This window comes from Variovorax restrictus, assembly GCF_051216715.1.
Lineage (GTDB): Bacteria > Pseudomonadota > Gammaproteobacteria > Burkholderiales > Burkholderiaceae_C > Variovorax.
Genome location: NZ_JBPJZH010000002.1, coordinates 1 through 57,352 on the forward strand (window position 1 = coordinate 1; position 57,352 = coordinate 57,352).

Annotated in this window: 51 protein-coding genes and 1 tRNA gene (1 of these 52 cut by a window edge); 31 read left to right on the plus strand and 21 right to left on the minus strand. The window is 61.1% G+C overall.

Annotation, left to right across the window (positions count from 1 at the left end; all coding sequences use genetic code 11):
• The coding region (locus ACSFA0_RS14540; protein ID WP_435436046.1) for an IS3 family transposase at positions 1–89 on the plus strand (89 nt) is incomplete at its 5' end.
• Between the two features lie 92 nt (positions 90–181).
• Here the strand turns inward: ACSFA0_RS14540 and istB are convergent.
• The 4 genes from istB to gmtY form a co-directional block, all read right to left on the minus strand.
• Positions 182–1,021, minus strand: coding sequence for an IS21-like element helper ATPase IstB (gene istB / locus ACSFA0_RS14545; protein WP_435450986.1), 840 nt, complete (start codon positions 1,019–1,021; stop codon positions 182–184).
• Positions 1,014–2,537, minus strand: coding sequence for an IS21 family transposase (istA, locus tag ACSFA0_RS14550; protein WP_435451901.1), 1,524 nt, complete (start codon positions 2,535–2,537; stop codon positions 1,014–1,016). The genes istB and istA overlap by 8 nt, the downstream gene beginning before the upstream one ends.
• A gap of 113 nt (positions 2,538–2,650) precedes the next feature.
• Positions 2,651–4,150, minus strand: a complete 1,500-nt coding sequence (locus ACSFA0_RS14555; RefSeq protein ID WP_435450987.1) for an IS3 family transposase — start codon at positions 4,148–4,150, stop codon at positions 2,651–2,653.
• Entirely contained in the window at positions 4,038–5,402 is a 1,365-nt protein-coding gene (gene gmtY / locus ACSFA0_RS14560; protein ID WP_435450988.1) for a gamma-mobile-trio recombinase GmtY, read from the minus strand. The genes ACSFA0_RS14555 and gmtY overlap by 113 nt, the downstream gene beginning before the upstream one ends.
• A gap of 128 nt (positions 5,403–5,530) precedes the next feature.
• Between gmtY and ACSFA0_RS14565 the strand changes: the two genes are divergently transcribed.
• Positions 5,531–6,289: a Y-family DNA polymerase gene (locus ACSFA0_RS14565; RefSeq protein ID WP_435451902.1), complete on the plus strand. Its 759-nt coding sequence runs from the start codon at positions 5,531–5,533 to the stop codon at positions 6,287–6,289.
• On the opposite strand, the gene ACSFA0_RS14570 is transcribed toward ACSFA0_RS14565, so the two are convergent.
• Positions 6,176–7,336: an IS30 family transposase gene (locus tag ACSFA0_RS14570; RefSeq protein ID WP_435450989.1), complete on the minus strand. Its 1,161-nt coding sequence runs from the start codon at positions 7,334–7,336 to the stop codon at positions 6,176–6,178. The two genes, ACSFA0_RS14565 and ACSFA0_RS14570, sit on opposite strands and share 114 nt — an antisense overlap.
• Before the next feature lie 34 nt (positions 7,337–7,370).
• On the opposite strand from ACSFA0_RS14570, the gene ACSFA0_RS14575 reads away from it, so the two are divergent.
• The 4 genes from ACSFA0_RS14575 to ACSFA0_RS14590 all read left to right on the plus strand — a co-directional run bounded on the left by ACSFA0_RS14575 (position 7,371) and on the right by ACSFA0_RS14590 (position 11,697).
• Complete coding sequence (locus ACSFA0_RS14575) at positions 7,371–7,802, plus strand: DUF4113 domain-containing protein (RefSeq protein ID WP_435450990.1); 432 nt, start codon at positions 7,371–7,373, stop codon at positions 7,800–7,802.
• 316 nt (positions 7,803–8,118) lie between these two features.
• Positions 8,119–9,183 (plus strand): DUF262 domain-containing protein, encoded by a 1,065-nt coding sequence (locus tag ACSFA0_RS14580; protein ID WP_435450991.1) that lies wholly within the window; start codon positions 8,119–8,121, stop codon positions 9,181–9,183.
• Positions 9,184–9,215: 32 nt separating this feature from the next.
• The gene (locus ACSFA0_RS14585) at positions 9,216–9,803 is read left to right on the plus strand and encodes a hypothetical protein (RefSeq protein WP_435450992.1); all 588 of its coding nucleotides are present in this window, start codon (positions 9,216–9,218) and stop codon (positions 9,801–9,803) included.
• 451 nt (positions 9,804–10,254) lie between these two features.
• Positions 10,255–11,697 (plus strand): hypothetical protein, encoded by a 1,443-nt coding sequence (locus ACSFA0_RS14590; protein ID WP_435450993.1) that lies wholly within the window; start codon positions 10,255–10,257, stop codon positions 11,695–11,697.
• 326 nt (positions 11,698–12,023) lie between these two features.
• Here ACSFA0_RS14590 and ACSFA0_RS14595 read toward each other — a convergent pair whose 3' ends face one another.
• From ACSFA0_RS14595 to ACSFA0_RS14605, 3 genes are read right to left on the minus strand one after another with little or no spacing between them, the layout of a single operon-like run.
• Positions 12,024–12,362, minus strand: a complete 339-nt coding sequence (locus ACSFA0_RS14595) for a hypothetical protein (RefSeq protein ID WP_435450994.1) — start codon at positions 12,360–12,362, stop codon at positions 12,024–12,026.
• Positions 12,362–13,393 carry an HNH endonuclease gene (locus tag ACSFA0_RS14600; protein WP_435450995.1) on the minus strand — a complete coding sequence of 344 codons (1,032 nt, stop codon included), beginning with the start codon at positions 13,391–13,393 and terminating at the stop codon, positions 12,362–12,364. Before ACSFA0_RS14600 ends, ACSFA0_RS14595 begins: the two co-directional genes overlap by 1 nt.
• A 29-nt stretch (positions 13,394–13,422) precedes the next feature.
• Positions 13,423–14,160 (minus strand): DUF6998 domain-containing protein, encoded by a 738-nt coding sequence (locus ACSFA0_RS14605; RefSeq protein ID WP_435450996.1) that lies wholly within the window; start codon positions 14,158–14,160, stop codon positions 13,423–13,425.
• A gap of 675 nt (positions 14,161–14,835) precedes the next feature.
• Here ACSFA0_RS14605 and ACSFA0_RS14610 point away from each other — a divergent pair.
• The 8 genes from ACSFA0_RS14610 to ACSFA0_RS14645 all read left to right on the plus strand — a co-directional run bounded on the left by ACSFA0_RS14610 (position 14,836) and on the right by ACSFA0_RS14645 (position 22,204).
• Positions 14,836–15,954 carry an HNH endonuclease gene (locus tag ACSFA0_RS14610; RefSeq protein WP_435450997.1) on the plus strand — a complete coding sequence of 373 codons (1,119 nt, stop codon included), beginning with the start codon at positions 14,836–14,838 and terminating at the stop codon, positions 15,952–15,954.
• A 278-nt stretch (positions 15,955–16,232) separates the two neighbouring features.
• Positions 16,233–16,646, plus strand: coding sequence for a hypothetical protein (locus ACSFA0_RS14615; protein WP_435450998.1), 414 nt, complete (start codon positions 16,233–16,235; stop codon positions 16,644–16,646).
• Positions 16,647–16,755: 109 nt separating this feature from the next.
• Positions 16,756–17,721: a DUF932 domain-containing protein gene (locus tag ACSFA0_RS14620; protein WP_435450999.1), complete on the plus strand. Its 966-nt coding sequence runs from the start codon at positions 16,756–16,758 to the stop codon at positions 17,719–17,721.
• 134 nt (positions 17,722–17,855) lie between these two features.
• Entirely contained in the window at positions 17,856–18,947 is a 1,092-nt protein-coding gene (locus ACSFA0_RS14625; RefSeq protein WP_435451000.1) for a YqaJ viral recombinase family nuclease, read from the plus strand.
• Positions 18,944–19,072 carry a hypothetical protein gene (locus ACSFA0_RS14630; protein ID WP_435451001.1) on the plus strand — a complete coding sequence of 43 codons (129 nt, stop codon included), beginning with the start codon at positions 18,944–18,946 and terminating at the stop codon, positions 19,070–19,072. Before ACSFA0_RS14625 ends, ACSFA0_RS14630 begins: the two co-directional genes overlap by 4 nt.
• A 146-nt stretch (positions 19,073–19,218) precedes the next feature.
• A complete protein-coding gene (locus tag ACSFA0_RS14635) occupies positions 19,219–20,199 on the plus strand; it encodes a recombination directionality factor (protein ID WP_435451002.1) in 981 nt (326 codons plus the stop codon).
• 97 nt (positions 20,200–20,296) lie between these two features.
• The gene (locus tag ACSFA0_RS14640; protein WP_435451003.1) at positions 20,297–20,515 is read left to right on the plus strand and encodes a hypothetical protein; all 219 of its coding nucleotides are present in this window, start codon (positions 20,297–20,299) and stop codon (positions 20,513–20,515) included.
• 579 nt (positions 20,516–21,094) lie between these two features.
• Positions 21,095–22,204, plus strand: coding sequence for a competence protein CoiA family protein (locus ACSFA0_RS14645; RefSeq protein WP_435451004.1), 1,110 nt, complete (start codon positions 21,095–21,097; stop codon positions 22,202–22,204).
• A 27-nt stretch (positions 22,205–22,231) separates the two neighbouring features.
• Here the strand turns inward: ACSFA0_RS14645 and ACSFA0_RS14650 are convergent, their stop codons facing one another.
• Positions 22,232–23,116 carry a hypothetical protein gene (locus ACSFA0_RS14650; RefSeq protein WP_435451005.1) on the minus strand — a complete coding sequence of 295 codons (885 nt, stop codon included), beginning with the start codon at positions 23,114–23,116 and terminating at the stop codon, positions 22,232–22,234.
• 238 nt (positions 23,117–23,354) lie between these two features.
• On the opposite strand from ACSFA0_RS14650, the gene ACSFA0_RS14655 reads away from it, so the two are divergent.
• Both ACSFA0_RS14655 and ACSFA0_RS14660 read left to right on the plus strand, forming a co-directional pair.
• Positions 23,355–23,819, plus strand: a complete 465-nt coding sequence (locus ACSFA0_RS14655) for a hypothetical protein (protein ID WP_435451006.1) — start codon at positions 23,355–23,357, stop codon at positions 23,817–23,819.
• Between the two features lie 61 nt (positions 23,820–23,880).
• The gene (locus tag ACSFA0_RS14660) at positions 23,881–24,954 is read left to right on the plus strand and encodes a hypothetical protein (RefSeq protein ID WP_435451007.1); all 1,074 of its coding nucleotides are present in this window, start codon (positions 23,881–23,883) and stop codon (positions 24,952–24,954) included.
• A gap of 142 nt (positions 24,955–25,096) precedes the next feature.
• Here ACSFA0_RS14660 and ACSFA0_RS14665 read toward each other — a convergent pair whose 3' ends face one another.
• On the minus strand, positions 25,097–25,279 hold the full coding sequence (locus ACSFA0_RS14665; protein ID WP_435451008.1) for a hypothetical protein: 183 nt from the start codon (positions 25,277–25,279) through the stop codon (positions 25,097–25,099).
• A 639-nt stretch (positions 25,280–25,918) separates the two neighbouring features.
• Between ACSFA0_RS14665 and ACSFA0_RS14670 the strand changes: the two genes are divergently transcribed.
• From ACSFA0_RS14670 to ACSFA0_RS14695, 6 genes are all read left to right on the plus strand, one after another.
• Positions 25,919–29,152, plus strand: a complete 3,234-nt coding sequence (locus ACSFA0_RS14670; RefSeq protein ID WP_435451009.1) for a helicase-related protein — start codon at positions 25,919–25,921, stop codon at positions 29,150–29,152.
• Complete coding sequence (locus ACSFA0_RS14675; protein WP_435451010.1) at positions 29,149–29,952, plus strand: DUF4391 domain-containing protein; 804 nt, start codon at positions 29,149–29,151, stop codon at positions 29,950–29,952. Before ACSFA0_RS14670 ends, ACSFA0_RS14675 begins: the two co-directional genes overlap by 4 nt.
• Positions 29,949–31,616 (plus strand): DUF262 domain-containing protein, encoded by a 1,668-nt coding sequence (locus ACSFA0_RS14680; RefSeq protein WP_435451011.1) that lies wholly within the window; start codon positions 29,949–29,951, stop codon positions 31,614–31,616. The genes ACSFA0_RS14675 and ACSFA0_RS14680 overlap by 4 nt, the downstream gene beginning before the upstream one ends.
• Positions 31,617–31,818: 202 nt before the next feature.
• Complete coding sequence (locus ACSFA0_RS14685; RefSeq protein WP_435451012.1) at positions 31,819–33,723, plus strand: site-specific DNA-methyltransferase; 1,905 nt, start codon at positions 31,819–31,821, stop codon at positions 33,721–33,723.
• A 65-nt stretch (positions 33,724–33,788) separates the two neighbouring features.
• Positions 33,789–36,788 carry an ATP-binding domain-containing protein gene (locus tag ACSFA0_RS14690; protein WP_435451013.1) on the plus strand — a complete coding sequence of 1,000 codons (3,000 nt, stop codon included), beginning with the start codon at positions 33,789–33,791 and terminating at the stop codon, positions 36,786–36,788.
• Between the two features lie 12 nt (positions 36,789–36,800).
• A complete protein-coding gene (locus ACSFA0_RS14695) occupies positions 36,801–39,881 on the plus strand; it encodes a type III restriction-modification system endonuclease (RefSeq protein WP_435451014.1) in 3,081 nt (1,026 codons plus the stop codon).
• Positions 39,882–40,254: 373 nt separating this feature from the next.
• Here ACSFA0_RS14695 and ACSFA0_RS14700 read toward each other — a convergent pair whose 3' ends face one another.
• From ACSFA0_RS14700 to ACSFA0_RS14730, 7 genes are all read right to left on the minus strand, one after another.
• Complete coding sequence (locus ACSFA0_RS14700; RefSeq protein WP_435451015.1) at positions 40,255–41,502, minus strand: YagK/YfjJ domain-containing protein; 1,248 nt, start codon at positions 41,500–41,502, stop codon at positions 40,255–40,257.
• Between the two features lie 990 nt (positions 41,503–42,492).
• A complete protein-coding gene (locus ACSFA0_RS14705; protein ID WP_435451016.1) occupies positions 42,493–43,920 on the minus strand; it encodes a YfjI family protein in 1,428 nt (475 codons plus the stop codon).
• On the minus strand, positions 43,917–44,261 hold the full coding sequence (locus tag ACSFA0_RS14710) for a hypothetical protein (protein WP_435451017.1): 345 nt from the start codon (positions 44,259–44,261) through the stop codon (positions 43,917–43,919). Before ACSFA0_RS14710 ends, ACSFA0_RS14705 begins: the two co-directional genes overlap by 4 nt.
• The gene (locus ACSFA0_RS14715; protein WP_435451018.1) at positions 44,258–44,476 is read right to left on the minus strand and encodes a DNA-binding protein; all 219 of its coding nucleotides are present in this window, start codon (positions 44,474–44,476) and stop codon (positions 44,258–44,260) included. Before ACSFA0_RS14715 ends, ACSFA0_RS14710 begins: the two co-directional genes overlap by 4 nt.
• A gap of 180 nt (positions 44,477–44,656) precedes the next feature.
• Positions 44,657–45,496 carry a hypothetical protein gene (locus tag ACSFA0_RS14720; protein WP_435451019.1) on the minus strand — a complete coding sequence of 280 codons (840 nt, stop codon included), beginning with the start codon at positions 45,494–45,496 and terminating at the stop codon, positions 44,657–44,659.
• Positions 45,493–46,770: a tyrosine-type recombinase/integrase gene (locus ACSFA0_RS14725; RefSeq protein ID WP_435451020.1), complete on the minus strand. Its 1,278-nt coding sequence runs from the start codon at positions 46,768–46,770 to the stop codon at positions 45,493–45,495. The genes ACSFA0_RS14720 and ACSFA0_RS14725 overlap by 4 nt, the downstream gene beginning before the upstream one ends.
• A 502-nt stretch (positions 46,771–47,272) precedes the next feature.
• Complete coding sequence (locus ACSFA0_RS14730) at positions 47,273–47,554, minus strand: hypothetical protein (RefSeq protein ID WP_435451021.1); 282 nt, start codon at positions 47,552–47,554, stop codon at positions 47,273–47,275.
• Between the two features lie 685 nt (positions 47,555–48,239).
• On the opposite strand from ACSFA0_RS14730, the gene ACSFA0_RS14735 reads away from it, so the two are divergent.
• The 6 genes from ACSFA0_RS14735 to greB all read left to right on the plus strand — a co-directional run bounded on the left by ACSFA0_RS14735 (position 48,240) and on the right by greB (position 50,775).
• On the plus strand, positions 48,240–48,986 hold the full coding sequence (locus tag ACSFA0_RS14735) for an SOS response-associated peptidase (protein WP_435451022.1): 747 nt from the start codon (positions 48,240–48,242) through the stop codon (positions 48,984–48,986).
• Positions 48,987–49,176: 190 nt separating this feature from the next.
• Positions 49,177–49,253, plus strand: a tRNA-Arg gene (locus ACSFA0_RS14740).
• A gap of 222 nt (positions 49,254–49,475) precedes the next feature.
• A complete protein-coding gene (locus ACSFA0_RS14745; RefSeq protein ID WP_435451023.1) occupies positions 49,476–49,637 on the plus strand; it encodes a hypothetical protein in 162 nt (53 codons plus the stop codon).
• 4 nt (positions 49,638–49,641) lie between these two features.
• Positions 49,642–49,875 (plus strand): hypothetical protein, encoded by a 234-nt coding sequence (locus ACSFA0_RS14750; protein WP_435451024.1) that lies wholly within the window; start codon positions 49,642–49,644, stop codon positions 49,873–49,875.
• A gap of 3 nt (positions 49,876–49,878) precedes the next feature.
• The gene (locus tag ACSFA0_RS14755; protein ID WP_435451025.1) at positions 49,879–50,145 is read left to right on the plus strand and encodes a hypothetical protein; all 267 of its coding nucleotides are present in this window, start codon (positions 49,879–49,881) and stop codon (positions 50,143–50,145) included.
• A 60-nt stretch (positions 50,146–50,205) separates the two neighbouring features.
• Entirely contained in the window at positions 50,206–50,775 is a 570-nt protein-coding gene (gene greB / locus ACSFA0_RS14760; protein WP_435451026.1) for a transcription elongation factor GreB, read from the plus strand.
• Here the strand turns inward: greB and ACSFA0_RS14765 are convergent, their stop codons facing one another.
• From ACSFA0_RS14765 to ACSFA0_RS14780, 4 genes are all read right to left on the minus strand, one after another.
• Complete coding sequence (locus ACSFA0_RS14765; RefSeq protein ID WP_435451027.1) at positions 50,776–53,031, minus strand: RelA/SpoT family protein; 2,256 nt, start codon at positions 53,029–53,031, stop codon at positions 50,776–50,778.
• A gap of 92 nt (positions 53,032–53,123) precedes the next feature.
• Positions 53,124–53,327, minus strand: a complete 204-nt coding sequence (gene rpoZ, locus ACSFA0_RS14770; RefSeq protein WP_021009011.1) for a DNA-directed RNA polymerase subunit omega — start codon at positions 53,325–53,327, stop codon at positions 53,124–53,126.
• 30 nt (positions 53,328–53,357) lie between these two features.
• On the minus strand, positions 53,358–53,978 hold the full coding sequence (gmk, locus tag ACSFA0_RS14775) for a guanylate kinase (RefSeq protein ID WP_435451028.1): 621 nt from the start codon (positions 53,976–53,978) through the stop codon (positions 53,358–53,360).
• A 10-nt stretch (positions 53,979–53,988) separates the two neighbouring features.
• Complete coding sequence (locus ACSFA0_RS14780; RefSeq protein WP_435451029.1) at positions 53,989–54,903, minus strand: YicC/YloC family endoribonuclease; 915 nt, start codon at positions 54,901–54,903, stop codon at positions 53,989–53,991.
• Between the two features lie 90 nt (positions 54,904–54,993).
• On the opposite strand from ACSFA0_RS14780, the gene ACSFA0_RS14785 reads away from it, so the two are divergent.
• The 3 genes in view from ACSFA0_RS14785 to rph are tightly spaced (at most 30 nt apart) and all read left to right on the plus strand, a layout consistent with a single transcriptional unit that may run on beyond the window.
• Positions 54,994–56,001, plus strand: a complete 1,008-nt coding sequence (locus ACSFA0_RS14785; protein ID WP_435451030.1) for a serine/threonine protein kinase — start codon at positions 54,994–54,996, stop codon at positions 55,999–56,001.
• Positions 55,998–56,903 (plus strand): PP2C family protein-serine/threonine phosphatase, encoded by a 906-nt coding sequence (locus ACSFA0_RS14790; RefSeq protein ID WP_435451031.1) that lies wholly within the window; start codon positions 55,998–56,000, stop codon positions 56,901–56,903. Before ACSFA0_RS14785 ends, ACSFA0_RS14790 begins: the two co-directional genes overlap by 4 nt.
• 30 nt (positions 56,904–56,933) lie before the next feature.
• Positions 56,934–57,352 carry the 5' portion of a ribonuclease PH gene (gene rph / locus ACSFA0_RS14795; RefSeq protein ID WP_435451032.1) on the plus strand. The gene runs 310 nt beyond the window's last position, so the window shows 419 of its 729 coding nt (coding positions 1–419); its start codon is at positions 56,934–56,936; its stop codon lies off the right edge, out of view.

Consider the following 57,352-nt stretch of genomic DNA (forward strand, 5'->3'; position numbering starts at 1 on the left):
TCCGCTGGTACAACGAGAAGCGGATCAAGATCTCTCTCGGCTCCCTCAGCCCGATCGAATACCGGGTGAGCCTTGGACTTGCGGCATAAACCAGTCCAAGTTTTTATCCGCACCCCCGCTGTGCCGGTTGAATTTTGACCAGGGGCTAACGCTGCCTCCGCAGGAGGTCAGCTGTGGATAACTATAGAGACGTTCCTGGTTTCTCGCTCCCTTCATTCAAGGGTTGAGTGGCCGAGGGCTTGCGCTCTTGCTCCCTGGACTTGATGCGGCCCTTGGCCTCCTTGGAACTGTGGCGGAAGCGGTAGGACTCGTTGCCGGTCTCGATGATGTGGCAGTGGTGAGTCAACCGGTCGAGCAACGCGGTGGTCATCTTGGCGTCCCCGAACACGCTGGACCATTCCGCGAAGGTCAGGTTGGTCGTGATCATCACGCTGGTGTGCTCATAGAGTTTGGACAGCAGGTGGAACAGCAAGGCACCACCGGCCTGACTGAACGGCAGGTAACCCAGCTCGTCCAGAACCACCAGGTCCATGCGCACCAGACTCATGGCAATGCGGCCTGCGCGACCTTGGGCTTTCTCCTGCTCCAGCGCGTTGACCAGATCCACCGTGGAGTAGAACCGCACCCGCTTGGCGTGCCGACTCAGCCCGGCAATGCCCAGTGCGGTGGCCAGGTGCGTCTTGCCCGTGCCAGGCCCACCGATCAGTACCGCGTTCTGCGCGTCGTCGGTGAAGGACAGATCCGAGAGTTTCTGGATCAGCGCCTTGTCCACTTGCGACACCTCGAAGTTGAACCCGGCCAAGTCCCGGTGCATGGGGAAGCGGGCCGACTTCATCTGGTGCGCAATGGAGCGCATCGCCCGGTCCGCATCTTCGGCTTGCAACAGATGCTCCACCAGCCAGCGTGAGGCATCCAGCGTTGAGTCCCCACCTTGCTCGACCAGATCCGCCCAGGCCACGGCCATGCCGTTCAACCTCAATGCCTTGAGCTGCGCGTGAACATCCCGTGTCGTATCACGCATGGCGCACCTCCTGGTCATCCAGGTGGGTGGGACGCAGCCGGTCGTATCGCGCTGTGTCGGCCTTGGGCGCCAAGGTCAATTGCAGCGCGGTCTCGGCCTGCATTGGGGTCACCGGGTTGTTCAGCCGCGCCAGCACATTGCGAACGTGCTCCACGCTGATGCTGCCGCTGGGTGCCATGCCTTCGAGCACCAGCTCTACAGCCACCAGCACTGCCTCCAAACCCGCCTGCGGAACCACGGCGAGCACCTGCGCCATGACGCGGTCTCCCTCAGGGTGGCGCAACAAGGATTGGCGCAGGCGCAGCAGCGCAGGCGGCAGATCCAGGAAGGGTGTGCCATTGCGAAGGGCGCCCGGCTTGCGCTGCACCAGCTCGATGTAGTGTTGCCAGTCAAAGACGGTCTGCCCACTGCCCGAGAGCCGGGCATGGCTGGCCACCACCGCATCCATGGCAGCCACCTCCACCCGCTCCGGATACACCCGGGTGCTCACGATGTGGCCCGCCCACTCGCACGGCACCGAGTAGCGGTTGCGGGCGGCCACCACCAGGCAGGTGCTGCTCACCCGGGCCAGGCGCTCCACGTAGCCATCAAAGAGCGTCGGCATGGACATGAGGTGGCCCCTCTCCAACTCCAGCATCTCGCCCACGGTGAACTGTCGATGGATCGGGTGCGACGTGTCGGCCCACACCGAGCGGCAACGCTCTGCCAGCCAGGCATTGAGTTCGATGAATGAGCCGAAGCGCCGGGTGCTCGCCTCGATCCAGATGCGCCGGCGGCTGTCCTGCACGTTCTTCTCCACCACCCCTTTCTCCCAACCCGAGGCCACGTTGCAGAAGTCCGGGTCGAACAGGTAGTGGCTGCACATGGCCGCAAAGCGCGCGTTGACGATGCGCCCCTTGCCCCGCTTGACCTTGTCCACCGCGGTCTTCATGTTGTCGTAGATGCCCCGCCGCGCCACTCCGCCCAGCGCCTGGAACGAGCGCGTGTGCGCATCAAACAGCATCTCGTGCCCCTGGCTGGGATATGCCACCAGCCAGAACGCTCGGCTGGCGCACAGCTTCAAATGCGCAACCTGCACGTTGTAGAACACGCCGCCCACCACCATCGCCTCATCGCTCCAGTCAAATTGGAACGCCTCGCCCAGCTCAAAGCTCAACGGCACGAAAGCCTTGGCTGGACTGCTGTCCGAGCGCGTGCGCCACGCCCGGATGAAGTCCGTGACCGCGCTGTAGCCACCCCGGTAACCCTGCGCCTGGATCTGGGAGAACAGCGCCCGTGCGGAGCGCCTGCTTTGCTTGGGCCGGTGCGCATCGGCCGCCAGCGCCTGGTGCAGCGTGCCCTCGAACGCCGCGAGCTTGCGCTCGACGGCGCGCCGCTCGTACTTCGGAGGCTCATCGCCGGGGGCCTTGAGCCATTTCTTGACCGTGTTTCGGGCCAAGCCGGTTCGCTTGGAAATCTCGCTCAGGGAGAGTTGGTCGCGCAGCTTCATGCGCCTGACCTTGCCAATCATGTCCATGGTGATCACCTAATTTCCCTGCTGAAAGTTTCAGCAGGTCAGTGGAACACCCTGGTCAATTTTCAGTCGGCACTTCGACTTCTAGAGGGGATGCGGCGGAAAACTTGGACTGGTTAAGCAGCGAGTCCGAGGTCCCTGCGGTGCTCGTTGGGGCTGCGGAATCCCAGCGAGATCTTGATCCGCGCCTGGTTGTACCAGCGGATGTAGGAGTCCACGGCCGCGACGAATTCTTCGATTGTCGTGGACATCCAATTGTTCGAGTAGAACAGTTCGGTCTTCAGACGGCCGAAGAAGCCTTCGCACGCCGCGTTGTCTGGCGAGTACCCCTTGCGCGACATCGAGCGAACCAGCTTCGCATCAGCGATCCGAGAGAGCCATCCAGGCCATCGGTAGTGGCCTCCACGATCGGAATGCACGACAGGGCGCTCGCTGCTGGCAGTGACTGTCTCGATAGCAGCGTCCAACATCGTGTTAACGAGGTCGGCGTCCGGGCGCGTGCCGATCGACCAGCTGACGACCATGCCATCGAAGCAGTCAATCATGGGTGACAGGTACACCTTGCCGGCCGGGATCTGGAACTCCGTGATGTCGGTGAGCCACTTCTCGTTGGGCGCACTCGCGCTGAAGTCGCGGTTCAGGAGGTTGTCCGGTGCCGGACTGATCTCGCCCATGTACGAGCCGTAGCGACGGCGCTTGCGCGTGACGGCGACCATGCACTCCTGCTTCATCAGACGCTGCACCACCTTCTCCGAGATGTTCACGCACTCCCTGCTCAGCGAGGCCTGCATCCGGCGATAGCCATAGCAACGGTAGTTGCGCTCGAAGATGTCGGTCATCGCGCGACGCACCTCGAGGTACTTGTCCCCGACGTCTAGCCGACCCCGATGGTAGAAGTAGGAGCTGCGTGGCAAGCCAACTTCCTGGAGCAACTCCGTCACCGTGTACGTCGATCTCAGGGCATCAACCAGCTGTGTCTTCTCCCGATTCGTCAGGAGCTGCCGGTCGATGCCCAGATCTTTTTTTAGAATTTCATTCGCCTTCTTCAGCAGGTCTTGCTCCAGCTGCAGGCGCCGGATCTCTCGTCGAAGCGCCTCGATTTGCTGTTCCAGCTCGACGCGCTGAGAGCTTGGCGGGGAATCTTTCGGGCGCTTCATAGATGCGGATGCGTCGTGACTGAGTAGCTGATTCTTCCAGTTGTACAGCGATGGCCGCGACACGCCCAGTTCTTTTGCCACCGACTCCGCGCTTCCTTGCCGCAAGCACAACGCGATGACTGCGGCCTGTTTCACTGAAGGCGTCACCACCTGCGATCGGCCAACGACGCGCGTGCGGCTCCCTGGATGCAATTCCTGGAGCCAAGCAGGAAGCACTGAGCGCGAGGGGTAGCCCAGTGCCTTGATCGTCGCCGAGAGGCAGCGGCCGTGCTCCAGATAGTGTTCGACGGCGCGCTCTTTCTGCGCCCGAGAATACTTCGGCAGGCGGACGTAGCCAGCAGGCAAGTCAAGGCGCTGCTCGTACTCCCGATGCCAGCCCTTGAGCGCGTTCTTCGTCGGATAACCAAGTTGACGAATGGTCGGCGCAACTCGTTCGCCCAGCTTGATGTAGAGCCGCACGGCTCGAAGCCGATCCTCGTATGAATACATGAACTACCCTCCAAGTAGTCCAAGATTTCGTCCGCACCTCCAGATGGTCAGTTTTCGGTCGGCGCCAACACACGGCCAGTCCGATTCGTTCGCAGGCCGCGCGATGGGCTTTATTGAATTGTCCAACGCAGTACATGCCAGCCTTCGGCTCAGCTCGCAGGTTGATGAAGGCGTATGGATGACTTCTCTCCACCGCGGCGACGTCGTGCATGTAGTCCAGCCACACCTTCAGAAACAGCTCTCCATATTCAGGAACGAACCAGTGCGCCTGCTTGAAGAAGCGGCCGTCGTGAGTGCCGCCTTTCCACCCGGCATGCTGGCTGCCCATCATCTCCGTGCGCGGAACGCGCCCGAACTTCTCTGCCAGGTAAGCGGCGCGGTTTCCGTTTGATCTCTTCCCGTTCGTCAGGCGCCAGTCATCAGGGGCAGCACCAAAGGTTGGATGATGTATTCGCACAAGCGCTGACCTTGGGTTGCTGGGATCTGTCACGACGTCGGAGACGAAGAGGTGGAAGGGCTCCGACGCTCGAAACCCTGCTCCATGCAACAACAGCGCAATGAGCACGTTCCGCCGATCCAATCGTCCATTAACCGTGAAACCAACGTTTAGGAGTTCAAGAAAGCGATCGTCGGGGAATTGCGGTGGGTCGGCGCATTCAACTCGGGGCGTCCGTGCTGCCCTCACGAGACGAGATCCTGATGGTTCAGTGGCATGGGTGAGCCAAGCGTGGCCCAGGAATGCCCGGCTTCGGCAAAACTGGAATGCTGCCTCGTCCATCAACCGGTCGTAGGCGTCACCGGCGTAGCGAGGGTTCACAACGGCTGCGCCAGGTCGAGTTGCGCCAAGCCAGTCAAACAGCCCCGTCAGCTGACTCACGATGCCGCTGCAGTCATGAGCACTCAGCGGCGACCAGCAAAGGCCACTCGGATCAAGCCTGGTCACTCGGTCAAACGTCCCCGTTCGCAGTCGCTGAGCGAAGTTTTGGAAGAGCTTGTATGTTTCACGCTCTTCCGGATTGGCTGCCAGGTAGTCGAGGAAAAGAAGAGTCGACCGAACGACCTTCTTCATCCACGCGAGGCTTCTGTCGTGGGATCTCGACAGCAGGTAGTCGAGCAGGGGGCTCAGAACGCCTGCGCTGGTCAGAACCACGGGGATCTCTGCGCAGGCGCCAGTCGAGTCCGTATAAACCTTTGCTCGAACCGCAAGGAAGGAGCTTGTCATGTCCGTTGAGCGTTCAACGGCAAGGCAGCCACTGAGTACATCCTATGCACATTGAAGGTAGAAGATGGAACGAGACGGGCACGCATTAGCATCAGAAGCTCACACCGTTCTGGCGAAAGGCGCGAATTATCCGCGACATCTATGCACGATTCGAGGGTCGAATAAGCATCGACGAGTCTTTCATCGACTTGAGCGCGATGCGTGGCGACCTGGTGGCGCGCAGTCACCAGGTGCGCGAGCGCATCCTGCAGTGGATCGGCATTCCTTGCGGGATCGGAATCGGATCGACCAAGACGCTTGCCAAGCTCGCCAACCACGTGGCCAAGACGGCGGATCGCAAGCCTGGGAGCTACCCCGCGGAGTTGTCCCGGGTTTGCAACCTCAGTGCGTTGCCACCAAGCGACCTTGATGCGGTGCTTGCAGCCACTGATCTCTGTGAAGTGTGGGGGATCGGACGGCGCATTGGTGCGCAGCTGAAGGAGGCAGGGCTGACGTCTGTGCTGGATGTGGTCCGGCTCGACCCGGCGATGGTTCGGGGCCGCTGGTCGGTGGTGCTCGAGCGCACGGTGCGCGAGTTGCAGGGGCAGTCTTGCATGCGCTTTGAGGACGTCGCGCCGGCGAAGAAGGAGATCGCCTGCACGCGCAGCTTCGGGCAGCCGGTGACGCAGCTGAAGGATCTGATCGAAGCCGTGAGTCAGTTCGCAAGCCGCGCGGCGGAGAAGTTGCGCAAGCAAGGCAGCCAGGCGGTGCAGGTGCTGGCGTTCGTGGCGGATTCAACCGGTCGATGCAACACATTCGCTGAACATCTCAGCGGGTGTGTGGAAGCCGAGCGTCTTGCGCGGCCTCTCGTTCAATTGTCGCGCGATCGCGTTGAGTTGCAGCTGTGAGTAGCCCGAGATGTCGATGCCCTTCGGCAGGTATTGCCTGAGCAGGCCATTGGTGTTCTCGTTGCTGCCGCGTTGCCAGGGGCTCTGGGGATCACAGAAGTAGACCTGGATGTCGGTGGCCATCGTGAAGCGCTTGTGACCGTGCATCTCCGTGCCTCGATCCCAGGTCAATGACTTGTAGAGCTCCTGCGGCAGCTTGCGCGCGTTCTTGATCAGCGCGTTGACGACCGACTGCGAGTCTTTGCCCTCGAGCTTGACCAGCATCACGTATCGCGTCTGTCGCTCGACCAACGTGGCGATCTGGCTGTTGCGGCTGCCGAAGACCAGATCTCCTTCCCAGTGACCAGGCACTGCCCGATCCTCGACAGATGCAGGGCGCGCGCTGATCGACACGGCATCAGCGATCTGCCCATGGATGGCCGTCTTTTGTGTGTAGGAGCGTGAGCGTCGCATGCTGCGCGTGCGCCTGAGGTGCTCCAGCAGTTCCTTCTTCAACGCGCCACGCGCTTGAATGAACAGGCTGCGGTAGATGGTCTCGTGTGACACATGAAGGCTCGGGTCGTTCGGATAAGTATGCGTGAGCCAGCCGGCGATCTGCTCCGGCGACCACAGCATTCGAAGGAGGTTCGACACGACGCCAGCAAGCGCTCGGTTCTGGACCAGCTTGCATAGCTTTGGCCGCAGGGCACGGTTCCAGGCAGCTTCGTCGGCGACGCTTGCCCGATAGCCGTCTTGCCCGGCGTTGCGCCCAATCTCGCGGCTGATGGTTGACGGCGCCCTGCCAAGTCGGGCGGCCACCGAGCGCATCGATTCACCAACGATCAGCGCACGAGAGATCTCTTCTCGCTCTGCCAGGGTCAACGCAGTGGCGCTGCGCCTGCGCTGCGGCGGTCGAATGCCACCGGTCTTTGACAAGATGTTGTGGATCGACGTGTGAGGTCGATCAAAGAGATGGCCGATCTGATGAAGAGTCCAGCCCTCCTTCCAGCGCTCCCACATCAATGCCTTCTGGCCGTCCGTGTAGTAGGTTCGCGTCCGATACTTCATCTGCAACACTCCTTCTGCCTCAGCAGTGGTTAGTGTGTTGCATCGACCGATTGAATCCGCCATCCATACCAGCCCGTTCCGGCGGCAGGACAAGCAGTACTCGCGATCGATCACGGTCCCGTTGCGCCGACCGACTGCTGACACTGCGTTGATCGTTCAGGCGGCGGTGATGGCGGTGAAGGCGGCGTTCAAACCGGGCTTCAACTACTCGAAGGCCGGGGTGATGTTGCTGGATTTGCAGGATGCATCGGTGCAACAGGCCGAGCTTGCGTTGGATGACGAGGGGCCTAATCGTAGTGCGCTGATGGCAACGCTGGATCGGCTGAATGATCGGTATGGACGAGGGGCGGTGGCGTTAGCCAGCACGGGGCAGTCCGATGGTCAGGGGGCCTGGCGGATGAAGCAGTCGATGAAGACGCCGGAATACACGACGCGGTGGGCGGATGTGCCGCGGGCGCTGGCGTAAGCGGATTATTGAGGCGCGCTAACCCCAGCGCTCTCTATATTCGCATTGCAGCGGGCCCGGTCGGTTAGAGCATTCGATCCTAGCTGCGGGGTTCGGCTCTTGACGGTCATCGAAGCGCCATACCAGCAGCCACGCTGATGACCGGTTCCAAGGTATCGAGTGCAGCTCGCTGGCACCAGCACGGCACGCTCTGGGCGCGGCTTGAGTATCCTCTCTACGCGCACGCGACCGGCCAGAAGAGGTCGGTTGAGCAATAGCTATGCATGCAAAATGAGCGCTCCGACCTACTAACTGCCGCCCAGGGGATTAACCTTCCATGCAAAAACCAAATCGAGCCGCCTATACGGCCGCTGAATTTCTAGACTGGAGTTCTACGAAAGCCTTGGTGTTATCGCCGAAGTTTCAGCGGCGCGGCGTTTGGCAGCAGGCGGCGCGGTCGTTCTTTGTCGACACGTTGCTGCGCGAAATGCCCGTACCACCCGTGTATCTCCGGATGAGCCAATCGGCGGGCAAGGACCGCGTGGTTCGCGAAGTGATTGACGGGCAGCAGCGAATCTCCGCAGTTACGGCGTACATGCGGGATGAGTTCGCCCTGTCCGGCTCGCTTGTCTCGCAGTGGAAGGGTAAAAGGTTCTCTCAGCTGTCAGTTAGCGAAAGATCCAGAATTCGCGACTACCCTTTCAGCGCTGAAGTTTTTTCGAGCCTAACTGACGCAGAAGTTCTCGAAGTTTTTTCGCGACTCAACACTTACGCCATCAAGCTGAATGCGCAAGAGCTCCGTAACGGCAAGTTTTTCGGTTTCTTCAAGCAGACCGTCTACAAGCTAGGTCTTGAGCATCTCGAATTTTGGAGATCGCACGGCATTTTCACCGAACGCAGCATTGCCCGGATGGAAGAGGCTGAGCTAGTCAGCGAACTACTCATCGCAGCGGTGGCAGGTCTGCAAGATAAGAAGAAGTCTATCGATGGCTACTACGCCAAATTCGACGAGACATTCTCCAACAGAGATGAGCTGATGGGGCGCTTTAGGGCCGTCATGTCGGAGATCGCGGAAGCATCACCTGCTCCGCTCAAGGAAACGGCATTCAGTCGTCGCCCCCTCTTCTATACACTGTTCTGCGCGGTTTACCACCGCATGTTCGGGCTACCCGGTGAAGGTAGCTTGGCAACGAAGAAGCGCGCCTTGAGTGTGAAGGAGCGGGAGAAATTGACCGCTGCGATAGTCCAGCTATCCGAAGCCATCGAGACGTTCGCCGACGATGATAAGGTCAATCTTGACGATGATCTCATTCGATTTGTTGAAGCGTCGTTAAGACAGACGGACAACATAAGGCCGAGAAGAACCAGACTCGTGACGCTGTACACATACGCCTTCGGTTGATGCCGCGGTCGACAGCCTTTTTGATCGATGAGATGGCCGCCAGCTTGGCAGAAGCCACGGGCATCGTTCAAGCGGCTGAGGGATCGAGCGTGTTCGTGTATTCACGTAGGCTGTATGTATACGAAGCAGCGTACTTGCTGGCATTCAGCGCTTGGGAAAACTTCCTCGAGCAGAGCTTTCTTCGCTTCATGTGTGGCTACGCTTCGTCTTCTGGCGCGCCGACAGCAACAACAACTTGGGGCAAGCCTTCCAATCTGACCGGCGCGATGACGACATTGCTTGGAGGCAAACCCTTCAAGCTCTGGCATAACCCACAGCACGTCGTAGGCCGTTCACAGGGGTTCTTCGTAGGGGGGGCGCACGAGCTGGTTGTGGCGTCAGCGCTTGCAGACATAGAGGACTTTGCAGCCATTCGGCATTACGTAGCTCACCGAAGCGCCGATACCGAAGTTAAGTTTCAGGCTTCGGCGCGGCGGCTCACTGGCGCGGGCATCGTCGGCGGAAGAGCCGGTAGGCTACTTCGCTCCAGCACGATTGACCCGGTCTCTGGCGATCACATGACGTGGATGGACCGCATTTGTCTGGACCTACGGCGGTACGCACTGCAGATCGCGGGCTAGCGGCATCGTTGCGGCTGCTTCAATTTCCCTCTGTCGCCCCCGTGGCTTTGAGCAAGCATTTCGCTACCGGGAATGTCTGAGATTTGCGTAGCGGACTGTTATTGGTGCGCCAGCGGTTGTTGAGCGTTTGTTCGCCGAAGCCCAAGGCGAGTTTTCATTCGCAGGTGCGATTCGACTGGACTGGATGACCGCTTCAGAGTGGTTGCGGACCATGCCGATATCTTAGATGCTGTTCGCTGCTCGATCCTGCGTGCAAAGGTGTACTTGCTAGAAGTGCCTGGCACCGAACGACCAAATCAGGCAATGCGCCAGATGGAGATATTTTTAGATAAGCATTGGCTTGACGCTAGACTGCCCAACCAAGTAGGGTTAGTACTATAGACCTAAAAAACGCTTGACGCCACGTTTGTTCGGGCCTTAACTGTGTCCCCAACTCTTTCGGAGCGATGCCATGGCTATTTTTGGTGACATTGGTACTCCTGCTTGGAGCAGGCTTGCGAAATATATCGAGTCGCGATTTGGCGAAGTCGCACCAGATGAGCAGGTGCTTACCCTGCCAGTCGCTGACAACGCAGCTTGGGACGACCGAATCGGGCCCATCGCTGCATTCGAAATGTACAAGTGGGGCGATTGGATGCCGTCCAACGCTTGGCAATACTCACCAAACTCAAGCAAAACCATCAGCGACGGCTATAGGTATTTTCTTAAAGCTGCAACTATTGCGCGTGTAGCTAAAGGCACCGCCTCGTCCGAGCTCAAACAGGCTGTACTCGTCGCGAGCGAAGATCTCGAATTTCGGCGCACTTCATATGCAGCCGCAGTACAGAGAGCGGATGATGCGTATGCGAAATATCTTTCCGGAACGCCAAAGGCCGAACAACTTTCTAAGGCAGCATACCAAGAAAAGTTTTTCTATAAAACAGAACTGGAGAACTATCTTAAGCAACTTGGAGAGGCGATGGAGACGTTCAAGACTATAGCGAATAGTCTGAAAGATCCTGATTTGGACCTACTTACAAAGGCCAACATTGCTTATGAAAACCCAAATGACCGCATTAAGTTGCCGCCGATAAAGGACGTTGTAGGGGCGCCGGAAAAATGGCGCGAGTACCTGACAAGTTATATTGACGGCAATATTAGAGATTTTTTGACGGAGACTAATTTTCAACACGATGTTATCAACGAGGAAGCGCATACATCCGAAATCTTTGAGACTCGTTGGAAGGTCAAAATAGATGTTAAGTTTTTAGGGTTTATTCGTGCTGGAGGCGCGTCTGCGGAAAAAGTTACTCGTGAAATGCAAGTCCGCGACAATGTAACAATGATCGATATTTCATTTGAAAATCTTAGAGTTTTCAACATAGAACGCGGCGCGTGGTTTAGTCAAAACATGATTGACGCATTTGCTGGGATCCTAGAAGGTGAGGCTGCCAGAACTGTCTGGGGTGTCAATGGGCAGCTTGAACTAATTCCTAAATCGCTGCTAGTAGGGCGGGGGGTTTCTTTTGCGATTTATGCGGACAGTAACTCTCTAGATTACATGTACGAGCATTTTCACGCCGACGCAGATGCAGGCTTCAGCGTTGGTTATTGGACTATCGGAGGCAGAGGTGAATACTCCTCGACCAAGGAGGCAACAAAAGTGGAGAAGCTGGAGAATCGTATTGTTTTTACGGATTTAAGTGGTCGAGCTAAAATCTTGGCTGTCTTAGCAAAGCACTACGCCTCCGTGCTGCCGGCGCTTAAGACGCCGCCATCCATGCTCGCTGCAAAATCTCTTGACACCAGCAACGCAAAGCAGGAAATTTTGAAAATTTGGGCCGATGCGGAAAAGCCGGAGAAGCGTTTAGCTTTTTTAGGGTCCAACGCTTTGAAGATTGTGCTTTCGAAGTAGATGTCAATTTAGTAGACTGCAAGTCTGCCCAAAGTCCCTTGACCGGAAGGTCGATCCGTTGTCGGTGAGCAGGCACTAAATGCGCACGCCCGGGCTGGCGAAATAGGCATGCGCGTTGCAGGAACCGCACCGCGTTGAGCGCATCCTCGTCAGCGTGGATGTCGGTAAAGGCGATGCGCGCGTGGTCATCAGTGGCCACGAAAAGCATCTTCCCGCCCGCTCCGTCGACGCTGTCCTTGCAGTTGCCAGCCACGCGGTGACAGGGCCGCACGATGCGCCCGACGTCTTGGTGTCGATGTGCAGCATGTGCCCGGAACGTCGCGCTTTTAGCGGACCACTGGCTCCACTGGCTGGAGGTCGCTCAGGCGTAAGGCCCGCGCGGGCCAACAGGCTTCCTGCGCCGCACTCACTGCACGCTGCAGCTGCCGAGCCTCCTTGTTTGGGAGTCCGCCAAGCTCGAGGTACCGGCCGTGCGCGAACGAGAAGGACAGCGTCGCCCAAAAGATACCCGGCTGCAAATGGAGGCTTACGATCTCGCCGACGCTGCTGACCCTGTGCTGGCCGCTCATTCCAAATCGAAGGCTTTCTCCATCCAGTTCAATCGTCCACGCTGAAACACTCGTGAACAGTTTGCCGGCTGCAGAGGGCCTCCAAAGGCGGGCCATCAAGCGGCTCCAATAAGGTTCAGGTGGTCAGCGCCGATCGCTTCGTACGATGCGGCCTTGATCCACGCCCTCCCCCCGGAAGACTGGGCGTTCGCATAGCCCCAGGCCGCCACGCGATGCACTGTTTGACCGTCGACTGCCACGCCGGCGGATGCGCCAATCTCTACCAACTGCGACGAGTGCTTCCTCATTCGTTGCAGCCAGCGCTCCAAGTGCGTCTTGCTCGCCAAGGAGTCCGATTTGCTCCGATTGCACTGCGGATGCGCCAACACGAAGTTGTGGGCCAGGTCGCGCGGATAGAGCGCAAACGGAATGAAGTGGTCAACATCGGCGACATCCATGTCCTGCCCACAGTAGAAGCAGCACCTGCCATCCAGTCTCCGTAGTCCCGCGCCGATGATGGCCAGCGATTGCCTCGACATGCCGAACAGAAAATCTTCGAGATCGCCAGCATCCCCCAGGATGCTGTGATTGCGTCGGTTGGACTTGACGTGGTCCATCCAACGTGTGCGCGCCAGCTGCTGGACCAAGGGGTGGAAGCGGCGGAGGCAGAAGCCCACATCGGATTTGAGGTGGATCATGCCGGGCCCTGTTCGCTCGTACAGAAACGGGTCGGTGACGCCACCGAAATTCTGCAGGTACTTCAACGGCTGCGCGGACACCACGCCTGCAACCCTTGTGATAAGGGCCTTGTAGGTCGGCATGGCGCGCGCCTGCGTCAATGTCATCGCTCCAGAGCTCGCCCGAAATGCCGCAATGCTCGACAGTACGGCAGCCTGCACCCCCAAGTTCTGTGCCAGCACTCCCACCTGCCTGTCTGCACCCGTTCCGTAAGGCAACGCATGGCGCCAGTAAAGCTGCACAAAGCGATCAGCAATCTGCTGGATCGAGAGCGGTAGTTTGGCCCCGTCATCGGATCCCAAGTCCACCGCCAAGTCAGAAAGTGCGATCAGCAAGGCGAACTTGTAAGTCGCCGTAAAATCGCCCTCGGCGAACAGGCGCTGCAGCTTGCTCAGGAACGCCAGTTGCATCTCGGCCGAGGGTGCCGGCATAGGGGCCGTCAACTTCGTGAGCTCCTGTTATCCACGGACTCCTCCTCAGACTCCGTGGCCAGCACTGTCGGCGTTTGCAGCTCCTGAATGCTGCGAATCACCTGCGTGCCCAATTGACGCGTGTTGTAGGGATTGCCACGCTCGTTCAGAAGGCTCACGTGCAAGCGCAGTGCCAGCTCGCGAAGCCGCGGCAGGACGGGTGTGATGGCGACATCACCTCGCCGGATCTCGATTGTTCCGCTCTCGAGCTCACGGATGTCGAGTCCTTCAAAGTGAACCCGCGTCATCGGAGGAGAAGTGAGGCGTGGGGCGTCTCTACCGGGCGCCAGCCTGCTCAATGCGATGACCAAACGACCCGTCGACCCCGCGACCATCATCGCCCTCGCATCCGCCACCGGCTTGTCGAGCAGCGTCTCCACCTGCATCTCCATCGTGTTGATCCTGAGCACGACGACCCGGTCGACCAAGTCCAACGTGTTCGCATTGAACGAGACATGCCCGGCCAGGCCGCTTTGCGCGGTTGTCTTGACGGAGATTCGCTCGTTCTTGGCGCTCACCACGTCATACCCGCGCTCGTTCACGCCCGCCGCCATCTGGCCGTTGGTGATCATCGCGACGTAGAGCTCGCCGATGCGCCCGCACAAGTGCCTGAGCTCGGTCTCCTTCACGCCCCACGAGATCTCGCGCTCGAACCAAGCCAGTGCCTCACCCAGGGATTGGATGAGCTGCATTTGGGTGAGCGCCATGGATAACTGTCTCGTTGTCAGGCCGTTGCCTGCAGGAGCTGCAGGTGCAAAGACTATATCGATGGCTCGCGCGCAACCCGAACTCGCAATCCCGTCCTCATCCCTACGCCGTCACCATGAATAGACTCGGTGACCCGCGCCGATGGGCGGATGGCCTAGGGGCCTGGCGGATGAAGCAAAAGCTCAAAACGCCGGAATGCACAAGGTCGGTAGGCTGTTAGCGGGCATGCGGGATAACAAGGATAGGAGGTTTCGACCTTGACATCGCGGTGACGCGGAGACGATGAGCGCCCGCTTACTCCTATAGATAGTTCGGTCTGCACGCTTCGCGGCCATTGTCCCTGGGTCAATATAAGCCGGTAGCATTGATCATCTCCGCTTTCATGCCATCCTAAAGTGACTCCTCCCGACTTCACTACAGCGCCCAACCAAGCCTACGCCGCGGTCGACACGCATCCCCCAGGGCAGGGCTGGTTCGCCTTTGATGTACTGATGCCTCGCGCTCGCAAGGGTGAGGCCAAGCGCTTCGCCATGACGGTATGGAACTTCCACGTCGAGGGCAGGGACAAACTTCTGTCGATCCGCCAGGACACTACGTCCGGAGATCTCTGGTACCGAGTGCCCCGCACTCGAGACGGTGCCGACCCGGGTAAGCGGACGGCACTCTGGAATGGCATGGACCTCGCGCTCCAATTTGACCTCCCTAAGTTAGCCATCCTTAAGGACCGCGCGAGCAAACGGTGCTCACTGGACCATGTCTTCGACATCGTCGATGTCCGCTATGAGAAAGACGGTTCGGCTTTTTGGCTGAAGCTTGGATTGAGGCGAGGGGACATCGGCACTGAGGTGGAGCCGATGGATCTTGCCCACCTCAGCGGATTGCTTGACCGGGATCCGCTGTCCAATCCCACGGGGCCCGGCGAAAGTGTCAGGAGCGACAAGCTTTCCCCCGACCAACTCGAGGCAGCTTGTGAATTGGCGATGCAGGTGCACGAAAACACCATGCCTCGGTCCGACGCCATGGCGAAGTTGTTTGGAGAGCAGGGAATTAAGGAGAGCACCGCGAGCGTTCTGCTGAACAACTACCGGTGCCTTGCGACCGGGTCGGAAATCCGCTCGCCAATGAGCGCCGAAGGGATGGCCATCTTCGCTGATAGCGTGATTGCGATCGAAGGTACGAGCGCGCTGCCTAAGGTCATCAGCGCCATAACTGGTTTTATCCACTACGCAAGGCGCCAATGGAAGTACGAGGCCCATGGCATGCAGGTTCTCTTGCGCCGGCTTCAAGCGGACGAGGAGCTGAGCGCAAAACTGGAGGCGATCGAGACGGCATTCGCAGAGGAGGACGCCGACTTCCGGGACAATGGAACGCCTTCGACCGTGCGACGGGAGGTATGGGCGCGGGGACCGCAGCATGCCGCCTTCAGGCGCCGACTTTTCCGGCGGTGGAAAGACGCGTGCTCCGTCCACGGCAGTGCCTGCAACGGCCAGCTTATCGCCTCGCACATTGTGGCTTGGAGCCTTGACGAGTCTCTACGTGGCGATCCGGACAATGGGTTGCTGCTCTCCGTTCCGCTTGACAGCCTGTTCGATCGGGGCCTGATATCTTTCGATCACGACGGGTTGCTAGTGAGATCGCGCATGCTTGACGCCGGCACCGCCAAGCATTTCGGAGTCGTGAGCGACCTGCGGCTGGAATGGGATCGAATCACCCGCCGCGCCCGAGACAGGATCATGCTGAACCTCAAGAGGCATCGGGAATGTCATTCGGCCGCCCACGGCTACACGGTGTAGGGCCGGGCATTTTGACAAGCCCGGCAGCGACCCGCTGATCCGACGGGCGTGCCACGCGCGAATGTGCAAATGCCCCTCCATGAATTCCCAACGAACTCTTGATTCCCAATGCAGATTCCAGAATTTTTCAGCCCCATATAACCCTCACGAGTTAGCCACCTCAGCCTGACTCTCCGCGCAAGCCCAGCACAGCCCTCATCGGCCGTGCTGGGCTTTTTGCCGTCTGCGATCTCCAGCGGCATCTCCTCGCAACCCATTGACCCTGCGTCCACCCGCCTATGCATGAACACTTCGCAAACTCATCCTTCGACGACTCGATTGAGCCACCGCGCAGCGGCAGCTCGCCGCCCATCTCCGCTTGCCCAGCCTGCAAATCACAGCGGACCATCTGCCGCGACACCGGCAAGAAGGCAGGCGCCGCCATCGGCACCATCGCCGGCGCAGCAGGCGGCATCTCTGCCGCATTGGCCGGTGCCACTACCGGAGCCAGCCTCGGCATCGTCATCGGCGCCGCAGCAACGCCTTCAGTCCCGCCCCTGGGCGCCGTCGCCGGTGCCATCGTCGGTGGCCTGAGCGGCGGCATCGCCGGTTGCGCTGTCGGTGCAGCGCTGGGCGAAGCCGTCGACGAATCCATCTTCCGCAACCGCCGCTGCCTGGACTGCAGTCACACCTTCACAGTGCCTCGCCGCTGATCCGAGCCTGACCCGAATGAAGCCCGCCTCGTGCGGGCTTCGTCGTTACCGGCTTCTGCCTTCTCTTTCCCCTCCTGTTCTTCAACTCTTCATTCAAAGGAATCACCCCATGGCTCATCTCCTGGAACAAATGGCCTACGTCGGCCAGACCCCCTGGCACGATCTGGGCAACCAGTTGCCCCGCAAGCAACCCCTCGAAGTCTGGGCCGCCAAGGCCGGCATGGACTGGACCATCTGTGACACCCCCGTGCGCTACATGGCCGAGCAGGCCGGATCCCTCGGATCCATCATGACCTTTGAAGACCAGAAGGTCCTCTACCGCAGCGACACCAAGGCCCCGCTCTCGGTCGTCAGTGGCCGCTACCAGATCGTGCAGCCCCGAGAAGTGCTCGAGTTCTACCGCGACCTCACCGAAGTCTCCGGCTTCGAACTGGAGACGGCGGGCGTCCTCAAAGCCGGCCGCAAGTTCTGGGCTTTGGCCAAGACCGGCAAGGAAACAGTGCTGAAGGGCAACGACACCGTCAAGGGCTACATCCTCCTGGCCACCTCCTGCGACGGGACGCTCGCCACCACCGCCACCCCGACCACCGTGCGGGTCGTCTGCAACAACACGCTGTCCATCGCCTTGAACGGTGCCTCCAGCGCCGTCAAGGTGCCCCACAGCACCACCTTCGATGCGCAGGCCGTCAAGAAGCAGTTGGGCATTGCCGTCTCCGGCTGGGACTGCTTCATGTATCGCTGCAAGACCCTGGCCGAACGCAAAGTCAAAAGCCACGAGGCCATGAACTTCTTCCTGAAGGTCCTGTGCCAGGCCGACGGCCACGCCGACCAGACGCAGCTGACCAACGAACGGGCGCTGAAGAAAGCTCAGGAGCTCTACGACGGCAAAGGCCGAGGCGCCGAGCTGGGCGCCGCCAAGGGCACAGCCTGGGGCCTCCTGTGCGCGGTCACCGAGTTCGTCGATCACGAACGCCGGGCCCGCAGCCAGGAGTACCGGCTGGACAGCGCCTGGTTCGGTCAGGGTGCCGCCATCAAGCAGCGGGCGCTGGAGGCGGCACTGCAGCTGGTGTCCTGAACGAAACGCGACCGCGTAACAACCACTCCAACGCCACCCTCCACCCACGGCATAAGCCCCGGTCCTCTCTGCAGGAGGCCGGGGCTTTGCTGTTGGTGCGTGGCCTTCATTCATCTCAGTTGAAAGGACTCCACATGTCGGAAGCATTGAAAGCAGGCCGTGCGCCTGCCAAGCCAAGACCGGCCCTCAAGCTGGTCAAGACGACGGACCTGAACCGTGACCAATGGCTCGACGTCCGCAAGCGCGGCATCGGCAGCTCGGACGCAGCCGCAGCCGTCGGCCTCCATCCCTACAAAGCCCCCCTGACCCTCTGGCTAGAGAAAACCGCCCGTGAAGCCGGCCTCCCCAAAATCGACCCCGACGACGAAACCAGCCCGATGTACTGGGGCACCCTGCTCGAACCCATCGTCGCCGCCCACTACACGCGACGGACAGGGCTTCGCGTGCGTCGCATCAACGCCGTGCTGCAGCACCCGCAGGAGCCCTGGATGCTGGCCAATGTCGACCGCGAGGTCATCGGCTCGCCGGACGTTCAGCTTCTCGAGTGCAAGACGGCCGGCTACCACGGTGCCCGGCTCTGGGAGGAGGGTGTGCCCGAGTACGTCCAGCTCCAGGTGCTGCACCAGCTTGCTGTCACCGGCAAGCAGGCGGCAGATGTGGCCGTGCTGATCTGCGGGCAGGAACTGCGCATTCATCGGATCGAACGTGACGACAAACTCATTGCGAATCTGATCGCGTTGGAGCGCCGCTTCTGGCACTGCGTCGAGACCGACACCGCACCGCTGGCCGATGGCTCGGCATCTGCGGCATTGGCCCTCAAAGCGCTGTGGCCGCAGGACAGCGGTGGCGTGCTCGACATGCGAGGCGACCTGGAGATGGCCGCAGCCTTTTCTGACCTGCTGGCGCTGCGCGATGTGCTCGCACGCACGGAAGACCGGGAGGCCCAGGTGCGTCAGCGCATCCAGCAACGCATGGGGGAGGCCTCGGTGCTGCAACTGGACGCCGGTGAGGTGCGCTGGAAGCGCAGCAAGGACGGGCAAGCCGTGGACCTCGACAGCCTCACCGCTGAAGCGCCGGAACTGGTGGCGAAGCACCGCGTCACCCGGGCAGGCTCACGCCGGTTCACGGTGAAGGCGTTCCCGTCGGTGCTGGGCGCGAGCCCGGAAGACCTGGCCGACGAACAGTCCGGGAAGCTGACCGCAGAACCTCGCGGAGGTGCCGCATGAGCGATCTCTTCCCCGGACCCGGCGAACACCTTGCGGCCTTTGCGTGGGTGCTTGCGGCAGGTGTCATGGCCGGCGTGCTCCTGGGCATGGCGGTGGGCCGCTGCTCACGCTTCTCTGACGACTAGGCCGGCCAGCCGCCCCGTTTCCGCCGGGGTTCAACCAGCGGCCCGCCCCATGCGGAAGGAAGGGGCGGGCGCGCCCATCGATCACCGGGCTCGCATGCATTTGCGAGACCGCTGCATCTCAATCATCCATTCACCAAGGAACAAACATGCTCAAAGGACTGGCCCTGACCCCACCGGTGGTCGGGCGCATCGCCATCGGCAAAGTCACCGTCAGGGACGGCAAGCGCCTGCCCGAGAAAGACGACGAATTCACCATCACCACCCAGGTGCAGCTGCGCGACGGCTGGATGCTGCACCCGCTGGACGAGGCCTTGCGCAAGAGCGCAGGGACCGCACCGAAAGACAAAGCCAAAGACCCGAAGGATCCGCCCAAGGAATCCACCGCCAGAGGCAAGCTGCGCGCCATCCCGGTTCGCCTGCTCTTCAACGACCCCGACCTCAACCTGCGTGCGGACTACACCCTGTTCGACCGCGGCACGGGACGGCCACTGTGCGTGGGCAATGGCGAGACCTGCAAGCGCTCGACAACCACGGGATTCCAGACGCTGCCTTGCCCGACACCCGATGGCTGCGATCTCGGCTTCAAGGCGGGCTGCAAGCCCTACGGGCGGCTGAACGTGCGCATTGGCGACGAGGACGAATTGGGCTCGTTCATCTTCCGCACCACTGGCTACAACAGCATCCGCACGCTGTCGGCGCGGCTGCGCTACTTCCAGGCGCTCTCCGGCGACAGCCTGGCGACGCTGCCACTGGAGCTTCGGCTGCGGGGCAAGTCGACCACGCAATCGCATCGGGCGCCGATCTACTACGTGGACCTGACCGTGCGCGCCGGATCGACGCTGGCGAAGACCTTGGGGGAAGCGCGACGGGAGGCGCAGGCACGCGTCGACAGTGGCTTTGACCAGGCGGCGCTTGACGCAGCGGCGAGGGCAGGCTTTGCGGCCGGGGCCTTCGAGGAATCGGCAGAGGAGGGGGTTGCAGTTGTCGAGGAGTTCTATCCGGACGACCTCGATACAGTAGCTACCGTTGCTTCGATGCATAACGCAGGAAAGCCAGGCTTGGCGGAAAAGCTGGATCGGAAGCGGACGCTGGGTGAAGGCGAGGGCCTCGGCGCGGGAGGTAAGTGACATGTGTGGCGTTTGCACGCTGCGGGACACTTGCCTGCGTGCTCTCGACTTCCTGGTCTGTGGCCGGGAGCCCCAAACGTGCCGGCAGAATCAACCTATGCAGGACTTCGAAAAGCTCGCCGACGACCAACTGCTGGTGCTTGCACACGAGTGGCGCAGACGTGCGATGCACGGTGAAAGAGATGCGCGTGGTGTGGCGCACACGCTCGAAGTCGAAATCCGCCGACGGGTCGGTAATCCAGCGAGCTCACAGGCTCCCCTCGACACACGTCCGCTTGAAGACCGGATCCGCAGGCCGTGGTGGCGAATTTGGTGACGAAGTCGGAACGCCCCGATGGACGCGCGAGCGTGCCAGCGATTTGTTGGGTTCGGGCGGCCAGAAGGACTTAGTCATGTTGGAGGCGGCTTGATCATTGTCCAGAGACCTATGGGTTTCTGGATCTCGACACCGTCTTCTTTTTTTGCTCCGCTCTTCATAGAGCGCGCACCAAGCATCACCGCCGAGAAGCGGCTTTATGTCTGCTTAAGACTGTGAGCAGACGGTCGCCCACTCAACGCTGAATAGCCGCTCACGGGAAGAGCGGACAACCGAGGACTGCTGCGGGCCGGCCTCAAAACTCAAGACCTGACACAACCAGCGTGGTCACTTGTGGAGATGGTCGGGTTGGCTATGGTGTCTTTCTCGATGGATGTGGATGTCGCATCATGCGCACGTGGCCGCACGAGCCGTAGCTTTCCATGCCCGCAGGGCCGGAGATGGAGAGACCAGCTGAGTGAAAACACACCTGGCCAGCTTCTCGGACTGGTGCCAGATCCGACGTTTGCATGGCGACGCCACGAGCCCGCGCGCATGGCATGCGGCAAACTTCGAGCATTCCACACTAGCGCCAGAAACATGTCCCTGAAATGTGCCTTAGGCAGTGGAGAGCTCCACGCTACCGACTTCGATGCAGATAGCTGGAACCGGCTTCGAACATCCAACCGCAAGGACCGTCATCTGAAGATGATCTGTTGCGGCACGGGCGTAGCGCTGAGAGAGACCAAACTCGGAACCCGCTATTTCTCGCATACCAGCAAAGGCTTCTGTGAGTCTGCTGCGGAGCGGGCAGAGGTGTTGCATGCGAGGTCCATTATCGCAAGTGCCGTGCGACGAGCGGGTTGGCAAACGGAGATCGAGGTTCCGATCATCTCCAACAAAGATGCACCGTTGTTGGCCGATGTGGTTGCGAGTCGACTCGACGCGCAGCCCCTGGCCTTCAAGGTGCAATGGACTCACCTCGATTTCGATGAAATGGCTAAGCACCAGGCCGCGGCCGAACAGGCAGGCCTGCAGTTGGTCTGGCTCATGCGGCAGCAGAGCATTCCGACTGAGAAGGCTTTGCCGGCGTTCAGGCTCCGCGTTGATCAAGCCCAGTGCACGGTGTCACTTCCGGGCCCGCACTATCACCCTGCGTTCGCAAGTGCCCGCAATAAGGATGATGCCGCGCTCTGGCTTCAGCACATTGAACTGGGCGCATTCGTGATAGGTGTGCATGGTAGGAAGCTCCACTACTCGGCGCAGGTGGGGCAAACGCTGCCGCTGGATGTCTGCGCGGCCTACACCGACTGTTGGCGCTGTGGGAAGACGACCGGCTTGATCATCGACCTCTGTTTCGCTGCGAGCCGCGTGCTGCCCGGCGCATCGGACATCATTGCGAAGATCTACGATTTCGACGACGAAGGCCGAGGCGCCGCACTGCTGGTGTCGACGCTGCCCGCAGACCTACTCGCGCAACACGACATTGGTCAAATTAAGTCGCGCTACAGCGGGACGCGGGGTGAGCGCTATTTGTCCAACGGCTGCGTGCATTGCGACGCCTTGCAGGGGCAGTTCTTCGACCACGAGGTGGCGTATGAAGCAAAACCGGTCACAAGCGTCGACGTCCGCTTCGATGATCGGTGGCTCGTGCATCTGGAAGATCGAGAGGCCATCGAGAAATGGTGGTTCGATGATCGACCCCGCTAGAGTGGCGAGGATCATCGCCAACGAAGGCTAAAGCTTCTTGGCTTCACGCCGGGAGATGTTCGCTTCGTTCTGCACCGCGGTAAATCGCTTCTGACCCTGCGGGGTGTTTCTTTCGATCATCTGCAGCAGCGACTCCTGCTCGGCTGCGGACATTCGGTCAAGCATCGAGCGCTCCTGCGCGCTGAGCAAGTGACCGACCCGCTCGAATCGTTCGCTCATGCTCGAGATCGGCGCGACGGGGTCACCGGACAGTACCGTGTGGACCACCTGACCATCAATCTGGATCTCGGGAACGTCGTCCATTGCGACAAACTGGCCGTCCAGCCAGATGTGCGTGGGTGGGAAAAAGGACACGGCGCGGACAAGCTGGTACGCCGCGGGCACCGAGGAAGGCAGATCTGCGCCCACGTGGCAGAACAGTTTGTAGTTCGACAGATCGTCCAGCGCGATATCGATCAAGTCGTCCTCGGTACGCGCTTCGAAAAGCGTGGTGCCGGTCTCGTCATGGCGGTAATGGATCAGTCGTGGCCACAAGTTGCGCGCCGCCAGATACCAGCCGTCATCGCATTCCGCGAAGGCTTGATTAGGGCTGATGGACTCTGCGTCTTTGGCGTCGATAGCAAAGACGAAGCCCTTGGCGAAAGCTTGCTGCGTCTGCGCCGAAGCCGCTTGACGCTCGGCGGCCTCGTCGAGCACCAAGGCCAGCGTGTCAGGAAGCGGCTGGGTCTCGCGAGCCGCTTTGGTTTGCTCAAGGCAGCGCGTGACGTGCCTCCAGTGTTCGTAGCCCTGGTGCTGTGCAACCGTGTCCAGCGCGGCGGCGAGCGACATTCGAGTGCCGGAGGCTTTGCGAAGCGTCTTGGCCAAGCGATTGAGCTTGTCGACGGCGGTGGCCGTCGTGACGATGAATTTCATGTGCGTTCCTTCATGTTGCCGCGGATCTGCCCGGTGCTCACTGCCGCGCTCCACGAAACATGGGAAGCTCAGTCGAAAGGTATTCACGTCGTCCCAGCGAACCGGGTGTGCCATGGTGAGCAGCGGGCGTCGACGAACGCACACGGCAAGTGTAGCGGCCTACACGGCTCGGTCGCAAGCCGGACGAGGTGCATGGTCGCGCGTCAGATGTCCGCAGACTGGCTCACAATTGAGCCTTATGACGAACATCGCGTGTGTGCCCGAGGCTGAGATCGTGTGCTTGGCGCGCAAGGAAGTTCACGCCGGGATCGATGGTTTGAAGAAGACAAGCGCTCAACATAGGGCGCTGATCGCAGCATTGCGTCGCGAGGTCGAGTCCTCGAAAAAGCAGGTCAAGCTCTTTGAGAGGGACGCCGCGCGAGCACGTACGGTGCCGATGGGCGTGGAGTCCAGCGATCAGGATGGACAACCTGCCCAGCGCTTCAGCGCGACGCGATTGGCCGCGCGCCGCGCCAAGCTAGCTCTCTCGACGGCAGACTATGGAAAACTGGTAGGTGTCAGTGGGCAGACGATCTGCAACTGGATGCAGGGCTCAGCACGTCCGCGGCCCCCTCAACTGCAAGCACCAACTGCTGTTCGCGGCATCTCGCGCAAAAGAAGCCGAAGCACGTCTGCCTGCCAGCCCGTGAATGCTCGAGGGTGAAATTGCCTTGACTGCCGACTCTCGACGACTGGAGCTTCTCAGGTTGGTGAGAGGACTCCAGATGGCGCCAGTGTTCTATGCCGCATGGAATTCGGGCATTGCACCGCGCAGGTTCATCTCTGATGTCACTGGACTGTCCGAAACAAGGTTGGCTAACTCAGGCCAAGCGCTGCGCCCCAAGAGGCTGGCATCGGTTCAACAGCATGCAGATGAGAAGTTGAGAGAACTGCTGAGGTCAAGGGACTACCCGGAGGTAGCCATTAAGGAGCGGCTGAAGGGCCAAGCCCAGGTGAAGGCATCTGGTGGTGGCGTTTGGGCACTGCACTGGTACGGTGAAGAGTTTCCTCATGCACCACAGCTAAGCGGATGCGTAGATGTAGGGCTTCGGCTCGACTCGTTTCTTGCTGCGGCAGAGCAAGCCATTGCGCGAAGTGATCTTGCCGGATTTTGCGAAGCTTGTGCCGTTTTCGTGGAGCGCTGGGCGTTGCCGGCCGATGTAGCCACGAAGTGCTCGGTGGTGCCGCCAGAATCGCTAAGGGACGCGCAGACGTGGAATGACGCGTTGACACTTGCGCAAAACCTTCTCTTGGCTGCCTTCCTTGATCAGTTCGCTCAATTCGACGCAGTGTGGAGCTCTCTGTACGCCCAGGTGCTCCGCCCGCGGTCTCTGGTTGCTTTGATCAGTCCGACGCAGAGGGGTAAAACGGGCTTGAACAGACCTGTTCGCAGACTCCTTGTGCTTTGCTACGCGCTGCATTTCTGGGTACGCCACAAGCGGTGGCCGCACAAGGAGCCGAGCAGGGCCGAGATCGCTGAAAAGCTGCCGAGTTGGTCGCCGCAAGACGTTGCGAATCTGTTCGACGGGTCCAAGCGATTGACATATGCCGGATTCGAGGGCCTCTGGTCAGACATGGCTTGTGGGTTTAAGCACGACCGTGAGGTCAATGGGCCACACGCCCTCGCCCGGATAGCGCTTGCGTGGCAACGCCAGCTTGTGACCGTGGGGTCTGATCAGAAGCTTCGCTCGTTCATCATTCTGGGCGAGGACTATCACGGGCTCTGGGAGTGGAGACGTTCTCAGCTGCCACACGCATCACAGGGGACCATCGAATGGCCCCTGTGGCTTCGCGACTAGCTCTCTCCGTCGTTCAGGCGATCCTCCCAGTCCTCCGGACGCTCGCCCTCACCCCGAGAGTGCCAGTACTCATCATTGTTGGGGTTGAGTTGATTGGCGTGGTTGTCGTTGTCGTGCTGTTCCTGGCTATTGCTGCGTCCCATCACTGACCTCCCTTGGTGCGAGCGCCTTTGGTGAGCTGAGACTGAAGTACTGCAATATGACTGCCCTCCTGCGTGCCGACACCATTCGACTTGACGGCAGCGCGCTGCATGCGGGTCAGGGCGTCCTGGGTCATGAGGACCTTGGACCTTGCGGGTTTTGCTTTTGCTGGTGAGTGCTTCATCTGAGATCCTTGCGGTTGTTGCGACCCCGAGATGGCGCCGCAGAGCAACTTTCGACGCAATGCCTCAATGGATGGATCCAGCTTTCCAAACTTTCATGACATGAAATTCGGGCGCATTGAGCTTTGGGAGTCGTACGCTGGTGGAAGCGATTCACCGCTGCGGTCAGCCTTGGCCTGAGTACCCCTCCGTCGTAGGTGTTGCGCGCCTGCTTCATGCGCGTGAGGCCATGCTCCAAAAGCACCGACCGTCGTCGGCCCGGGTTCTCGGTAGGCCCATCCTCGCCAGCGGCGGTCTAGACTGGAAGCGGCCAATCGCTGACAAACCCTCATTGACTGCCTTTGGTGAGAGCCGACGGTCGCCGCGATGCGAACTCTACCGTCTGCTTCTTGCGGCACGGAGGCTGGGCAGCGACGCATCAGGCGTGGTTGGCGCTGCTGTTGGACGGCGGCCTCTGACGCCCCCTCTCTTGCTGTCGCTTCCAGGGGTTTGCCCTGGCTACCGGACGTCAGCAAGCGCACCCCGGAAACGCACGTGCACCGCGAACCAACATAGGTGGCCTACTGAGCGCTCAACGCTGGCGGATTGCGGCTGAAGCACATCGCACCTAAGTTACATTTGCAGCAAAGAGTAAAAAGCCGATGAAGCTGATCCGAAACGCTGGCACCGACCGTGTTGTAGACCTGATCTCGCCCGAACTTGCTTCCGGCAACCGACTGGACCTTATGACTGCGTCAGGGTCGCTTTACGCGTTCGAGGCTATTCAGGAAGGCGCCGGCAAGCTCAGCTCCGCACGGCTGATGGTCGCTGCGGATACCTCTGGCTTCAGTCCCCTCGGCAACGACGCTGATCGCCCGGCCCGGAATCGGCTAAATGCACCGAGCCTCGCCAAGCAGTTTGCGGATTGGGTTAGCGGCAAGGCGGAAGTAAGGTGCGCACCGGGAGCGATTCCGCAGGGCCTGGCGGTCCTTCGCGGGTCGGACGGCAAGGCCCTGCGAGCGGTACACGGCTCGTTCGGCTTGTCGACCGATGGCCTCGGCATCACGCCCGGCAATCCGCTTAGCTTTATTCAGGCATCCGAGACCGCTCAGGAAGCCGAGGCGCTGGCCCAGTGGTTCGACCTTCAGTGGGACAGCCTCGGTCAGCAACCTGAAGCCAAGGCGTCGATTCTGAAGTCTCTGGAAGACCTCGCGGCCGCTCGGGACCCGATGAGCATCTACACGACGATGCTCTTCCATCTGTTCAGGGCCGACCGCCAGGACATGGACGAGGACCGCATCGTCAAGGCAGCAACCGGGATCCGCGACACCATTGTCTGGAAAAGGCTTTACAAGTTTCAGCGCGACGGCGTCGTCGGCGCCATCGACAAGCTGGAGCGCTTTGGCGGTTGCATCATTGCTGACAGCGTCGGCCTTGGTAAGACCTTCGAGGCGCTGGCCATCATCAAGTACCACGAGCTTCGCAACGACCGCGTCCTGGTGCTGTGTCCGAAGCGCTTGCGCGACAACTGGACCGTCTACAAGGCCAACGACCAGCGCAACATCCTGGCGTCTGATCGCCTCAACTACGACGTGCTGAACCACACCGACCTGTCGCGCGACGGCGGCCTGTCGGGCGATCTCGATCTCGCGCACATCAACTGGGGGAACTACGACCTCGTCGTCATCGACGAGTCCCACAACTTCCGCAACAAGAAGGCCCCGAAGCAAGGGGCTGAGACGCGCTACGACCGGTTGATGCGCAAGATCATCCGGGAGGGCGTCAAAACCCGCGTGTTGATGCTCTCGGCCACGCCCGTGAACAACAGGCTCGCAGACCTGAAGAATCAGATCGCGTTCGTCACGGAAGGCGAGGACACGGCCTTGTTCGATCACGGCATCGCCAGTATCGACAGCACCACGCGCCGTGCGCAGAAGGCCTTCAACCGCTGGCTCGAATTACCTGAGGCCGAGAAGACTCCGCAGCTCTTGGTGGAGATGCTGGGCTTCGACTACTTCAGCCTGCTCGACCACCTAACCATCGCCCGCTCGCGCAGGCACATCGAGAAGTACTACGGCACGTCCGAGACGGGGCGCTTCCCGAGCCGTTTGCCGCCGGTGAACATCAAGGCCGACGTGGACAAGGCAGGCGAGTTCATGTCCATCAAAGAGATCAATCTGGAGATCCGGCGTCTGAAGTTGGCCAGCTACGCACCGCTGCGCTACGTCAAGGAAGAGCGGCTCGCTGCTTATGACGAGAAGTACAGCACTGCTATCCGGGGTGGCGAAAGCATCTTCCGCCAGGTTGACCGCGAAGAGAGCCTGATCCACCTCATGCGGGTGAACCTGCTCAAGCGCATGGAAAGTTCGGTCTGGTCCTTCGGCCTGACCGTGGGCAGGCAGCTGAAGGACGTGGACGCCACGTTGGCGCGGCTGTCCTCTTACAAGGTTGGCAGCTCGGACACTGACGACGAGTTTGAAGAAATCGACATTGCTGACGTTGACGTTGACGACCCCGCCTTCGAGCCGCTGCTCGTTGGCCGCAAGGTCAAGGTGCTGCTCAGCGACATCGACTTCGCTCGCTGGCGCCAGGAACTCACCGAAGACCGCAACCGCCTTGCCACCCTGAACGCTGCAGCGATGCAGGTGGACGCCGCCCGCGACGACAAGCTGGGCAAGCTGCGTGACCTGATCGCAGAGAAGGTGCGGAACCCTATCAACGGCGGCAACCGCAAGATCATCGTTTTCACGGCCTTTGCCGACACGGCGGAGTATCTGTACGAGCATCTGGCCGATTGGGCCAAGACACAGCTCAAGGTAGAGGCAGCCCTGGTCACGGGCTCGGGCCGCAACCGGACGACCCTGCTGGCACTACGCAAGGATCTGTCAACAATCCTCACTGCCTTCTCGCCCCGGTCCAAAGAGCGACCGGCGAGTCTCGCGGCGGAGGGCGAGCTGGACCTGCTGATCGCCACCGACTGCATCAGCGAGGGCCAGAACCTGCAGGACTGCGACTGGCTGGTCAACTACGACATCCACTGGAACCCGGTGCGCATCATCCAGCGCTTCGGCCGGATTGACCGCCTCGGCTCACCTAACGCCAGCATTCAACTGGTCAACTTCTGGCCCAACATGGAGCTGGAGGAATACATCGGCCTGGAGCAGCGCGTCAGCGGGCGCATGGTGCTGCTCGATGTCTCCGCAACCGGTGAAGAGAACATCATCGAGCAGCAGTCCGGCGACCCGATGAACGACCTGGAGTACCGCCGCAAGCAGCTGCTGAAGCTGCAGGACGCGGTGATCGACTTGGAAGACCTCTCCAGCGGAGTCTCCATCACCGATCTCACGCTGACCGACTTCCGCATTGATCTGGCGCGGTATCTGAAGGCTCACCCAGGCAAGCTGGAGTCCATGCCGTTGGGCGCCTGCGCCGTCACCACCACGCACGATGCTGATGTGCCCCCTGGCATCCTGTTCTGCCTGCGAGCTGAAGGAGTTGTTGCCGCGAAGGCCGTGGACCCGGGGTACCCGTTGGCCCCGGTATACCTGGTGCACGTGGGTGAGCACGGAACGGTCCTGCTGCCGTACACGCAGGCCAAACACGCGCTGGATCGGTTGAAGCGTCTGAGCATGGGACGTGATTTGCCCGACGCGGGCGCGGTAGCGACATACGCCAGGACCACCAGGCACAGCGAGAACATGCGGCACGCCCAAGGCCTGCTAGCTGCCGCCGTGGCCTCGGTGGCCGGTAAGAGCGAAGAGCGGGCCGTGGCCAGTTTGTTCTCGCCGGGCGGGACCCACGCAATGAAGGGTGAGTTCGCCGGCATGAACGACTTTGAGGTTCTTGCCTACATGGTGGTGTTGCCGAGCGGCATGCAGTCTGCGGGCGCGCAGTGATAGCTGACGACCTCATCGAGGCTCTCGGCCTACCCGAGGCCACACGTGTGAACCAGCGCGTGCCCAAGAAGATGCTGGCCGAGCAGGAGATTGCTACGGCTGCTGACAAGCGCCAGATCCAAGAGGGCGTGAACGAGATCTTCTGGTTGGCGGCGCTCAAACCGCACCTGATCGGCGTGCCGGCGTTTGAGGACGCGCAGCGGAAGTATGTTGAACTGGCCGTGCTAAGCCTGTCGCTGAAGGCGGGCACCAAGCCCGGCCGGTTGGTGGAGTTGCTGCACCGCGCAGTGCCTTACCCCATGCTGCTGCTCAGCACCTCAGATGTAGGATTCGGCGTGTCGTTGGCACACTTGCGCACCTCGCAGAACGAGGCCGACAAGGTGGTGCTGGATGGCGACCTGCTAACGGTGACGCTGCCCTTGCATGTGTCTACGGGGCAGTCACCAGAGCGAGCACAAGACATCGTGGCCTCAGGTTTTGTCGCCGCCTTGGATCTTGCGCGCCAGCCGCAGGCTGATCTGTACGCGCTCTACCAAGGTTGGATGGACACGGTAGATGCGCTCGACATCGCCTTTGAGACCGGCCGCTATCAGCCCAGTTCCACCCGGGCTCAGGCTGCCGAGCGTCATCAAGCCCTGCAGCAGTGCCGCCAGCTGCAAACCAAGCTGGCGGAGTTGCGTGCGCACGCACAGAAGGAACGCCAGATGGCCCGACAAGTCGCGCTGAACCTCGAGATCAAACAGCTGGCCAGCAGCATCGAATCGATGCGAAAAGTCCTGATATCAGGGAGCCCCACGTGAAGAATCAAAAAGTGACCATCCGCAAGGTCGTCAGCTATCTCAACAACCCCGACGAGGACGGCGGCTTCTGGCTGCCGAACATCCAGCGGCCCTTTGTTTGGGGCGAGGAGCAGATCTGCCGCCTGTTCGATTCCATCCTGCGTGAGTACCCCATCAGCACGCTGCTGGTGTGGAAAACCACCAGCGGCATCCGGCGGCGCAAGTTCATCGACAACTGGTCAAGCGCGCTGAAGCTCAGCACCTTCTACGTGCCTGAAGATTCGAAGCGCAAGTGTCTGGTCCTTGACGGTCAGCAGCGCCTGCAGAGCCTCTACATCGGGTTGTGCGGCAGCTTCGGTGGCAGGGAACTGCACTTCAACGTTCTCAGCGGCTCCGCTGCGTTGCCCGACGACATCAAGTACAAGTTCGAATTTCGAGCGGCACCCGCCGTGTTCCCTTGGGTCAAATTTAAGGATCTGATCTTCACCAGCCGCAAGAAGCGGGAGCTGGTGAAGGATCTGGCGGCTGTTGCCGACCGGGAGTTTTCTCCACCCGAACTCGACTGCATCGAGAACAACCTGGACCTGGTTGATCGCACGTTCAAGATGGACGAATCGATCACTTACCAGGAGCTCGACAGCATCGACAACCCCGACCTCTACACCGAGGACGACGTGGTGGAGGTGTTCATCCGCGCCAACTCTGGCGGTACCAAGCTGGAGAAATCTGACCTGCTGTTCTCGCTGCTGAACGCGACCTGGGATGTCGCCGACAACCAGATGGAAGGTCTGCTGGATGACTTGAACAGACATGGGTTTGCGTTCGACCGCGATTTCGTCCTTAAGACTTGCCTGGTGCTACTTGACCAAGGCGCTCAGTACGAGGTGTCGAAGTTCCGCAAGCCGGGCGTGCGCGAAGGCATCGAGCAGCGCTGGGGTGAGCTGTCCGACTCCATCCGGGCGGTCGTCGACTTCATGCGGAGCAAGACCTACATCCAGTGCGACAAGGCCCTGCCTTCGTATCTGGCCCTGATACCGCTGATCTACGTGCAGCACCACTTTCCCAAGGCATGGGCCACGGCAGCCAACGTGGATACGTTCCTGGTGCGCTCACTACTCGCGGGCGCTTTCAGTGGCCAGTCAGACCGCCTGCTGGATGCGCTCGTCAAACGGTTTAAGGAGCTGGAGCGCTTCGATGCCGAGGAGGGCTTTCAAGTCATCCGATCCCAGGGACGCAGCCTTGAGATCACCCGTGATCGGTTCTTCGGGATGGGCTACGGCAGCAAGACTCTCCACCTCATCCTCAACCTCTGGTACCCCGCGTTCACGCATGTCCCGGCCTTCGATAACAACCTGCCGCAGGTTGACCACATCTTTCCGCAAAGCCGGTTGAAGGAAATCAAGCAACTGAGCCCGGAAACCGGCAGGCCCGTCATGCGCTTCAGGGATGACGCGCGCAATCAGCTCGCCAATTGCATGCTGCTGACCCGCGCTGAGAACGGCGGTGGAGGCAAGGGAGACACGGCGCCGGATGACTGGTTCAGTGGCAAACCCGCGCACTACCTCGACCTGCACCTCATTCCTGCGGATCGCAGCCTTTGGCAGATGGACCGCTACGAGGACTTTATCGCCGCCCGCAAGAAGCTGATCGAAGATCGCTTCAGCTGGTTGCTGGCGGGCGTGTGACGTGGCGGCCGCTGATCCTGATGCGCACGGTGGTGGGGTACTCAGGCGCTGGTGCACGCTGTGAGCCAGCTGCAAGCTATCTTTGCGGGTGATCTGCCCCCGGTGTTTCCGCATGCCTCACCGGGGCATGAACAGCCACCGGCTGCGACGCCAGCCCGTGTTGCAGCCTCAGATTTCAAAAATTCCTCGACCTGAGACCTCCATGGCCATTGAGAAGATCGAACCCGGCGCGCCGGAGAGCCAAAGCGCAGACCAACTGGCGGACAACCTCGCCCAACTGCGCAGGCTCTTCCCTGAACTGGTGACCGAGGGCGCCAAGGGCCCGGCCATCAACATCGACGTGCTCAAGGGCCTGATGGGCGATGCCACCGTGACCGACGCCGACGAGAAGTACGGCCTCAACTGGCATGGCAAGCGCGCCGCTCGCCAACTGGCTTTGACGCCCAGCACCGGCACGCTACGACCCTGCCCGCAAGACAGCGTGGACTGGGACTTTACGCAGAATCTGATGATCGAGGGCGACAACCTGGAGGTGCTGAAGCTGCTGCAAAAGAGCTATGCCGGCAAGGTCAAGCTGGTCTACATCGACCCGCCGTACAACACCGGCAAGGACTTCGTGTACCCGGACAACTTCCACGACAGCATCCAGAACTACATGGAGCTGACGGGGCAGTCGGAGGGCGGCAAAAAGATCAGCAGCAACACCGACGCCAGCGGGCGCTTCCACACCGACTGGCTCAACATGATCTATCCGCGCTTGAAGCTGGCGCATAGCCTGCTGCGTGATGACGGTGTCATCTTTGTCAGCATCGCTGATCATGAAATTCACAACCTTCGAGCCGCGATGAACGAGGTGTTCGGAGAGGAGAACTTCGTTGCGTCGGTGATCTGGCAGAAGGTCTACTCGCCAAAGAACTCGGCGCGTCACTTCTCGGAGGACCACGACTACATCGTGGTTTATGCCAAGAATGCCGAGACTTGGACGCCGAGACTGCTGCCGCGTACCGAGGAGATGGAGGCGCGGTACTCGAACCCGGATAACGATCAGCGCGGCCCTTGGAAAGCCGGCGATTTGTCAGCGCGCAATTACTACGGCGAAGGCACCTATCCCATCGCTTGTCCGTCGGGCCGTCAACTGGCTGGTCCGCCAAGTGGCACCTACTGGCGCGTTTCCAAGCCGAAATTCGAGGAAATGAACGCTGACAACCGAATCTGGTGGGGAGTCGATGGTGGCAACGTTCCCGCTATTAAGCGCTTTTTGTCCGAGGTGAAGGACGGTCGGGTGCCGCAAACGCTCTGGACCTACCAAGAAGTCGGACACACGCAAGAAGGCAAGAAGGAACTGATCGCCGCAGTTGATTTTCCCAACTCGGATGTGGTGTTTGACACTCCAAAACCCACCCGGCTGATGCGGCGCATCCTGCAGTTGGCGACATCACCGGACAGTGCCGACTTGATTGTTGACTTCTTTGCAGGTACGGGCACAACGATGGATGCCATGTTCGCGCAGAACGCCGATGACGGTGGCAAGCGACGCTGCATCCTCGTGCAACTGCCTGAGCCTTTAGTTGGCGCAGAGTCTGTTGGATGGACGACGATCGCTGACATCACGCGTGCTCGGATCAAGGGTGCAGGCCAGCGCCACAAAGCGGCCGACGCGATGTTTGCTGGTGACGTTGGGTTCCGGACGTTCAGGCTCGACACCTCCAACATCACGGCCTGGGCGCCGAAACGAGACAACCTCGCCCAGTCGCTGTTCGATCATCTGGACCACGTCTTGGCGGATCGCACCGATGACGACGTGTTGTACGAACTGCTGCTGAAGCTGGGCCTCGACCTGTGCGTGCCCATTGAGACCAAAACCCTCGCCGGCAAGGCCGTCAAGAGCATTGGCGGTGGCGTGCTGCTGGCCTGCCTTGACCAACAGATCACGGTGGCCGACGCCGAGCCGTTGGCGCTGGGTATCGTTGATTGGTATCGCGAGCAGAAGGCTGCCGGCGATGTCACCTGCGTGTTCCGCGACAGCGCCTTCGAGAACGACGTGGCCAAGACCAACTTGGCTGCCATCCTCGAACAGCACGGCATCGCCAAAGTGCGTAGTTTGTGAGCGACGGGCGGCAAGGACCGCCGAGCTTTTTAACGGCGGTGTCTCGCCAACAGTGAGGAGAGAAGATGGCACTGAGCGACGGAAACAAGCGCGAGTACTCGGCCGAAGAGCTGGCCGTTCTGGGCGGCGTAATCGACTATGCCGATCGCATGCTCTACGAGGACAAGCACCTCAATGTCCTTGGCGGCATGGCGGATAGCTACGGGTACGTAGCAACCACGCAAGCTCCGGCCTATCGGCTGCTGCGCAAGAACGCCTACGCCAAAACAGTGGTCATCGACACGGAGCTGCAGGGACGGCTGACTTTTCGCTTGAGTCCAAGTGAGGCCACTTACCCCAACTTTTCTTCTGGCTACTGCACGCCACACTCTCCCCAAGGCCGCCTGGTCACCTTCGTGCAGCCTGGGTATCAGAGCCGCAGCAAGCTTTGGGGCGACTACCGCGTCGTGGAGGTGCGGTCCTTCGAGCGATTTGGGGGGCCGGAGTTCGAACCCAACGTCCGCAATTTTTTGCGCATGGGCGTCACCGGTGATGAAGGCACGGGCAGTGTCCAAGACCTTCGCAGCTACCTGGACCGCCTGCGCAAGCCCAAGGGGCAGCTGCCGCGACTCAAGTCCGAAGCGCCTCCTGTCCTGCCAGGCACCGCTGAACCCGAAGTCGCTGCACCCGTTGCGGCGCCGCCCGTCGACGTTCCCATCGTCGAGTTCGTCGTGGTCGACGAGCCCGATCTGGAAGCGCCTGAGGTCGTTGCTGAAGCCGATGACGAGTGGAACCCCGACAGCCCGCCGGCAAAGCTGGAGGATTACTACGGGCTGAGCGAGCGGTTCTTCACCCACCAGACGGTCGAACAGAACCAGATCATCGCTCGCTCGCCGATTGGGCCCATGTTCGTCGAGGGGGTTGCTGGCTCCGGCAAGACCTCTGCCGCGCTGGGCCGGACGAAGATGCTGACCACCTTCAATGCCGCCAACGTCGTGGACGAGAAGGTGTTCAGGGACATCCTTGGCCAGGGACAGGACTATTGGTCGGCGGAGTACGCAGGCCAGTTTTCGCAGGAGAGCTGCGTGGGCTTTGTGCGCACGGGCGAACTGATCCAGTATCTGCAGGAAACTTGCCGGCGTATTGACCTGCCCGACCTGCCGGTGCATGAGTTCAAGGAGCTTCAGACTCGCCTTCGCGACCACCGAAAGCTGACCTACAGCCCCGTGGCCGGTCGACGCTGGGTGGGCTTGCCGCAGAGTCGTGATGGTCATGAGGCTACGACCATCGCTTGGTTGCGAGCCACAGATCAGGCCATGGCTCGGCGGCTGGCTGACCAGTTGCAGGAGAGCCTGCCAGCCTTGGCAGAAGTCGAAGCCCTGTTCCAAGATCAAGAGCGTCAGAAGGTCAGCCGTGTGGTTGGCCCGGCGCTCAGCGTGCTTCGCGCCAAAGTGGACGAAGTGGCAGATGAACTCCGTGACTCGCCGCGCGAGGGTGCGTTCGCGCTGGATCGGCTGGCCCTGCGCCTGGTCACGCTGCTCTCGGAGGTCCGCAAGCAGGTGATGGGCTCGAAGTTGCTTTGGACAACCGTTGGGGGGGCGACGCTGTATGCAGCCGAAGAGTACAGCCTCGCTCGGCAACTGGTCGACCACAAGGCGGCACTGTTCCTGCGGACCGGCCAACGCCTGGTGTTCGTAGATGGTGCGGGACCGGTCGATCACTCGCTTCAGCTGCGCACGGCCGTTGGCGAGCCCGTCGTCTGGAGTGACGAAACCAAGACGCAGATCGATGCCGGCCTGGTGATCGTTCGAGATGCCGCAGGGCAGAACTTCCGTGGGGTTGTGTCGGACGTTGGCCAGCTGTACCTGCGATTGCTGCCTGAGGCCAGTGAACGCATCTATGTGCAACAAGACGGCGTCCTAAAACGGCTTCCCCGCGAAGCGGGTTGGGGCCGCGTCAAGCTCAAGCTGGTACCGGTGGAGGCTGGGCGACCTGACGATGATGAGATCGACGATGAGAGCGAGGCACCTGTCGAGCCGGTGCAGCCTGGTCAGGCACGGAACTCCACCCCCGACGCTGTGTTCAACCGGCTCGTCCGACGTGGCCTGTTGACGCCCCTTGCGGCGCTTCCAGATCTCTACTTGGAAACCTTGCACAACGGCGCCAACCACTTTCCGAAGCCCGAGCTGGCGAACAGGGTTCATGCTCAGCTGGCCAGTTTTAAGCTGGCGGACGACGACATCGACCTGCTGCTGTGCATCGGGCACTTGCTGAGTCGCGGGCTGAAGCAAGGCGGTCTGGCGGCGCTGAGGGAGGCACCCTTCTACCAAGCCGTCTTTGTGGATGAAGTCCAAGACTTCACCGAGCAGCAGGTGTTCTTGATGATTGAGCAGGCCAATCCTCGATACCGTGCCATCACGGTGGTCGGTGACCTGGCACAGAAGCTGCACCATGGGTCGACGATCGAGGTTCGGGCTTGCTTCCCTGGTCATAGCGTGGCCAGTGTCAAGCTGACCGAGAACCTTCGGCAGGGGGACGCGCCCGCGTTGGCGCTCTTCAGCGCGCTCTTTCGCGCGCACTTTCACGGAGATCCGCCGCCTGCTGAGGCCATGTGGGAGCGAGTGCACCAGGCGGGCGCCACCGTCTTCCGGCCGCAGCTCATGACGTGCGCAACGGAGGCGGACATGGACGACGCCGTCATCGAGGCCCTGCGCGCTGCCACGCGGAATCAAACGGTTGCCGTGCTGTTCCCGACCGCAGAGGCGGCGGCAACAAGCTACCAACGGCTGGACCTGCGCCTGCGTGAACTGATGATCGATGCGGAGCTGTCTGAGAAGGTCAACTTGTCCCGCCGGCATGTGCGTCACTTCGCGGACGTGGCGAACGCCAAGGGGCTGGAGTTCGACGTGGTTATCTTGGCGAACGTCGACCAGTTCGATCTCCACGAACCTTCGCAGGCCAACAGGCTGTACGTTGGCGTGACTCGGGCTCGACGCTCCTTGTCGCTTTTGACGAGCAAGCCGATGCCTTCCACCAAACTTGCTGAATTGATGCTCAGCTTTGATTCCTTGTCCTCAACGGCATGAGGAACTAGACAGATGAAACTTCACTTTGAATCTGACCTGCCGTACCAGGCGGCCGCGATTGAGGCGGTGATCGACCTGTTCGACGGGCAGCAGATCTGCCGCAGCGACTTCACGGTCACGTCGCCGGCCTTGCGCGCAAGCGTTCAGGACGTTTTTGAGGGCAAGCAGTTCACTGAATCCGGCGGTATCGGCAACGCCCTGGGCCTTGTACCAGACATTGAAATGTCCGAGAACCTGGCCAAGGTGCAGATGCTCAACGGCCTGGAGCCATCTGGCCCGCTGCCTAGCAAAGGCTCGCTGGACTTCACCGTGGAGATGGAAACTGGAACGGGCAAGACTTACGTCTACCTGCGCACGGTGTTCGAACTCAACCAGGCCTACGGTTTCGCGAAGTTCGTGATCGTTGTTCCCTCGGTGGCCATCAAGGAGGGCGTGCAGAAGACGCTGGAGATTACCCGCGAGCACTTCGAGGGCCTGTACCCGGGCGCCAAGGGATATGACCACTTCACCTACGACTCGGCCAACCTGGGCAAGGTGCGCGACTTCGCGACCAGTCCCAACATCCGCATCATGGTCGTGACGGTCGGCGCCATCAACAAGTTCGGCGATGAGCAGGAGGCCGCTGCTGAAGAGGCCAGCGAGAGCCTGCGCCGCGAGAAGAGCAAGAACGTCATGTACCGCGCTAGCGAGCGCACGGGCGGCGACAAGCCCATCGACCTCATCAGACAAACACGCCCGATCTTGATCGTTGACGAGCCGCAAAGCGTTGACGGTGGCATCGATGGACGGGGGCGCAAGGCGCTTACACGGATGAACCCGTTGTGCACCCTACGTTACTCCGCCACCCACGTGGACAAGCATCACATGGTCTATCGTCTGAACGCGGTGGATGCCTACGACCAGAAGTTGGTCAAGCAGATTGAAGTGGCCGCTGCAACCGTGGCCCATGCGCACAACAAGCCCTACGTCAAGCTGCTGGCCGTAAAGAAGAAGGGAGGCACGGTCGTGGCCTCGATCGAACTGGATGTGAAGGGCTCGGCCGGGACGGTGCACCGCCAAGTTAAGGAGGTGCAAGACGGTTTTGACCTCAAGCAGGAGACTGACCGTGAGGTCTACGCTGATATGCGCATCGGCACCATCCGTGCGTCCAAGAAGGACGAGCTTGTGCAGCTGCACGTACCGGGCGGCGAGGAGTACCTGCGCGTCGGCGACGAGCGCGGCGGCGTGGAGCCACTGGCCATCGAGCGGCAGATGATCAACCGCACGATCAAGGAGCACTTCGAAAAAGAGAAGCGCCTGCGTCCGCTTGGCATCAAGGTGCTGAGCCTGTTCTTTATCGATGCGGTCGGCAAGTACCGCACGTTCGACGAGGCGGGAAACCCGCAGAAGGGGGTGTACGCCACCGTCTTCGAGGAAGAGTACAAAAAGCTGGCTAGGCACCCGGACTACAACGAGCTGTTCCCCGGCGTGGACCTCAGCGCAGCCGCGTCAGACGTGCACAACGGCTACTTCTCGATTGACCGCAAGAAGGTAGCCGGCAAGACGGTGGAGGTGTTGAAGGACACCAAAGGTGACACGGCCGCCGACGTCGATACCTACCAGCTAATCATGCGCGACAAGGAGAAGCTTCTGAGCTTCGACTCACCGCTGAAATTCATCTTCAGCCATTCGGCGCTGAAGGAGGGTTGGGACAACCCGAACGTCTTCCAGATCTGCAATTTCAGCACCCGTGAAACGGAACGCTGGCGCCGGCAGACCATCGGGCGCGGCCTGCGCCTGTGCGTGGCCCAAGATGGCCGGCGCGTGAAGGACACCAAGCTGAACGTGCTGACGGTCGTCGCGCACGAGAGCTACCAGGACTTTGCTGACCGGCTGCAGAAGGACTACGTTGAAGACGGCTTCGAGTTCGGCCGGGTGCCTGCTCACCTGTTCGCCAACGTCACTGTGCTGCAGCCCGATGGCAGCACCCGTCTGCTGGGTTTCGAGCAGTCGGCACAGCTGTCCGGCTGGCTCATGGCACAGGGCTTCATTGATGCCAAAGGCAAGGCGCTGGAGTCGCTCAAGCAGGCGCTGATCTCGAAGACTCTGAAGCTACCTGAGGCGTTCGCTGCGGTGCAGGATCAGGTGGAAAACCGCCTCAACAAGGTGTCGGCAAAGCTGGTCATCAAGAATGCCGACGAGCGCAGGACCGTCGGGGTGCGCCGGGCCGTGCTCGACAGTCCTGAGTTCAAGGCTCTGTGGGATCGCATCAAGCACAAGACCACCTATCGGGTTCAGTTCGACAACGAGAGGTTGCTGCGTGACTGTATCGCGGCCGTCGTCAATGCACCTCCCATTAGCATGACCCGCCTGCAATGGCGCAAGGCCGGCATGCAGATCGGCGAAGCGGGTGTGACTGCTGTGGAGCTGAATGGAGCCGATCTTGTCGCGCTGGACGAGGGTGACATCGAGCTGCCTGATGTTCTGACCGAGCTTCAGAACCGGACGCAGCTGACGCGTAAGAGCATCGGCCGCATCCTGGTGGAGAGTAGCCGGCTCAACGACTTCAAGCGCAACCCGCAGCAGTACATCGAGACGGTGGCGGATGCGATCAACCGTTGCAAGCGCATCGTGCTGGTCGACGGCATTCGATACCAGCGCCTGGGCGATAGCGAGTACTACGCGCAGGAGCTATTCGCTGAGAAGGAGCTGCAGGGTTATCTGGACAGCGCGTTGCTCAATGCCGAGAAGTCCGTGTACGAACACGTCCTGTACGACTCCGACGGTGAGCGGCAGTTTGCCGATCAGCTGGAGAAAAACTCGGCGATCAAGGTTTACGCCAAGCTTCCCGGTTGGTTCAAGGTGCCCACGCCACTCGGAACGTACAACCCAGACTGGGCTGTCCTAGTGGCTACGGCGACCGGTGACCGCCTGTTTTTCGTCGTCGAGACCAAGAGCAGCTTGGAACTCCTTGACCTTCGCAGCACCGAGAGCGCCAAGATCGATTGTGGCCGCGAGCATTTCAAGGCTCTGGCCGTGGGCGAGAAGCCGGCGATCTATGGCAAGTTCAAGGACGTGACCGGGTTGATAGAGCGCGCCCAATCGGGCCAATAGGTGGGCCAGCCGCATCGAAGTGGAGATGCGCACATCGCAGGCGCTTGTCTAGGGGGGTGCGCTTTGTAGCCGGCGTGCTGACGATCACTGAAAACTGACTTGGGTCAGTTTTCAGTGATCGTCAAAAAAATCACGCGACAGTGAATGGCAGCTACCGCTTCGTTGGAGAAATTGAGCCAGGGTCGCTCGCGATCGGCAGCTATCCGCCGCACAGCTGCCTTCGGAGGGCACAGGACGAAGGGCAGCACACGCTGCAGAGCGGTCGCCGGGGCAGCGTATGCACGCGAAGGCTGCGCTGCGGGCCATTGGCAGGCATGTCGGTGGCAGGTCAAGGGAGAGCGCCCCAAGGCGTGGTCCGGGCGCTCCCTTCGCTTCAGTAACTCACTTGGAGTTGAGGCGCTTCGCTAGGCCTCCATACTTGGAAAAATCGCTTCTTCTTTTCAGAAAACACCTGCGTCAACATCGCAGGGTGTTGCTGCATTCGGCTTTCAGGTCGGCCTCCTTTTTTCGGATCCTTCTCGTCTGGCCACTTCCCCTTGTTCAGCAAACGGTCCTTCGGTCCGACCTGAGCCTCGGCAAAGTAGCAACCCTTCACTGCGTAGCGGCATACCTCGTCCATGAGGATCTGACGCTTGGCCATATCGTGGCGATGCACCATGCCAACGCCCACGTCTAAGTACTTGCCTAGCTTCGCAGCAAGGTTGCCGTTGTGGTAGCGGCCATTGCCTTGCGTGATCTCCTTCATCCATCTCGAACAGATCAATGCTGCAATGCCCACCGCGTTTTCGTGAGCGTCGCCGTTCAAGAATAGCGTGACATGAAAGTGCCAGCCGGTCTCGATTCCGTATTCGGTGCCGATGACGTAGCCCGCATTGGAATCAGGCTTCTTCTTTGCAGCCCGATCCTTCTTCGACTGGATAAGCTTGGGAAGCTCTTTATTTAGAAACTCGATCAGCGCCTCACGGTGGGATCGCGCTTGAAGCCAATCATGCGCTGGAGCAAACCCATCAGTCCACATGCAGTCGACTCGAACTACAAGTAGTCGTGAGTGACGAAGCAGCTGAGCGTCAACATAGTCCCGCGTGCGGTTCAGATTGCGTCGTACCTTGTCCTGATGCGCTTTAACCGTCTTGCGAAAAGCGGGTTCAAGGGCTCCTGCACGCAGTGCTACGAGCATGCGCAGCCGAGCGGCAGCGTACTCCTTGTACTCCGCCTTGCTTAAGGCGTTGCGCATGCTCCGATAGTCGTAGAGGCGCTCTTTGTCAGCGCACTGTACGAACAGTGCGACGTATGGATGCAAGCGATGTTTTGGAAAGTGCTCTTGCAGTTGCGCTGGTGTCAACCATAAGGCACGTTGGAGACGGTCGTCAAAGGTCTTGCCGAAGCGTTGGACTGGCGATTTTCTTGATTCACATTGAGATGGCCTTTGCGCAAGCAGATCTTTCGTGAGCTCGACGACGTGCTCGATGTATCTGGCCGTCTGGAAGCCAGGCGGTATGCGAAGGTGATCAGTTCCCTCAACGATGTCGTGGTACATCATGCTGGTGCTTAGCGCGCGGTCATTAGCCTTGATCGGCGTAGCGTGTCGGCGTTGGGATGGTGTTGCTGTGATTTCGGGCATGGGAAGGTTGATGTTGGCGTGGGAAGGCCCCACGGGCCTGTTGGCAACCTAGATGCAAATGCGATTGAACTCGACAGCCACTGTGAAGACAGCGCGCTTCTACGAGCGAGCAATCCCGACTCGAAAAAATAGGCTAGAAAGTTTCGAATAAGACAAAGAGAGAATCCGAAACCTCTAGGGCGCGAAGTGCGCTCATTTCCGAGGAGGTCGCTGATCTAGTGCCATAGATATGGCACTAAGTCGATAAAAAGTTATCACGCTCGACAGTGTGTTTATGGAGGTGATGAACAGTAAAGTTCGAGGTTGTTCCAGTTGTTGCGTAGTTGACTTCAACTTCATCGCGCGTTCATGCCGTTCACTGCGATGAAAACAAGCGTTTCGCGTATGGCTGAGAAGAAGCGGGCGCCGCACTGCACAGATCCTGGAGGGGCAGGATAGGACCGCAGAAGACGTTGCGACGGTCGCGCAACGCTAAATGCGCTTTACGGCCCTTGTCGGGCGGCACAACAACGACTCTGCCGAGAAAAGTTCGAAGACCTGGCCGGCGTTCCGCCGCGCGTAGAACTGACCTACACAGGAAATGGCGTGCGAGCGTTTGGGCGGGCACCAAAGCATCATCGATGCGGTAACCGTTGTCAGTCGCTCGGCGCTGTGACGGACGCAGACACCAGGTGATCGAAACGCATCGCTCTGATTTCACCTTCGGCTGATGTGAAATACAGACGGCGCTGCGAGGGGGGCGGTATGAGCGGCGGGAACAATGTCAGTGTTGTGAAAGAGGCCGGATGCGGTGTGGAAGATCGCGCGCCTGCCGAGACCCGTAGCCCCACACCCTTAGCGGCTAGTCCGGGCGAAAATCAGCCCGCCTTGCGACCCATTCAATGGTAGGTCCCATTTGCCGAGAAAAAAAATAATGCGATTCCACGCGACGAATCGCATGGAATCGCATTGCTGTGGCAGTTAAGGCGACGCCGCCTATCCCACGGGCGCTCAGGGCATGCCGAACTTGGGGCCAGGATTGATAAAGCGGCGGCGACCAACCTGGCCGATCCAAACCTTGCCGCAAGCAACTAAGTAGTCAAGGACCTCGTTGAAGCGAGCAACTGGCCGGATAGGACCAGTGCGCAGTACAAAGTTGCGAGGGGCCGTCAGATTTCCGGTTTGATAGAAGCGCGTATGAAGGTAGAACTCCAACGCCTTGGCATCCGACTGAAGTTGCGTAGGTTCCGTCTGATCCCCAAACAAGCGCTTGAACTCATCGATGTGCCAACACATGATCGAGAACGCGCACTGCAATTCGGCGAGGCTGATCTGCCCCTCTTGCTCGTTGAAAAAGTGCAGCAGCGCCGCGATACGACCCGTCATCTCCATCGCCTTCGACGCGAAGTCTTTGATGTCGCTCAGGTAGCCAAACGGCTGCAACATCCCTTCCACATGGTTCGCCAATTCGATCCAGCGTGGCACCGCCTCGGGCGAAAACTCAAGCACCTCGCGTTTGATCGGGCCCTGGGCATGGCGCAGGTCGTACTCTTCGAGCAACTCCTTGATGCGAGTGTGAAAGCCATGCAGATGGGTCCACTGCTCGTTGTACCAGTACACGAAGCGGAAGCCCTGCGTAGAGGTGGGAAAGCCGACGAGGACGCGTGCCCAGAAACCTGAACCGCGAGCCAGTTCTCCGTGACGGCGCTGGTAGTTCTTGAGCACAACTGGCTGAACCATGATGCTCATGAGGCTTCGCGGATTGCGGGCGACGACATGGGCATTGTTTCCGCGATCGAGCGTAAGCATCTTGGCTCCGTCCCAGGCGCGGTTATGCACACTGAAAGTTGCCATAGCACTGCCCTTGAGCACCGCTTCGCCTTCATCAGACAGGAGCGCGATCGACTCGCATTCGCCTTCGAGTACGTCCATGAGCGCGCGCGCGGAGATGTCCTGACGAATGAATTGCCGCAGACGGGGCTTGATCGGCATCGTTTTCTCGTGCGCCTCCCATTGCTCTTGAATCTCTTCGGTAGATTCGTCCTGATGCGCGGCCTTCTTGAGCTTACCGTTGAGGACCTGGTCTTTCGCCTTCCACACCTTCATGTCACACATGTACTGGGCAAGGTCGTCTTTGTATTTGACTGCACGTGCCTCGTCATGAATGTGGATCGGGGCACACACGATGCCCTCGATTGCGGTTTTGCGTTCGCCGGATTCAGCGATGCACACGCAATTGGCCGAGACCGGGCGCACTTGGCCCGTCGGCAGCCGCACATCGATGAGAGCTTGGCAGGCGAGCGAAATGGCAGAGAGGAAGACCATGCCAACCAAAGCGTCGGGTGCTTGCACCTTGGTCTGGATTTCCAGGGCAACGCTCGCCAAGTTGGGAGGGAATGCGCCGATGGGGTACGGAGGTGCAACAGTGGGAGCGATCATTCTTCGCCCCCTTCGTCATGCGGAGCTTCCGTCGCTGCCGGGGTCGGCTGGATGCTGCCGCAGACGCGGCAGTGCAGGCCTTCTCCGTTATCGTGGCGCAGAGCGCGTGCTTGCTCGAGCAGTTTCTTGAACTTCGCCGGGTGGAGCTTGAGGCCGTCCTGCTCGAGCGTTTCCACGATGGCGCGCTGCGTTACACCACGAGCCAGCGCCTGCTCGATGCTGGAATGCAGCGCAGTGAACTTGGTGAAGATGGTGCGCTTACCTGCGGGCTGGAGCGCGTTGACAGCTTTGACGAGCACATCGTGGCCTTCGAATTCGAGGGTGGTGGTCGTGTTGCTCATTGCTGGCTCTCCTCGATCAGGACCTTGATCGAATCGGCCGGCCACAAGAGCCGGCCGTTCAACAAGCGCAGCGGTTTGACACCAAAGTAGGAGCCGTGGAGGCTCAGGCGCTTACGGACGGTTTGCGCATTGACGAGTTGCTGGGTTGCAAACTCGGTGGTGGTGAGGTGGAAGCGATCTGCCGGATGGGGCAGAGCGCGGACAGCAAGTGCCATGATGGCTCCTTCTAAACGGGTTGAAGAAAACTTCGCGCCGGAGGAGTCGTGTGGTCAACGTCGTGCTGCGTAGGCCATCGTCGCTCCATCCCGATGCGTGGAGCCAGTGTCCTTTTGAACGCCTTCGTAAAGGCAATCGTGAATGCTCATGAGCGAAAGTGATTGATCATGAATGTCTTGTCACGTTTCAACTTGGTTGCTTTGTTTGCCTAGCAATCGTTGCATGTTGCGCCTCAGGAACTGCCCTAAAGCTTGTTGGGTGTAAGGTTGCCAATCACGTTGACCTGATGGGATCGCTAGCGTCTTAGGGCCAGTCCGCTTAAGCAACGGAAACTCTCCGCTCTCGGCCATGGTTAGCAAGTGCCCCCAGACGCGCAATGGTGTCGGAGTACCGATGGACGATGCGCTGTCGAGCGCAACGGCAATCTCCATTGCGATGGGCGAAGTGATCTTGCCGTTTTGTAGCAGGATCTCTGTTCGTTTAACGAATCGCCCTAGTTTCAATCGGTCAGCGTGCGACGATGACTTTGCTTCTTCGACTGAACGAAGCCTGTCACGCTCGACTGCGTCGTGCTGCTCCAGTTCGAGCAGGCGAGCTACTAAGTCATGCGGCACTGGCCCGGCCGCTCGTAAGCCTGCGAGGCAGAAGAAATGCGCAAGGAGGTCAGGTGGGCATAGCGAACCAAGGAATTCGTGTTCGCACCAAGATAGAAATTTAAACGGGGTTTCTTCGATCGGCACGCTGGCTCTGGAGCCGTCGTCCTCCTCATAGGACTCATACCAAGCCTCCAGTACAGACCGAGCGCTGTGCAATTGACGTGAAGATGCCGGAAGAGTCGGGTCCGCAATTTGGCTGCTTTCGTCAGGAATCTTCGTGGCCGTTGCAGATGTTTGGATACCGCTGATAAGCATCGACCCTGCAGCAATGCTCCAAATCGGGTGCTTCAAGAAGTCAACGATCGTTGCGTTGATCCGATCGAGCTTCTTGATCTCTTGTATGGTCGGGCTTAGCGAACTCATGGTCTTCCGGTTGGTGGCGCGGGCGTGGCGTTAAATTCGATGCCAGCCTCCTTCAGAATCCAAGCCTCAATCCGTTCGTGATGGACGCGAAGCATATCCAGAGGGCGCACCGTGTAGTGCTTCTCCGCCGTTGCTGAGGGTTTGTGGCCCATTATTTGCGCCACTACTCCGGTTGGGATCTCCAGCCATTCGGTCAGCGATTTGAATGAGCGACGCAGGCCATGCGGCGTAAGGCCTTCAATCTTGGCGGCGGCGCACGCGGCTTGCATGCCGGCGCGTGGATCCGTAATGCGGCCGTCCCTGGCCGTAGCGCTTGCGAACACGAAGGGGTTTTTCTTCAGGTGAGGCAATGCGGAAATTAACTGGGCCACATAGGCGGTCAACGGAATCTTCCGTTCGCCCTCAATCTTGTCGCGGATCGTGAGCGACCTCCATCGCGAGTCGACGTCCTTCCAAGTTAGATCGAGTAATTCGGTCCGTCTAGCACCGGTGAGAAGCAAGGCTTGAAGATAAGCGGACATGACGGGGACGGGGAGGGCGCGGACGGCAGCGAACCATGCTGGCAGCTGTTCCTTGAGCAACACGTCGCTCTTCGCCGACGCTTTACCCAGTGCTTCTCGTGTGCGGCGCGTTTTGGCTGGGTTTACTGATTGCGCCTGAGCCTTGTAGTCCGGATGTTCGGCGCACCAGTTCAAGAATGCTTTAAAGCACCGAAGCGCGAGCCGGGCAGACGACTGCCGGGTCTTCGCCTCCTTCGCTGCCCACGCCTCGACAACGGGCGCAGTGACATCTGCCAGACGCAGGCCCATGAGGGAATGCAGCGGACCGGCGATCGTGACACCCCGGCCCCGGGTGCCGCGCGTAGCCTTTTCACCCCCAGCCTTGGCGAGTCTGAGGTGATCGTCGTGATGGCGTACGCCCCACACCGCCTTCCGATCTGCAAGGTAGAGTGTCCAGACTTCACCGACTGTCAATTCGGCCGACTTCACCGCCGCCCTGGTCGCATCGTCCTCGGCTTGGCGCTTGGCCTTCACGAGTCGCGGGTCACGGCCCTGATCTATGTCTCGCTGCATCTCCCGGGCACGCTCCCGTGCTTGCGGGATCGACCAGTCAGCCACGGCGCCGATCGTGATCCTGGGCGACTTGCCTTGGAACTCGCGCTGAAAGACGAAGGAGGGCGCACCGCGTGTCGTCGCGCGAATGCCGAGCCCCATGACGCCGCTGTCCCAAAGGAATGCTTGCGTCTTGTCAGGCGGACAGGCGAATGCGGCCATTCGGCCCGTGGTGAAATTGACTCGTGGCATCGCGAAACCTCGGTTCTTACATCCACTGCCGATGTACTGGCCGATGTAAGGAAATTTTTGAACCGGCTATCAATTCTAGTCAACACTTCGACGAGCGATGAAGCGATTCATCAAGGGAAAGTGCGTTGATTTCGTTGTGAAGGGCAACTTGAATCAACGCCGATCAATTTTCAAATCTTCCGACTCATAATCCGTTGGTCGATGGTTCAAGCCCATCACGGCCTACCACGCATGCCTCATGGATTCTAGGAGCAGCGGGCGAGCGGCTTGAAAGGTGCCACCGATACGTCCGGCGTCGGTGGCCAGCGCGAGAGGATGCGCAAACGTGGGGCCGCGCGCTGCCTGATGTGCCACGGAAGAAATCAACCCACAGATAGTCCGTTCGGATAGCGCGCGGCATTCCCCGACTTCTGGCGTTCACCTGTTCAGGCTTGGGAGGGCTTGCGCTGCTCAGGGCGGGCGGGTTCGGCCACTACGGCTCTGTTTCGAGCAAGTAGGTTCGAGCTACTGCCGCTTCCACCTCGACGGGGCGATCCAGACAAGCCAAGGCCCGGCCCTTAAGCGCCGGAAACGCGAAGGTGTGCCCTAGGTCACGCGTCGCGTCGCAGCGCCTTTCCAGCACGGCCAGCGCACGCTGCGGCAGCGTCAAAATCGAGTCGTTGTCGACCTTGCTCCGGTTCAGGTTGATCGTGCCCCTTTCCCACCGGATGTTTGCCGCTTCTGTGTACAGAGCACCGGTATTGAGTAGGAGCACGGTGAGGTCATAGGCGTCCTGTGCGTTTTGGTCGTTCGGCCTCTTGGCGCCTATCGGCCAAACGCCGCCAAAAGGTCGCCGCGATAAGCAGTTCGCGCACTGGTGAGGCGATGAAGATTCAGTAAGCTCTGCGCCATGCGAGAGATTCGAGTCTGCTGGAGTCCCGACGTTGAGCACGAAGAGCGAGGCGTCTTTCGCGACGGGGGCGTGTGGTACCTCGACTCACCCGAAATCCGAGCGGGCCTGCGTGTAATCGAGCTTTCCGAGAATTTCATCCACGGCCAGCACACCCACTGGCTTGCGGTACGCGACAACCCTTTCCTCGATTGAAGCTCTGATCGCAGCCCGTGTTCCGTGCGGTGCTGGGTCGGTGCGCCGATTGCCAGCAATGGATCGCCATAGTCCATAAGTACGCAGTCCTACGGCAATGCACGCCATAGGGAGTCACGCCAAACTGTGAGCGCAGGTAGACCCGAGGCTTTGCCGAGGGACAACATGGAAGACACAAGATTCAGCGATGCAAGTTCGCCCGACACGATCGACAACCTCAACGACGACAGGTTGCGCCGAAGCGAGGAGGACGCGCGCGGTTGGCGGAGAAACATGATGGTTCTCGTCCTCTTAGTGTTAGTCGCCTTCGGGTACTGGGCACTGCGTTAGCGAAAGCCACCACGCAGAATCAGTCATGTGCAGCCACTACCAAGCAGAGAAGCGTCGGCAGCTTTACGAGAAGCGCTTCGGCATTAAGTTGCCCCCCGATTGGGAGCCACCCCGCGGCAGCGGTGGCCTGCACGTCTACCCCACTCAGTTCGCGCCCATTGTCCGCCGACCACCTGAGCGAGATTCTGGCGACGAAGCCGTGCCTGCCTTCGAGGTAGTGGACGCGCGCTTTGGGCTCCTACCTGGCTTCGCGACTGAGGTGAAGTACGGCACCCGCACGTACAACGCCCGTTCGGAGACGGTCGCGACGCTGGCCAGCTATAAGAGCGCCTGGGCAAAGGCACGGCACTGTATCGTCCCCTGCGAGGCGATCTATGAACCCGATTGGCGCACCGGCACGCACGTCCCAACCAAATTCACCGCGGCCGACGGCGGCACGCTCGGCGTGGCCGGCCTATGGCAACCGTGGAAGTCGCCCGAGGGCGAATGGATCAACACCTTCACGATGCTGACCATAAACGCAGACGATCACGAGCTGATGAAGGACATGCACCGGCCGGACCCGAAGCGCCCGCCTGAGATGCAGGACAAGCGAATGGTCGTGATCCTGTCGGATGGACTTTACGAAGCTTGGTTGGATGCCCCTGCCGTCAACTCGAAGGACTTCATGCGGCAGTTCCCAGCAGAGCGACTGCTCGCCACGCCGGAGCCTCTTCAGGCGCAACCGAAGAAGCGGTTGTCGACGACCCCAGCGCAGAGGGACCTGCTTTGACGAACCTTCGTCTCGGATCGCCCCGGAACCCGCATGAACGCTCACTTTCAGCATGCCGAGAAGGTGCGAGACTGTGCGTGGCGCAGACTCATAGTCCGTCGTCGATGGCTCAAGCCCATCACGGCCTGACACGCGAAATTTACGAAGCATTCGGGACAGGTCGAAAACGCATGCTATAATCGCAAGCTGTGCGGCTGTAGCTCAGTTGGATAGAGTACTTGGCTACGAACCAAGGGGTCGTGGGTTCAATTCCTGCCAGCCGCACCACTCTTCAGATGGCCTAGAGGTTTTATCCCCTCTAGGCCATTTTCTTTTGGGGCTCCTTCGGCGGCGACGCCTCTCCTTGCGCCGACCCTGACGCTGCCGAAGCGCAGCACGGCGATTGGCGGGCGGCCTGCTGCATGCGCATGAGCCGCGAGCATTTCCTACAGATTCAACTTGCACATGCACGGTACCGTGCTGGGCTCATGTCCATCTGGAGGAAACGCCATGAACGATCCCATCCGACCTGTTCCGAAGCCCTCGCTGGTGCCGGACCCCGACGCGCGCAAGGATGCCGACGAATCCGAGCTGGATCCGGCGAAGCCTGGTGCAGACGAGAACGCCGCGGGCTTCCTGAAGAACGTGATCGACAAACCCGCCGAGGCGTAGCGTTATGCGACTCTCTCATCTGGCGTTGACCGTCATCGAGGACCCGGACCGCGAAGGCCAGTATCACTGGCTGCTGCTGGAGGCGCATGGCGACGACGGCGTGCGCGAACACTCGGCCTCCGAGGAGGAGTTCCCGACAGCGTCGGACGCATTTCGCGCTGGCGCGGCGCGCTGGGCGCTGCACATGCGGCAGGAGAACGAAGACGCCGATCCGGTTGGCGACAACGTCGGGCCCTGAGCGATGACCGCGCTGCGATCGATCGCTGTCACGGTGGAGGAAACGGACGCTGATGCCTTCGAATGGGTGCTGCTCGAACGGGGCGCCGACTGGTCGCCCATTCGCCGTGCCAAGCGCCCCGTCGCCACCTATGCGAAGGCGATGGCCGCCGGGCTGCTCGCATTGCAAGAGATGGTCGAAGACCTCGACGCCGGTCCACGCGAGGCCGAGGCGGCCGCACAGCCGCCCCGACGCGCGACCTTCGGCTTCGGGTTTGGCAGCCTGAAGTAATGGCGAAAGCGTGAAGGCGACGCCTCCATCCTCACCAGCGCGGAGCATCGACAATCAGGCATGAGCAAGGCTTTCACCAAAGAGACCGATGCCGATGACGACGACGACGCGGCCGAGGGCGCCGCGCCGCCGCTGCCGTCGGGCACCAAGAACTACATGACGCCGGGCGGCTATGCCCGTCTGCGCGACGAGTTGCTCGCATTGATGGACGTCGAGCGGCCCAAGGTCGTCGAGGCGGTGCACTGGGCGGCGAAGAACGGCGACCGCTCCGAGAACGGCGACTACCTCTACGGCAAGAAGCGGCTGCGCGAGATCGACCGGCGTATTCGCTTCCTGACCAAGCGCCTGGGCGTGGCGGAGGTCACCGACCCGTCCGTGCACCACGGCCGTGACCAGATTTTCTTTGGCGCCACCGTGCGCTACGCCGATGCTGCAGGCGAGGAGCGCGCCGTGACCATCCTGGGCATCGACGAGGCCGAGAGCGCGAAGGGGCAGGTGAGCTGGATCTCTCCGATTGCCCGAGCACTGCTCAGGGCGCGGGAAGGCGATGTTGTGAAGCTCGCCACCCCCGGTGGATTGCAGGAACTGGAGATTCTCTCGGTCGCGTACCCGGCGCCTGTCGCCGCCTGATCAGGCGGCGGGCACGGTCCGCGTGGCGGACAGCACCGACGGACTGCGCTTGACAGCGCGCAGCACTGCGTCGAGGTGGGCGTGGTCACGCACGGAAATCACAAAGCGCAGGTCGGTTGAATCCTGCGGTGTCTCCTCGGTCATTTCCACGTGCGTGATGTCGGCTTCGGCATCGGCCAGCGTCGACGCGACCTTGGCCAGCACGCCCTTGTCGTTGCGCACCGTGACGACCACGCCCGTTTCGAAGGTGCGCATCGGTTCGTCGGCCCATTCCACCGAAAAGAAACGCTCGCTGTCCTTGTAGTGCAGTCGCTGGCCGACGCCGCATGCCTCGGTGTGAACCACCAGCCCTTCGCCATGGCCAAGGTAGCCGACGATCGGATCGCCCGGAATCGGACGGCAGCACAGCGCGAACCGCACCGACGAGTTCTCGCTGCCGTCGAGCGTCACGGCGCCTTGCGACACGGTTTCATGCGCGGTGAAGCGTTCGCGGCTGAGCATCAGCGCATCAGGCTTTTCGCCGCGCTCGGCCAGCAGGGCCATCAAGCGCTTGGCGACGATGCTCGCGATGCGCTTGCCCAGACCGATGTCGGTGAGCAACTCGGCGCGGCTGCGGTTACCGGTGAAGCGCAGCAGCTTCTCCCAGATCGGCTGGTAATCGGCGTCGTCGGTTGGCAGTCGGCCGAGGCCTTCGGCGCGCAGCGCCTGCGCCAGCAGCTTTTCGCCCAGCCCTTCGGATTCGACATGCGCCAGCGTCTTCAGGTAGTGGCGGATCTTGGAGCGCGCACGGCCGGTGCGCACGAAGCCCAGCCACGCCGGATTCGGCGTGGACACCGGCGCGGTGATCACTTCCACCACGTCGCCGTTCTTGAGCTCGGTGCGCAGCGGCACCTGGTCGCCGTTGATGCGGGCGGCCGAGGTGTGGTCGCCGATGTTGCTGTGGATCGCGTAGGCGAAGTCGACGACGGTGGCGCCGCGCGGCAGCGCCATGATCTGGCTCTTGGGCGTGAAGACGTAGACCGCGTCGGGGAACAGGTCGACCTTGACATGGTCCCAGAACTCGGCGGCATCCCGGGTTTCGTCCTGGATGTCGAGCAGCGACTGCAGCCACTTGGCGCCCAGGCGCTCGCCGTTCGCGACGCTCGGGTCGGCCGCCTTGTACAGCCAGTGCGCCGCCACGCCGGACTCCGCGACCACGTTCATGGCCTCGGTCCGCAGCTGGAACTCGACGTTCACGCTGGCCGGCCCGACCAGCGTCGTGTGCAGCGACTGGTAGCCGTTGAGCTTGGCAATGGCGATGTGGTCCTTGAACTTGCCCGGCAGCGGCTTGTACATCTGGTGCAGGATGCCCAGCCCGGTGTAGCAGGCGATGACGCTCGGCACGATGAGCCGGAAGCCATAGATGTCGGTCACTTGCGCGAAGCTCAGGCGCTTTTCGTCCATCTTGCGGTAGATGGAATAGAGCGTCTTTTCGCGCCCGGCGATCCGTACGGCCATGCCGGCCTCGCCGAAGGCGCTCTCGACTTCCTTCTGCACCTTCTGGATCAGGTCGCGGCGTCGGCCGCGCGCCTTCGACACGGCCTTCGCGAGGATGGCGTAGCGCCACGGCCGCAGGTGCCGGAACGACAGCTCCTGCAATTCACGGTAGGTCTGGTTGAGCCCGAGCCGGTAGGCGATGGGTGCGTAGATCTCCAGCGTCTCGCCCGCGATGCGTGCCCACTTCTCGCGCGGCGCGTCGTCCAGCGTGCGCATGTTGTGGGTGCGGTCGGCCAGCTTCACGAGGATGACCCGCACGTCGCGCGCCATGGCCAGCAGCATCTTGCGGAAGGACTCGGCCTGGTTCTCTTCGCGGGTGTTGAACTGCAGCTTGTCGAGCTTGGTGAGGCCATCGACCAGTTCGGCGACCGGGGCACCGAAGCGCTCGATCAGCTCGGACTTGGTGACGCCGCAGTCCTCGATCGCGTCGTGCAGCAGCGCCGCCATCAGCGCTTGCGCATCGAGCTTCCACTCGGCGCACTGGGCCGCGACCGCGATCGGGTGGGTGATGTACGGCTCTCCGCTGTTACGCAGCTGGCCCAGGTGCGCCTCGTCGGCAAAGCGGTAGGCACGCCGGACCAGTTCGGTGTCTTCGGCGCTCAGGTAATCGAGCCGGGCGGTCAGGGCCGCGAAGCTGGCCGCAGCCGCATTCAAGGCAGCCGGGCTCGGCCGGGGCATGCCTCGAGGTGCGTTGGACTGGGGCTTGACGACCGCGCTCATGAGGGACACTTTAGCGCGACGCCCACACGGCCGCGTTCAGGCATAAAAAAAGCACCGCGTGGCGGTGCTTCTTTGTTGCAGTGCAACGTCAATCAGCCTGGAACCTTTTTGAGCATCTCGATGCCGATCTTGCCTTCGGCGATCTCGCGCAGCGCGGTCACGGCCGGCTTGTTCTTGCTTTCGATCTTCGGGGCATGGCCCTGGCTCAGCATGCGCGCACGGTAGGTCGCGGCCAGCACGAGCTGAAAACGGTTGGGGATCTGCAGCAGGCAGTCTTCGACGGTGATGCGGGCCATGAGGATCTTTCGTTGCGGACGGTGGGCGAATCAGGGGATATTCAGAGCGGCGAAGGTGTCGGCACGGGCGCGACGCTGGGCGGAATAACGCAGTCGCTGGGCGTGGACGATGGCTTTCAGGTCGAAAAGCGCGCGCTCAAATAACTCGTTGATTATAACGAAGTCGAATTCGCTGGCGCGCGCCATCTCGTCCGCCGCATTCCGCAGGCGCAGTTCGATGACTTCAGCACTGTCTTCGCCGCGGCGCTCGAGCCGCGAGCGCAGTTCTTCCCAGCTGGGCGGCAGGATGAAGATCAGCACCGCATTCGCAAAGGTCTTGCGGATCTGGATGGCGCCCTGGAAGTCGATCTCGAGGATGACGTCGACACCCTGCGCCATGCGGTCTTCGACCGCCTTCTTCGAGGTGCCGTAGCGCTGGCCGTGCACGTGCGCCCATTCGATGAAGGCGTCGCTTTCCACCATCGCGTCGAATTCGCTGGCCGACGCGAAGAAGTACTCGCGACCGTGCTTTTCCTGCCCGCGCGGCGGGCGCGTGGTGTGGGACACGGACGGCTGGACGGCCGAATCGAGTTCCATCAGCGCCTTCACGAGGCTCGACTTGCCGGCGCCGCTGGGGGCGGCGACCACGAAGAGATTGCCGGGGTAATCCATGGGTAGGGGTCTATTCGATGTTCTGGACCTGCTCGCGCATCTGCTCGATCAGCACCTTCATGTCGACGCCGATGCGCGTCATCTCGAGGGCGGCCGACTTGGAGCCCAGGGTGTTCGCTTCGCGGTGCAGTTCCTGAATGAGGAAGTCGAGCCGCTTACCGATCTCGCCGCCCTTCTTCAGCAGGCGTTCGATCTCGTCGAGGTGGGAGCCCAGGCGCGTGAGTTCCTCGGCCACGTCGATGCGGATGGCGAAGGCGGTCGCCTCGTTTAGGGCGCGGTCCTGCGCGGCCTCGGGCAGCGTGCCACCGGTGAGGCCCATGGCGTCCTGCCAGCGCTCGAGGAAGCGGGTGCGCTGCTGCTCGACCAGTTGCGGCACCAGCGGCACGGCCTGGGCGGTGAGCTTGCGCAGTTGGCCGAGGTGGTCCTTGAGCATCGCGGCCAAGCGGGCGCCTTCGCGCTCACGCGCTTCGACCAGGCTGTCGAGTGCTTTCTTCGTGACATCAGCCAGTACGGTGCTCCAGTCGCCCGCCGAGGTCGAATCGCCCGCGGCGATGCGCAGCACGTCGGCGACGCTCAGCTCGCGGGCGGTCGGCAGCCAGGCGCGGATGCCGTCCTGCACACCGTTGAGCCGTTGCAGCAGGCGTGTCGAAGGTTCGGCAACGCCGGCCTGCGCGGTGCTCTCGACGGCGGCGCGCAACTCGACCTTGCCGCGCTTGAGCCGCCGGGTGAGCATTTCACGCAACACCGGCTCATATTGCCGGAGGTCTTCCGGCAGCTTGAAAGTCAGGTCGAGGAATCGGCTGTTCACCGAACGAATTTCGACGCCCAGACGGCCTGCCGCCAGAGGGCGCGGGTCGTTTTCTGGCGGGGTTCCGGCAGGGCCGTTCTGGCCGCTGGCATAGCCGGTCATGCTGTAAACTGACATTGCGCCTCACTGTGGAAAAGTTGTCCGCACGGAGGCGACGGCACAGCGTTCGCTTGCCGCCCCCTTGCCTTCGGGCGAAACTCCCGGATTATGTCAAAGGTCAAACCTTCGCCCCTGCTGCCAGACACTGTCATCGGCGGCTACCGTGTCGTGCGTCGTCTGTCGGCCGGTGGTTTCGGCGTGGTGTACCTGGCGGTCGACCACAGCGGCCAGCAGGTCGCGATCAAGGAATACCTGCCTTCGTCGCTGGCCACCCGTGGCACCGGCGAGCTGGCGCCGCAGGTGCCGCCCGAAAAGTTGTCGCTTTACCGGTTGGGGCTCAAGAGCTTCTTCGAGGAAGGGCGCTCGCTGGCCCAGATCTCGCATGCGTCGGTGGTCAGCGTGCTCAACTTCTTCCGCGAGAACGAAACCGTCTACATGGTGATGAACTACCTGGAGGGCGCGACCCTGCAGGACTTCATCGTCACCGCGCGCGACCTGAAGAAGCAGAAGGTCTTCCGCGAATCCACCATCCGCTCGCTGTTCGACGAGATCCTGCGCGGCCTGCGCATCGTCCACCAGCACAAGATGCTGCACCTGGACATCAAGCCGGCCAACATCTTCGTGACCGACGACGACCGCGCTGTGATGATCGACTTCGGCGCCGCGCGCGAGGTGCTGTCGAAGGAAGGCAACTTCATCCGGCCGATGTACACCCCTGGCTTTGCCGCGCCCGAGATGTACCGGCGTGACTCGTCGATGGGCCCCTGGACTGACATCTACGCCATCGGCGCCTGCATCTACGCCTGCATGCAGGGCTACCCACCCAACGACGCGCCGCAGCGCATCGAGAAAGACCGGCTGGGCCTGTCGCTCTCGCGCCTGCGCGGTGTCTATTCGGACAACATGATTGAGGTGGTCGAGTGGTGCATGTCGCTCGACCCGCTGTCGCGTCCGCAGTCGGTGTTTGCATTGCAGAAGGAACTCAGCCGCGAAGGCGAACGCCGTTACACCAAGCTCACTGTCGGCGAAAAGGTTCGCCTGTCGATCGACAACATCCGTTCCTTCGACAAGAAGGGTCTGCCCAAGGCGGCGGCGCCTACGACCCGACCGGCATGAAATTTTCCGTTTTCCAGGTCAGCCGAAAGGGCGGTCGTCTCAAGAACGAAGACCGCATGGGTTACTGCTACACCCGCGAGTCGGGGTTGTTCGTGCTGGCCGACGGCATGGGCGGGCACCCCGAAGGCGAAGTGGCGGCGCAGATGGCGCTGCAGACCATCGCCGCCTTGTACCAGCGCGAAGCGCGCCCGGTCTTGAAGGACGTCAAGGCCTTCCTCCTGTCGTCCGTGATGTCGGCCCACCAGCAGATCATGCGTTACGCCGGCACCAAGGCGATGCTCGACACGCCGCGCACCACCGTGGTCGCGGCTGTGCTGCAGGGCTCGACGGCGCACTGGGTGCACTGCGGCGATTCGCGGCTGTATGTGGTGCGCGACGGGGCACTGCTGACCCGCACGCGCGACCATTCCCATGCCGAACGCCCGCGCCCTGGCGGCGGGCCGGAGCCGGTCAACCGCAACCTGCTGCTGACCTGCCTGGGCTCGCCCACGCCGCCCATGATCGACGTTGCCGCGCCGCTGCAACTGCAGCGGGGCGATCGCCTCATGCTGTGCTCCGACGGCGTGTGGGGCGTGCTCGACGATGCGCTCATCGTGCACACGCTCTCGTCTGGCAAGCCGGTGTCCGATGCGGCACCCGACCTCGCCGAGATGGCCTTGCGCAAGGGCGGTACGCACAGTGACAACGTGACGCTCATCGCGCTCGAGTGGGAAACGCCGGATGCCCCCGGCACCGGGCGGGGCGTCTCGACCGACAGCATCAGCGACGGCGTGTTCGCGTCCACCATCCAGGCCGGGATGCCGTCGGACAGCGAGCTCGACGACCTGGACGAAGACGCCATCGAGCGCTCCATCGCCGAAATCAACGAGGCCATCCGCCGCTCCGCAGCGCGCAAAGCCTGACCCGTTTCTCTCCTTCTTCTCTTTTCGCTCATGACCGATTTCATCCGCAGCGGCGCCCGCGCCGCCGACCAGCTGCGCCCCGTGCGCATCACCCGTGGCTTCACCATCCACGCCGAAGGCTCCGTGCTCATCGAGTTCGGCCAGACCCGCGTGTTGTGCACCGCCTCGGTCGAAGAGAAGGTGCCGCCGCACAAGAAGGGCAGTGGCGAAGGCTGGGTGACGGCCGAATACGGCATGCTGCCGCGCGCCACGCACACCCGCAGCAGCCGCGAGGCGGCCAAGGGCAAGCAGACCGGCCGCACGCAGGAGATCCAGCGCCTCATCGGCCGCTCGATGCGCGCCGTGTTCGACCTCAAGGCCCTGGGCGAACGCACCATCCACCTCGACTGCGACGTGCTGCAGGCCGACGGTGGCACCCGCACCGCGGCCATCACCGGCGCCTTCGTGGC

Coding starts and splice junctions, on each gene's coding strand:
- ACSFA0_RS14665 (WP_435451008.1), bottom strand. CDS start 25,279: ATGAAGCACTCACCAGCAAAAGCAAAACCCGCAAGGTCCAAGGTCCTC.
- ACSFA0_RS14755 (WP_435451025.1), top strand. CDS start 49,879: ATGACCGCGCTGCGATCGATCGCTGTCACGGTGGAGGAAACGGACGCT.
- ACSFA0_RS14685 (WP_435451012.1), top strand. CDS start 31,819: ATGGCCATTGAGAAGATCGAACCCGGCGCGCCGGAGAGCCAAAGCGCA.
- ACSFA0_RS14585 (WP_435450992.1), top strand. CDS start 9,216: ATGGCCGCCAGCTTGGCAGAAGCCACGGGCATCGTTCAAGCGGCTGAG.
- ACSFA0_RS14580 (WP_435450991.1), top strand. CDS start 8,119: ATGCAAAAACCAAATCGAGCCGCCTATACGGCCGCTGAATTTCTAGAC.
- ACSFA0_RS14690 (WP_435451013.1), top strand. CDS start 33,789: ATGGCACTGAGCGACGGAAACAAGCGCGAGTACTCGGCCGAAGAGCTG.
- ACSFA0_RS14780 (WP_435451029.1), bottom strand. CDS start 54,903: ATGTCAGTTTACAGCATGACCGGCTATGCCAGCGGCCAGAACGGCCCT.
- ACSFA0_RS14605 (WP_435450996.1), bottom strand. CDS start 14,160: ATGGCGCTCACCCAAATGCAGCTCATCCAATCCCTGGGTGAGGCACTG.
- ACSFA0_RS14745 (WP_435451023.1), top strand. CDS start 49,476: ATGAACGATCCCATCCGACCTGTTCCGAAGCCCTCGCTGGTGCCGGAC.
- ACSFA0_RS14720 (WP_435451019.1), bottom strand. CDS start 45,496: ATGAGTTCGCTAAGCCCGACCATACAAGAGATCAAGAAGCTCGATCGG.
- ACSFA0_RS14570 (WP_435450989.1), bottom strand. CDS start 7,336: ATGAAGTATCGGACGCGAACCTACTACACGGACGGCCAGAAGGCATTG.
- rpoZ (WP_021009011.1), bottom strand. CDS start 53,327: ATGGCCCGCATCACCGTCGAAGACTGCCTGCTGCAGATCCCCAACCGT.
- gmtY (WP_435450988.1), bottom strand. CDS start 5,402: ATGACAAGCTCCTTCCTTGCGGTTCGAGCAAAGGTTTATACGGACTCG.
- ACSFA0_RS14735 (WP_435451022.1), top strand. CDS start 48,240: ATGTGCAGCCACTACCAAGCAGAGAAGCGTCGGCAGCTTTACGAGAAG.
- ACSFA0_RS14620 (WP_435450999.1), top strand. CDS start 16,756: ATGGCTCATCTCCTGGAACAAATGGCCTACGTCGGCCAGACCCCCTGG.
- ACSFA0_RS14765 (WP_435451027.1), bottom strand. CDS start 53,031: ATGAGCGCGGTCGTCAAGCCCCAGTCCAACGCACCTCGAGGCATGCCC.
- ACSFA0_RS14790 (WP_435451031.1), top strand. CDS start 55,998: ATGAAATTTTCCGTTTTCCAGGTCAGCCGAAAGGGCGGTCGTCTCAAG.
- ACSFA0_RS14600 (WP_435450995.1), bottom strand. CDS start 13,393: ATGCAACTGGCGTTCCTGAGCAAGCTGCAGCGCCTGTTCGCCGAGGGC.
- ACSFA0_RS14660 (WP_435451007.1), top strand. CDS start 23,881: ATGGCGCCAGTGTTCTATGCCGCATGGAATTCGGGCATTGCACCGCGC.
- ACSFA0_RS14625 (WP_435451000.1), top strand. CDS start 17,856: ATGTCGGAAGCATTGAAAGCAGGCCGTGCGCCTGCCAAGCCAAGACCG.
- istB (WP_435450986.1), bottom strand. CDS start 1,021: ATGCGTGATACGACACGGGATGTTCACGCGCAGCTCAAGGCATTGAGG.
- greB (WP_435451026.1), top strand. CDS start 50,206: ATGAGCAAGGCTTTCACCAAAGAGACCGATGCCGATGACGACGACGAC.
- ACSFA0_RS14695 (WP_435451014.1), top strand. CDS start 36,801: ATGAAACTTCACTTTGAATCTGACCTGCCGTACCAGGCGGCCGCGATT.
- ACSFA0_RS14650 (WP_435451005.1), bottom strand. CDS start 23,116: ATGAAATTCATCGTCACGACGGCCACCGCCGTCGACAAGCTCAATCGC.
- ACSFA0_RS14615 (WP_435450998.1), top strand. CDS start 16,233: ATGCATGAACACTTCGCAAACTCATCCTTCGACGACTCGATTGAGCCA.
- ACSFA0_RS14635 (WP_435451002.1), top strand. CDS start 19,219: ATGCTCAAAGGACTGGCCCTGACCCCACCGGTGGTCGGGCGCATCGCC.
- ACSFA0_RS14610 (WP_435450997.1), top strand. CDS start 14,836: ATGGACCTCGCGCTCCAATTTGACCTCCCTAAGTTAGCCATCCTTAAG.
- ACSFA0_RS14630 (WP_435451001.1), top strand. CDS start 18,944: ATGAGCGATCTCTTCCCCGGACCCGGCGAACACCTTGCGGCCTTTGCG.
- gmk (WP_435451028.1), bottom strand. CDS start 53,978: ATGGATTACCCCGGCAATCTCTTCGTGGTCGCCGCCCCCAGCGGCGCC.
- ACSFA0_RS14640 (WP_435451003.1), top strand. CDS start 20,297: ATGCAGGACTTCGAAAAGCTCGCCGACGACCAACTGCTGGTGCTTGCA.
- ACSFA0_RS14655 (WP_435451006.1), top strand. CDS start 23,355: ATGACGAACATCGCGTGTGTGCCCGAGGCTGAGATCGTGTGCTTGGCG.
- ACSFA0_RS14710 (WP_435451017.1), bottom strand. CDS start 44,261: ATGAGCAACACGACCACCACCCTCGAATTCGAAGGCCACGATGTGCTC.
- ACSFA0_RS14785 (WP_435451030.1), top strand. CDS start 54,994: ATGTCAAAGGTCAAACCTTCGCCCCTGCTGCCAGACACTGTCATCGGC.
- ACSFA0_RS14700 (WP_435451015.1), bottom strand. CDS start 41,502: ATGCCCGAAATCACAGCAACACCATCCCAACGCCGACACGCTACGCCG.
- ACSFA0_RS14645 (WP_435451004.1), top strand. CDS start 21,095: ATGTCCCTGAAATGTGCCTTAGGCAGTGGAGAGCTCCACGCTACCGAC.
- ACSFA0_RS14595 (WP_435450994.1), bottom strand. CDS start 12,362: ATGGCCCGCCTTTGGAGGCCCTCTGCAGCCGGCAAACTGTTCACGAGT.
- ACSFA0_RS14590 (WP_435450993.1), top strand. CDS start 10,255: ATGGCTATTTTTGGTGACATTGGTACTCCTGCTTGGAGCAGGCTTGCG.
- ACSFA0_RS14715 (WP_435451018.1), bottom strand. CDS start 44,476: ATGGCACTTGCTGTCCGCGCTCTGCCCCATCCGGCAGATCGCTTCCAC.
- ACSFA0_RS14705 (WP_435451016.1), bottom strand. CDS start 43,920: ATGATCGCTCCCACTGTTGCACCTCCGTACCCCATCGGCGCATTCCCT.
- ACSFA0_RS14750 (WP_435451024.1), top strand. CDS start 49,642: ATGCGACTCTCTCATCTGGCGTTGACCGTCATCGAGGACCCGGACCGC.
- ACSFA0_RS14670 (WP_435451009.1), top strand. CDS start 25,919: ATGAAGCTGATCCGAAACGCTGGCACCGACCGTGTTGTAGACCTGATC.
- ACSFA0_RS14725 (WP_435451020.1), bottom strand. CDS start 46,770: ATGGCCGCATTCGCCTGTCCGCCTGACAAGACGCAAGCATTCCTTTGG.
- istA (WP_435451901.1), bottom strand. CDS start 2,537: ATGGACATGATTGGCAAGGTCAGGCGCATGAAGCTGCGCGACCAACTC.